The sequence below is a fragment of the Streptomyces sp. NPDC005784 genome, from assembly GCF_042871525.1.
Classification (GTDB): domain Bacteria; phylum Actinomycetota; class Actinomycetes; order Streptomycetales; family Streptomycetaceae; genus Streptomyces.
Window position 1 is genome coordinate 1 of record NZ_JBIAIQ010000050.1, and the last position, 51388, is coordinate 51388.

Below are 51388 nucleotides of genomic sequence, written 5' to 3' on the forward strand. Positions count from 1 at the left end.
CACCCCCCAGGTCATCCGTACGACAGGGGGCACACAGCCATACCGGACCCGGGGGCCAGGCGCCCCATTGCGGGGCCACGGAAAAGGTAACGGGGTACCGTCCCCGACCCGACGGGCGAACGCCTCCGGCCAGCGTCGACGCAGGTAGGCCGGGACCGCAAGTGCCAGCCCCAATCCCATCCCGATGAAGCTGAACTGGATCAGCGCGCCTTCCCAGCCGGGCAGGGAGGGGTCATCGCCCCCGCTGTCGGCCGCTGTGCCGCGCGCGGCGTCGAGCACCGTACTGAGCACGGCGTATGGCGAGATCGACACCAGGCATCCCGCCCCCGTCCAGGCGCAGAAGGCCACCAGGAACCCGGGTATCCGCTAGCAGCGCAGCCATTCCCCGTCGGCCGCCGTGCCATGACGACCCGCCGAAAACATCACGGGCCCCAACGGGCGGGTAGCCAAGACATCCCTCGAGCCCGGCTCTGGGGGCGCGCGGTCAAACGAGACCGCGACATCCGCTCCACACGTACGCCGACCTGGAGGCGGGGTGGAGCGTGCGGCGACTGTGCTGAAGCCGAGGATGCGCGCGGCTGGCTGCATGCCTGCGTGTGCCCGCTCTCGCTGGCCGGCGGCATCGTCCTGATCGCCGCTTCGCGCTCGCTGCAACGGTATGAGCGGCCGAGAGTGCCCACGTCGTTCGGGCCGACCCATCAGATAAGCCCGATCCATGGATACATGCCAGGCGCAACGGCCGTGCCGTCGATCGGTCACCGGGATCCCAGAGTGTCCAATGCAGCGTTCGATCAACGGCATTGGGTTGCCTTGGAGGAGCGGCGCGAGCGGTACGTCTGGCACGCGTTTCACCCCGCCGCCTTGTCAGGCCGCGGGGTGACAGAGAGAGGCAGGGGCAGTTGGCGGCTGGCTCAGCCGTCAGGGCTCGGTCAGCTGCTGCTCCCCCGGCAGGCGCCGGCCGCGCAAGTGTCGAGCCAGGCGGCGAAGTCCGTGTCGTAACGGGTGCCGATGCCGGTGTTGTAGACCGCATAGGCTCCGGCGTAGTCGCCGGTGCGGAACTTGGTGAGCATGGCCTGCACGTCGTCCGGGTGGTTCTCAATCATGTAGCGGACGGCCAGGTAGCCCCATGGGTAAGTGCGGGTCAGGTCGGAGTTGGCGTACGTGCTCTGCCACAGGGTGCTCAGGGCGTAGGTGTGCTTCCCGGCATCGGAGAGCGCCTCGGTGTCGGGCACGCCCCGGTAGCTGTACGACACGTACTCGGCGAAGCCCTCGATCCACCAGATGTCCGGGACCGTCTGGCCCGCGGAGAAGTCGCCGTACGTGTCGTAGCGGCCGTCGAGGTAGTGGGTGTACTCGTGGTTCAGGTTCCAGATGTCCGCGGGGAAGCCGTCGCCCACGCTCTTCACGTAGGCGACGAAGCGGGCCTGGTTGTTCGGGTCGGCGGGGTCGCCCTCCAGGTATTCGCCGCCGTTGTTGGTGCTGTTGCCGAAGATCCAGCCCGAGTACGTCTGGTAGTCCCTGGGGCTCGCGAAGACGACGATCTGGATGTTGGTGTTGCGGTCGTCGGCGACCGGGCCGCTGTCCTTGACTATGCCGTGGAAGTAGGCGTCCTGTCCCTGCACGCTGTTGCAGGCCTCGGCGAGCGCCGAGCCGGTCAGGGACTGGGCCAGGAAAGTGTGCCCGGCATCGCATTTGTAGGTGATGGGGAGTGCCGCCGCGGTGAGCTCGGACGTCAGGTCGCAGGTGTCGTAGTACGAGCATTGGGCCGCGTCGTGCGCGGAAGTCATCTCGGCGGCGCCGACCCACAGCGGAGCGGTCGGGCCGGTGATCGAGGAGGCGCCGAGGAGGCCCTTCACCATCGGCCGCACCTTGTCCTGGAGCCCGGCCGTGTCGAGGAAGCGCGCCGTCTCGGTTCCGGCGTTGGCGGCCATGAAGTACCAGGTCCCGCTCAGCATCGACACGTGGTTCAGGGTGAACGAGTTCAGCGTGTCGATGATGCTCGGGTCAGCGGTGACCGCTCTGATGAACGCGGGGTTGAAGTGGCCGCGGAAGAGCGGGGTGAAGACGTCGTTGACGGCCGTGTCCATGCTCCAGTAGGCGTCGTAGGAGCTGTCGTAGGCGTTCAGCACTCGCTTGTACGTGTTCAGGTAGCGAGCCTGCTCGTTGGCGCTGTCCGTAAGGATGATGACGTCGCCCAGGACGTTGCCGTGTTCCGAACTGACGTGCATGAAGTGGCAGTTGGTGGTGAACGCGTCCAGTCCGCCTTCGATGGCCGCGGCCAGGGGCGGGCCGTAGTCGCCGACGTCGGCCGAGTCGTTGTACTGCACGTAGTAGCCGGCGCGCAGGAACAGCACGAGCTGCCACACGTGGGTGGAGTTGTCGCCGGGATACCTCTGCGACGCGTTCTGGAAGGCGCCTGCGACGGTCACCATCTGCGCCTCGCGGAACACGTTGCGGGCGTCCGTGCCGGTGATGCCGAACAGCGTATTGATGCAGTCGGTGGTCGAGTCCTGGATGTACGCGACGAGTTCGGATCCGGTACGGGTGCCGAAGTCGGCCGGGGTGCACGATGCGGCTGCCGCGTGTTTGGTGGCTTTGGGAGGCCGTACGGTCTTCGAGGTCGAGGAGGTCTGCGGCAACTGCGGGCTGAGCGGCCGGACATGGGCGGCGGCCAGTCGCCCGCTCCGGACGTCTGCTTGATCGGACGCAGTGGTGTTCGCGCCGAGCGGCGACAGCGCGCGCGGCTTGGGCCTGGTCACGGCGGTGGTCGTGGGAGCAGCCGTTGTAGCGGTCTTCGGTCCGGCTGCTGCGAGGGCCGGTGCGGCCAGCAGGCCTGCTGTCAGGGCGCTGACCGCCAGGCTGACGGCCAGGAATCTGGACGCGAATCCGGACGGACTTCCGGGATGGAATCCGGGCAGGGCAGGTCGACGACGCATCAATGCTCCTTCGTGAGTGGGGGGTCGCTTCGAGCACGAGCGGCGAGGCGTGGGGGGAACGTCCCACTCACCGTGGCCAATGACAACGGACCAAGGGATACGACAATGCCGGGGCGGGCCATAACATCCGTGCCCACAAGGGCAGTTGACGGTCAGGGCGGGGACGCCGAGTAGTTCTCCGGCTCGTGTTATGCGTGCGGCGGAAAAGCGGTATGGGGCGGGGCGGCCCCCTGCTCCCTACGATCCCGGTATGACGACGAAGAAGCCGCTCCACACCGGTTCGCACGACCTTCCGGTCTCCTCGGCGCTCGCCGAGTTCCTCATGGGGAACTGGGAGTCTTCGCCGCGCGCCGATCCGCCCCCGCAGTCGATCGCACCGTGGGCGGCCAAACGGCGCGACCGGCTGTCCGCGCGCTTCCCCGGCGAACGGCTCGTCGTTCCCTCTGGCGTCCTCAAGGTGCGCAGCAACGACTGCGACTACCGGTTCCGGCCGCACACCGCGTTCTCGTACCTGACGGGTGCGACTGAGCCTGGCAGCGTCCTGATCCTCGAACCGACCGCCTCCGGTCACGAAGCGGTGCTGCACGTCCGCCCGCGATCCTCTCGCGACACCGGGGAGTTCTACCGCGACCGCCGATACGGTGAGATCTGGGTCGGCCGCCGCGCCACCCTCGACGAGGCCTCCTCACGGCTCGGCGTGGCGACCCAGGGCCTCGACGACGTGCCCGCCCGGCTGATCGGCGCGCGGCCGGCCCGCTTGCTGCGCGGTGTCGACCCGGAGATCGACGCGCTCGTCGACAGCACCGGCCGTGAAGAGGCCGACCTCGAATTCGCTTCGTTCCTGTCCGAGATGCGCCTGGTCAAGGACGAGTGGGAGGTCGAGCAGCTGCAGATCGCGGTGGACGCCACGGCGGCCGGATTCACCGACGTCGTGCGCGCACTGCCCGAGGCCGTCCGCCATCCGCGCGGCGAACGCTGGGTCGAGGGCGTCTTCGGCCTGCGCGCCCGCCTCGAGGGCAACGGCCTCGGCTACGAGACAATCGCCGCCGCCGGAGCGCACGCGTGCGTACTGCACTGGATCACCAACGACGGTCCGGTCCATCCCGGTGACCTGCTGCTGCTCGACGCCGGCGTCGAGTCGGACACGCTCTACACCGCCGACATCACGCGCACCCTTCCGGTGAGCGGCACCTTCACCGCCGCGCAGCGCGACCTCTACGACCTCGTGCTCGCCGCGCAGGACGCCGGTATCGCTGCGGTCCGACCGGGCGCGCGCTTTCGTGACTTCCACCTCGCTGCGATGCGGGTCATCGCCGAGGGGCTGCACTCCTGGGGCCTGCTCCCGGTGACGCCGGACGAGGCCCTTGAGCCCGAGAGCGGTCTGTTCCGCCGCTACACGTGGTGCAGCAGCGGCCACATGCTGGGCATGGACGTCCACGACTGCGCCGCGGCCCGTGCCGAGCAGTACCTGGACGGCGTCCTGGAGGCGGGCCACGTCCTGACCGTCGAGCCGGGCCTGTATCTCCAGCCGGACGACCTGACGCTGCCGCCGGAGCTGCGCGGCGTCGGCGTGCGCATCGAGGACGATCTGGTCGTCACCCAGGACGGCGCCCGCCTCATGTCGTCGGCGCTGCCGCGCACCGCGTCGGCGATCGAGACGTGGATGGGCGAGCTTCTGGCCTGACCCTGCGTCCCAAGGCGCGGGCGCCACCGTAACCGGCCCTAGGAACGGGGCAGATGGAACGTCTGCGCCGCCCACGCCTGGAAGTGCGCCGACCGCGTGATGAGGTCGCGGTAGGACGCGTGCGCGGAGCTGAACAGTGTCTCCGTGATGTCCTCCGTGACCTGGTCGCGGCGCCATGCGAGCAGATAGCGGGTCCACAGCGGTGTGCCGGTCAGCGGTTTGACGATCACGCCCTGGTTCGGCCGGGTCGTGGCCTGCACGATGGAGACGCCGAGTCCCTCGGCGATCATGTCCTGGAGCTGGAGCCGGTCACCGAGGTACTCATGGACGGCCGCGGGCGTGAACCCGGCCGCCGCGCAGGCCGCGTAGAACACGCCCGGCCAGCCGGCACCGTCGTCGGGGGTCAGGAACCAGGCCTCGTCGGCGAGTTCGGCGAGGGGGACCTCCATGCGGTGCTTGAGCCGGTGACCGGCGGGCAGGGCTACGAACGCGGGTTCGTTGACGATCTCGCGATGCGCTACGGCCGCGGAGTGCCGCAGCTCCATTCCGGGGTAGTCCGCGGCGATCGCGGCGTCCAGCTCGCCCTTCTCCAAGTGCTCGACTATCTCCGACGACGGGTAGACGCTGCTCACCGTCAGCGTGAGATCAGGCCTCCGGCTGCGTATACGGACGACCATGCCGGACAGGACGGGCGAGTTGGTCGCTGCAAGGCGCAGGATCCGGGGTGTTCCGACGCCGTTCCCCGGCGGACGACGCCTGATGGCATCCGCACGGGCCAGAATGTCGCGCGCCTGAGTCAGGATCTCAAGGCCGTACTGGGTCGGCTCGACTCCCGACGCGGTACGCACGAACAAGTCCTCACCGAAGAGCCGCTCGATCCGGCGCAGTTGGGTGCTCATCGCCGGCTGAGAGTACTTCAGGAGCGCCGCGGCCCGCCCCAGACTCCCGGCGTCCGCGATCGCACACAAGGTCCGTAGATGCCGAAGCTCCAGGTCCATCGTCCGGGCTCCTCGTCTCGATGCGCCTGCCGTCCGCGGCCACCGGGCGACTCTAGCGGTGGTTCATCGCGGGGGCAGTAAGGGGAGAACCGCTCGATGCCGAGACTGCCGGAGAGCAGCTCGGCCTCGCGCGGCCCGCGGGACAGGTCGGCGGAGAACTGCCGCGGAAGACACGGGACTTGGCCACCGCCGGGACGCGGACGTGCGGTTCGGGACGGAGCGGATCGGCGCGTACCGGCTGCTCCCGTGGCAGGATCGCGCACAGTGCGAAGCGGACCGGTCGACCCCGAACCCCTCATCCACCAGGTCGACGGCCTGGGACATCTGCCATCCGTGACGTGGTCATGGCCGGGTGGTCGACCGCAACCATGGTCGGCTGTGCGGCGTGTGATCCGGTGGGACGGCTTTCGTCTGTCCCCGACCGGAAGGCGAGGGGGCCCGATGACGCAGGAGCAGACCGGGGACACGACGTCGCGGTCGAGACCGGGCACGAGGCGGCCCAGGACAGTGCGAGGCCATGCGCTGCGGTGGGTGTTCCGTCTGGTCATGGCTGCCCTGATCCTGCTGCTCACCATGCGCACCTACGAGGAGACGGGCGTCGCGCACGCACGGTCGAACGGGACGCTGCACACGGCCGAGGCCACCATCACGAAGCTGACGTCCCACACGACGAGTGGGAGAGACGGCGGAGGCCAGGACGGCGGCAGCGGCATCTGGATCGTCACCACCAAGTACACGATCGAACTGCGCGTCGGTGACGAGACGAAGACGGTGGACGGCGTCCCGGACGATTCCGCGAACGACCTCCAGGAGGGACAGCGGGTCCAGGCGGGCCTGTGGCACGGGCGGGTCGTGGAGATCGACGGGCGTGACGTGTGGCCCGGCTGGCATCCCGGTGGGTGGGACATGGCACTGTTCATGCTCTACCCGTTGATCATGGGGTATCTGATCGCCCTCGCCCTGGCCGCTGCCGCGTACCTGGCCGGCCTCGGCGGCCGGGTGCGGCTGGTGCGGCGGGACCGGTCCCCGGCGGTGGCGTTCGGGTTCCTCGTCGGGATGGCGGCGAGCTTCGTGCTCATGGGGTGCGCGGCTTTCGGGAACAGCATCGCGTACTGGCCGGTCGTTCCCGTCGGAGCCGGAACCGCCGTCTCGCTGGTGGGGCTGAGGAGAGTGCTCCGGCGGGCCCAGGCCACCCGCGTCGAGGACTCACCCAGCGGGAACGCACCGGCCCAGGTCTGATGGCCGGGGCCCGGCCGCCCGGGGGACCGCTCTGGAATGATCATGCAAACACGGTGGAGAATGGAGACGCGCTGGTGCCAGCGTTGGACGGGACGGCGACGATGCTGGTCGGCAGATCCGAGGAGCTGAGACGGTTCGACTCGGTGATCGCCGGTCTGGGGAAGGACGGCGTCCCCGCCGTGGTCGACATCGCCGCAGACGCCGGCATGGGGAAGAGCCGGCTGCTGAGCGAGCTTTGTGCGCGGGCGCGTGGGCTGACCGTGCTGCGCGGCAGGGCCACGGAGTACGAGCGGCACACTCCGTTCCAGACGTTCACGGACGCGTTCGCCGACGTCGATCGTGCCCTTCTCGACTCGGACGACGTACCCGAGGCGGCGGCACCGGTGCTGTACGGCGCCGACAGTGTGCACGGCGCCGCGTCGGGCACGGGCAACCGCGATCGATTCGGCCTCTATCGTGCCGTCACGGAAGTGCTGAGCAGGCTCGGGGAGCGGAGCGGGCTGGTGATGGCCCTGGACGACCTGCACTGGGCGGATCCCGCGTCCCTGGAGCTGTTGGACCACTTGATCCGACACCGGGCGTCAGGCCGGGTGCTGCTGGTCGTGGCCCGGCGCGAACGACAGACGCCACACTCGCTTGCCGCCGCTCTGGCACGCGGCGTCGACAGCGGAGCCGTACTGCGCATGCCGCTGCGGCCGCTGCCCGAGCAGGACTCGATCGAGGCGCTGGCCTCTGACCTGCCACCGGGCGACGCCAGCAAGATCTATGAATCCAGCGAGGGCAACCCGCTCTATCTCCTCTCCCTCCTGCACGCCTACCGGCACGGCGCGTCGTCGCGCGGCACCACCGTCCGGGGCCACGACGACACCGCGTCCGGCGTGCCGAGCGGACTGGGATCGCTGCTGCTGGACGAACTGACCGCGCTGACCGAGGCACAGCGCCGTACCGTCGAAGCGGTGGCGGTCCTCGGTGACCATGCCACGCCCGCGATGCTGAGCCTGACGACCGGACCCACCACGGCGGAGGAACTCGACGACTGCATCGGTGCATTGGCGCGACGGGATCTGCTGCGCAGGGGGTCCGACGGGCGCTGGACCCTGCGCCACCCGCTGCTGCGGGCACTGGTCTACGAGCACACCCCCGCACCGCGCCGCGCCGAGATCCACCGGGGCGCGGCGGACGAACTGGCGCGGGCAGGAGCCTCCGCCGCCGAGCGGGCTCATCATGTCGAGAGGTCGCTGGTCGGCTGGGATCCGGTGTCGGCGGCCGTGTTGAGCGAGGCGGCCGCCCAATTCGCCGACACAGCGCCCGCTACCGCCGCTCATCTGCTGCAGGTCGTCCTCCGACTCATGCCGGAGGCACCCGCCCACGCCCAGCAGCGTGGGGATTTGACGCTGGCGCGCGCCAGAGCCCTCGGTGTGGGCGGCAGCCTGCGGGAGAGCCGCGATCTGCTCCACACGCTGATCAGCAGGTCCGGGCCGGACGACGCGTCGCTGCGCGGGGACGCGATAGCGCTGTGCGCGATGATGGAACGGCACCTCGGACACTCCCCGGAAGCGATCGCCCTGCTGCAACGGGAACTGGTCCGCAGCCCTGGTCCTGAGCCCCGCCAGGCGGTCTCCCTGGGGCTCGCGCTGGGCATGGCGGCCCTGAACACCGTCTCCTACCCGGACGTACGCGACGACATCGAGCGGACGCTCGCGACGGCCCGCTCCCACGGCGACCTCATGGGAGAGGTGGGGGCCCTGGCGCTCGGGTCCTTGGGCGAGGCCTACGAAGGGGAGACGGAGGCGGCCCGCCGGTTCGCCGATGCCGCCGCCGGGCTCGCCGACGGTCTGACCGACCCCAACCTCACGGAACTGTGCGAGTCACTGGTGTGGCTGGCCTGGGCGGAAGCCCTGCTGGAGCGCTACACCGACGCGGAACGCCACGCCGACCGGGGGCTGGACATCGCCCGTCGCAGCGGCCAGGTCCACGTCATGCCACACCTGCTGAGCAGCAAGGCCTTCGTGCACCTCAACACCTGTCGGCTGCCGTCCGCCCTCGAGTCGGCGGAGGAGGCGGAATCCGTCGCACGAGCCATCGGCAGCAGCGATCTCCTGGCCTTCACCCTGTGTTTCAAGGCGCTGATCCTGCTCCCGCACCGCCCCCTGGGCGACACCAGGGCCTTGCTGACCGCCGAGGAGGCCGTGGCCGCGGCCGGCGGAAGCCGCCACTGGTGGGCGTCGCTGGCCGGCTGCGTGCTCGGTCACACGGCGCTCGTGAGCGGCGACCAGTACCGCGCGCAGGACGCCATCCTGAGGGCGGGCGGTCCTGAACTGCTGGGGTTGCAACCCTCCATACGCCCAGGCCAGCTGGACACTCTCGTCAGCACCGCCCTCGCGATCGGCGACGTCGAGCAGGCCGCGCGCTGGGCCGCACGAGCCGTCGAGGAGGCCGACCGGATGGGGCTGCACGGCCAGCGCGGGGCGGCACTGCGGGCCGAGGCGGCGCTCGCCCAGCACCAGGGTGACGCCCGCGCGGCCGCAGAGCTCTTCGAGCGTGCCGCGCAGGCGTACGCACCCTCCGGCGCGAGGCTCTGGGAGGCGTACTCCCTGCTGCTGGCGACCGTCCAGGCCCAGGCCGCGGGCGACCGTCCGCGCGCCGTCGCGATGTGGGAGCGGGCCCGCCGTATCGCCGACGACGGCGGCGCGCGCCTGCTGTCCGACCTGGCCGCGCTCGTGCGTCCCCCAGCAGAGGAGGCACCCCTCGCTCCCACGGAACTCGATCAACTGACCGCACGTGAATGGGAGATCGCGGAACTCGTCGCCGAAGGACTGAGCAACCAGGCCATCGCGACCAAGCTGTACCTCAGCCGCCGTACGGTCGAGACCCACCTGTCGGCGATCTACCGGAAGACCTCCGTGTCGTCCCGCTCGGCGCTGGCGAGCCTCATGACGCGTGCCGCCCTGGACCGGCGCGCTTGAACACCGAAACTCAGGCCGTGGCGTCCCGGTAGTCGCCGAGACAGCGGAAGGCGCCCCCGGTCGCCCGGAACAGGTACATCGCGTCCGTGTAGCGGTAGGTGGACGCGTCGTAGCGCAGCCGTTTGGTGATCCCCCGGTAGCCGGTCTCGCGCAACCGGCCCACGATCGCGCCCCGTTCCGCGCGCGACGCGCCCAGGGCCGTCATGGCGCGGGCCACGAAGAGCGTCGCGTCGTAGGCCTCGGCGGAGTACCAGGGCGGTGCGGTGTCGAAGCGGGCGCGGTAGGCGGCGACGAAGGACTTCGCGGCCGTCACCCGGGCCGGATCGAGGAAGGCGGTGGCAAACACCCATCCGTCGGCGGCGTCGCCCGCCGAGGTGAGGAAGCGGGGGTCGAGGGCGCGTTGGCCGGCCAGCCGCGCACCGGAGTAGCCGGCGGAGCGCAGCGCCCGGGCCAGCTGTGCGGCCCGCGCGTACCCGCCGCCGAACACCACCGCGTCCGCTCCCGCATCCGTCACCGACTCCGCGAGGGCCCGGAAGTCGCCGTCCGCGTCGTCCTCGGCGGCGAGGGTGCGCCGAACCGTGGTGCGCTGCCCGGATCGGACGGCCTCGTCGACGCCGGCGCACAGACGCCAGCTGAAGTCGCCCTCGGCGCCATCGTCGATCAGCACCGTTTTGCGGGCCCCGGCGGTGCGGACGAGGTACGCGACGACCGGCGCCGCCAGGGTCGCGTCATTGGGGCGGGTGGCCGCGTACACCCGGTACTTGGTGGGGGACACGTCGTCGAGTCCGACCGACACGGTGACCATCGGGAGCCGTGCCTGCTGGTAGAGGCCGAGGGTGGCCTTCGCACAGGCGTCGGTGGTCGGCCCGAGCACCGCGCGGACCCGGTCGTCGGCCGCCAGCCGCCGGGCGACCTGCCGCGCCCGGGTCGCGCTGCCTTCGTCGTCGTGCACCTGGAGCGCCAGGTCGAAGCCGCGCCCGGCGCGGGAGTTGAGGTGGTCAACGGCGAGCCGGACGCCGTTCTCCTGGGCGCGGCCCGTCGTACGGCCGCTGCCGCTCAGGTCGGCGTGCAGGGCGACTACCAGACGCGGGAGCCGGGTTCCGCTTCCCTGGGCCGAGGCGCGGCCGGGACGGTTCGCCGTCCACCACGCTGCCGTTCCGCCGGCCGCCAGGACCCCGGCGGCCGAGCCAAGTACCAGGAAGCGGCGGCGCGTTGCGCCTGCCGGACCGACGGCCGTCTCATCGCCGGGCGCCGCGTCGGCCACCGTCGCCCCGGACGCTCCGGACACCTCGGTCGCGTCGACGGCGGGCAAAGCGAGCACGGCGGCCGAACGGCGCGCGATCAGCCGGGTCAGGGACTCCGGCAACCAGCCCCCGCCCTCGCCCGTACCGTCCAGGGCCCGACGTATCTCGGCCACGGCCGGCCGGGAGCCGGGCTCCTTCGCCAGGCACCCCCGCAGCAGTGGCAGCAACGACTCCGGTACGCCGTCCAGTTCCGGCTCGTCATGGACCGTGCGCACCAGCATCCCGGCCGCGGAGCCATGCCCGAAGGGGCGCTCGCCCGTCACGGCGTACGCCAGCAGACAGCCGAGCGAGAAGACGTCACTGGCCGGCCCGATCTCCCGGCCCCTGCCCTGCGCCTGTTCGGGGGAGAGGAACCCGGGGGAGCCGACCACCATCCCGCTGGCGGTGAGCGCGGTGTCCTCCGGCATCCGGGCGATACCGAAGTCGATCATCCGGGGTCCGTCGACGGCGAGCAGCACATTGCCGGGTTTGACGTCCCGGTGCACCAGCCCCGCCCCGTGCACCGCGTCCAGCGCCTCGGCCAGCCGCACGCCCAGGACACGAACGGTCCCGTACGGCAGCGGCCCGCACTCCTGCACCGCCTCCGCCAGCGAGGGCCCCGGCACGAACGCCGTGGCGAGCCACGGCGACTCCGCGTCCGGGTCCGCGTCGAGCAGCGGTACCACCCAGGGGTTGGCGACCCGGCCCCCCGTCTCCACCTCACGGCGGAAACGGGCCCGGAACCCCGCGTCGTCCGCGTGCGCCGCGCGGATCACCTTCACCGCGGCGAGCGCGCCTCCGGCAGAGCGGGCCAGGTACACCACACCCATGCCGCCCGCGCCCAGCCGGCGCAGCAGCCGGTAGCCCGCGATCCTGGCCGGGTCGGCGCCGCGCAACGGCTCCATCAGCGCCTCATCCGGTGGACACCTGGTACGAGCGCCCCATCAGGTGGACACCTGGAACGGCGCCACGCCCTGGTACGCGAACCGGCCGCCGGCGACCTTCCACAGGTAGACCCCGCTGCCGTCGATGACCAGGGCCCCGGTCGTCTTGTCGAACGCGAGGTTCCGGCTGATCCCCTTGTACGTGGCCGAGCGCAGCGCCGTCGTCAGGTTCTGCCGGGTGCGGCGCCCGGCAGTCAGCGAGCGCAGAGCACGTACGGAAAGCTGCGCCACGTCGTACGTCTCGACGGCGTACCGCTCCGGCTCCGCGTCGAAACGCTTGCGGTGAGCGGCCCGGAACGCCTTCGCCTCGGGCGCCACGGTGGCGTCCATGACCGGGGCGACGATCACCCAGCCGTCGGCCGCGTCCCCCGCGGCGGACAGGAACCGTGCGTCGAGCACCCCCTGGGCGGCGGCCCTGGCCCCCGGGAAGTCACGACTGCCCAGTTCCCGGGCCAGCAGCGCTGCCCGGTCGTGGTAGCCGGCGAACACCACGGAGTCCGCGCCCCCGTCGAGCAGGGCATCCAGGGTCGGCCCGAAGTCGGTGCGCAGGGCGCTGACCACCTTCGGCACGGCCGGCTGCCGTTCCTTCCGCAGGATGTTGGCGAGGGTGCTGCTGATCTCCCAGCCGTAGGCGTCCGCCGCCCGGTCGTCGACGATCCCGACCGTGCGCGACTTCGCGGTGCCGCGCACATACGCGTCCAGGTAGAACGGCAGGACCGTGTCCGTCACCCGGGCGTGCAGGAAGGACCGGCTGCCCATCACCCCCAGCACGGTGGCGCCGGGCGACACCGCGATCAGGGGCAGTGAGGCCGCGTCGTACGCCGCCAGCGAGGCCAGGGCGGTGGCGTCCGTGGTGGGACCGATCACGGCCAGCACGGAGCGGTCGGCGACGAGCTGCGCGGCCGCCTTGGGTGCCCGGGCCGGATCGCCACCGTCGTCCACCGTCTTCACAGCGAGAACGAAGGGACTGTCCGCACGGGAGTTGAACTCGTCGACCGCCAGCCGCAGCCCCCGCTCCTGAGCCCGGCCGGCCGCCTTCTGATCGCCGCTCAGGTCGGCGTGCAGACCGAGGGTGTACACGGGACTGCTGGAGTTCGGGGCGGCGTTGTCGTTCTCGCCGTCACCGGAGAGGGCCGCCCACGCGGCCAGTCCGCCCCCGGCCGTGACCACCGCCGCGCCTCCGGCCAGCAGGAGGAAACGGCGTCTGCCGACGGCACGGGCCGCGGGCTGCGCGGCCGCCGTGTCCGTCGCAGCGGTGCCGACGGACGCGGCGTCGACCTCGGTCTCGTCGATGGAGGGCAGCGCGAGCCCGGCGGCCGACCGTTCCGCGATCAGCCTGACCAACGGCTCAGGCAGCCAGGCCTCGTCGCCGGGGGCCGGCACCGTTTCGTGGGGAATCCTGTCGTCCTCGGGTTCTGGAGGACGTACGACTCTCAGGGCCTCCCGCGGGTCGGAAGGTGAGGCGGCCGACGAGGGCGCGGCGGCCGTGAGGGCCTCGGACAGTGCCTCGGCCATGGGCCGCAGCTCCGGGTCCTTCTCCAGACAACTGCTCACCACCTCGGCGAGCTCCGCCGGAACACCCTCCAGATCCGGCGCGTCGTGCACCGTCCGGTACAGCAGCGCGTCGATCGCCCCGGTGCCGAACGGAAGGCGCCCCGTCGCGGCGAAGGCCAGCACGCAGCCCAACGAGAAGACGTCTCCGGCCGGTTCCGGATCCCGACCGCCGAGCGCCTGTTCCGGTGGCAGGAACCCCGGCGTGCCCACCACGACACCGGTCGAGGTGAGCGCAGTGTCCTCGGAATTGCGGGCCACACCGAAGTCGATCAGCCGTGGGCCCTCGAGCGCCAGCAGCACATTGCCCGGCTTGACGTCCCGGTGCACGAGACCGGCCGCGTGCAGCTCCCGCAGCGCCTCGGCGAGCCGCGCCCCGAGCACCCGCAGGCTCGGCACCGGCAGCGGCCCGTGCGCGGCGAGGGCGTCGGCGAGCGAGGGACCGGGAACGAAGGTGGTCGCGAGCCAGGGCGGTGCCGCCTCGGGGTCCGCGTCCACCAGGGACGCCACCCACGGGCTGGTCATCCGGCGGGCCGTGTCCGCCTCACGCCGGAATCGCTCCCGGAAATCGGGGTCCTCGGCGTACTCGGCCTGAATCACCTTCAGCGCGACCAGAGTTCCGCCGGCCGAGCGGGCCAGGTACACCACCCCCATACCGCCCGCGCCGAGCCGTCCCAGCAGCCGGTAGCCCGCCAGCCTGGCAGGATCCGAAGTTCGCAGCGGCTCCATCACTTCCCTTTCAGCCGCTGCTCGATGCGCGTCAGCATCTGAGCCAGGGCCTTGCTCCCCAGTTGTTCGAGTTCCTGCGCGGTGTTGCCCTTCGCGCCCGTCACGGAGACGGCCACGACGACCGTGCCCAGCCGGGCGACCATCCACCGGTACGGCTGTGCGGCACCGCCGTTCTCGACGTATTGGCCGGCCTCGAGTACGGAGTCGTCGGCGTACTCCTGCTCGCGGGCGCCGAAGGGGGTGCCGAGCGACATGAGACCCGTGATCCGTTCGTCGGACCGGGGCCGCTGCTCCGGGCAGCGCAGCACCTCTTCGAGGGTGGTGCTCAGCTGCTCGTCGGCGCCGAGGACGGAGGCGTGCACGGTGGCGACCGCCGTCACCTTGACCGCGCCCTTGCCTGCGCCGGCCGGGAGCCGACTGTAGCGGGACGTGCTCGACAGCATCCCGCGCGAGAGCTTCTCACGCTGCCAGCGGCAGTCCTCGTTCAGCGCGGCCCAGGTGCCCGGGGTGCTCTCGGCCGGAGTCTGGGCGACGAAACTCCGCCCCCAGCCGGCCGGGGCGAGCACGACGGATTCGGTCAGCCGGCGCCCGTCCTTCGCGGTGCGGGGGACGAGGGAGGCATCGGGCGTGAAGACGGAAGAGGCGGCGGACACGCCGGCCGACGGGGTCTCCCCCTTGACCGGCGAGGAACTGGCCGAGGCGCGCGGTGAAGTACCGGCCGAGGGCGAATCGCTCTGCCGGGAAAGCTGGTTGTCCGTCCCCTGGGCCGAACACCCGGCCAGCAGAGTCCCCGCGACCAGCAGCGTCGTCCAACTGCCCCGCATCCCATGGGCGTTGCTTGTCACTCAGTCCCCTCAAAACCGTTCGTGCCATTCGACTCGTCGAACATAGACGGCCGGGAGGTAACGGACCTCCGTAGAACTACGTATCTGGTTACGTAATCCGCAAGCGGAACGACGACAGTCGCGGTCAGCACCAACGCGCCCGCAGACACGCACAGGAACCGTTCGAAGAAGACGACCGGGATACGCCCATCGGGCAACAGGGCGGAGGCGACGGCGCCCAGCGTCGTCTTCACCGCCACCGGCGCCCAGAACAGTAGGGGCCCGTACGACGCCCCGTGGAGGCGAGCCGTGCAGCGCCTCAGCAGCCCGCGACGCCCGATGGGGACGGTCGCCCAGACCCAGCCGACGATTCCGGCCGGCGTGGACGCCTGTGCAGGGCCGATCCACCACGGTATGCCGGGCACCATGGGACTCCCGAGTACGGCGAAGCCCAGTGACGTCCCGGCCGGCCGCCGTGCGTGACGTCGTCCCAGAGCCCGTGGGTGACCGCGCCGAGCCACGCCGAGATCACGGTGACGTACCAGCGATGGCGCACCTGCCCCAGGACTCCGTACTCACGCCACCAGCCCCGCAGGTGCCGGGCGACGACAGGGGCCGACCCGCCGGATGAGCAGCGTGGCGACGACACTCAAGGGGACGCCCCACAGGGCGAGTCCGGCCCAGGTGTGCCCGTACGTCGGCAGGGCGCGCCCACCGCGTAGGCGAGGTCCGGCGCGGTGCACCCGACCACCAGCGCGACGCCGTCGGACCAGTGAGGCCGCCCTATCTTCAACGACATCACGGCGGCGTGCGACGGAAAGGGCAGTGGCACTGTTCGTCACCTCATGCCTTGCTCCGGCGGGCGCGCAGGGTGCGCGTCACACGTGTGACCCCGTAGCCGAGCAACCAGGGCAGCACAGTGACGCCCAGGACGCAGACGTAGATCGTGCCCAGGAAGTCGTCCCTCCAGATCGGATCGCTCAAGGTGGGGTCCCGCAGTTGGAGGATCACCGGGAACCCCGTCGGCTCCAGCGGCAGCAGCACCGACAACAACCGCGGCCGCCAGCCAGGTCCGAGGGCGCACCACGTCCCCAAAGCGCCCATGACGAAGGGCCCGAGCGGCACCCACAGGATCACCGGGATGAGCAACAGCACCAACCAGTCGTCCGAATACCCGCATGAACCCCTGACCCAGGCCTCGGACACCCGAGAGGCTGTTCGCCCGGGCCGGCGCCACGGCGAGCTGGCCCATGCGCACGGATCCTGGGGGAGCCGGGGCCTCGACGACTACTTCACGCGGGACTTCGCACGCAACATTGGTGCCGAGATCATGGGCCGCAACAAGTTCGGGCCCCAGTGCTGGCCCTGGCAGGACCATGAGTGGCTCGGCTGGTGGGGGAGGAGCACCCGTTCCGCACGCCGGTGTTCGTCATGACCCACCACAAGCGTCCGTCGTTCACGCTCTCCGACACCACGTTCCACTTCGTCGACGGCAGCCCGGCCACGGTCCTCGAACGGGCGCGGGAATCGGCGCAGGGCAAGGATGTCCGGCTCGGTGGTGGGGTTACCACCATCCGGCAGTTCCTTGATGCTGACCTCGTCGACACCATGCATGTGGCGGTCTCGCCGGTAAAGCTCGGGTCTGGACTGCGCCTCTGGGAGTTCCCCGATGAGTTGCTCGACAAGTTCCACCTGGAGGTCGTGCCCAGCCCGAGTGGCGTGACGCATCACCTGTTCTGGCGAAGGTGATGCGAGGGCACACTTGAGTTCAGGCTGCGGCTGCGAGGGGGGCGTCCGCCCCAGCGAAATCCCTTCTCGCTGCGAATGCGGGCGCGTTCGCGGCGCTGTGCGGCCAGGGCGTCGGGGTGGCGGGGGTTCTGGTTGCGCCATCGCAGATAGCGGTGCAACTGGGGGGTCTGGACGGTGTGGTTGGGGTGGTGGGAGTTGGCGAGGGTGAACTGCCGCAGCGGCCCGAAGTGTGCCTCGATCGGGTTGGCCCAGGACGCGTTCGTCGGGGTGAAGCACTGCTCGACCTTGTTCCTCGTCGCCCAGCGGCGCATACGCCCGTTCTTGTGGGCTGAGAGATTGTCCAGGATCACATGGACCGGGGCGCCGTCCGGGCGGGCCGCACGGATGCTCTTGAGCGCGGCCCAGGTCGGGCCGATGCCCTTGCGGCGTCTGCTGACGCCCCACAGGGTGTCGTCGCCGACCGAGTAGCAGCCATGGAAGTAACGGGTCCCGTGAGTGCGGTGATAGGTCGCCGGCAACCGGTCCGGCCTGCCCCGCTCGGCCCAGCAGGCCCCGGCCGTCGGGCGGATGCCCAGCGGCCCGAACCCGTCGAAGGCGAAGGTCCGGTCCGGGCGCTCGTGGAGCACGTACTCGATGCGGTCCAGCTTGGCGTCGAAGTCCGGGTCGATGGACTCCTTCCACGTCTTGGTGCGCTGGAATGTGACCCCGCGGCTGGCAAGTAGGCAGCGCAGGGCCTCGCGGCCGATCCGTATCGGGCGGGCGAGGTCGCGGCGCAGGTGATCGGCGAGTTTCCGGATCGACCAGCGGGTGAAGGGCTTGCCGAGCTTGGCCGGGCAGGTGGTGGCCATCTGGATGACGAAGTCCTCGTCGTCATCGCTGAGCAGGCGGGGACGGCCTCCCGCCCACCGAGGGGCCAGACAGGCCAGCCCGATCTCGTTGAACTTGTGGATCACGTCCCGGACGGTGTCCTCGTCCGCCTGCACGAGCCGCGCGATCACCGGCACGGTGTTCCCGCCCGCTGAGGCCAGCAGCATCATCGCCCTGCGGAACTGCACCGTGCTGGTGCTGCCCCGTCGCACGATCCGCAGCAGTTTCTGCCCCTCCTGCTTGGTCAACGTACGGACCCTGACCGGCTGTGCCATCCCGCCTCCCCGCGCCGATCGGACGTGTCGTCACATCCAACCGGCACGAGGACCATGAGCACCAACCCGGCGAACCTACGCGGTCACAGCACTAGAAGGTCAGGTTCCAGGCGTCGATCTTGCCTGTGTCGGAGGCGGCGTTGTCGTTGACGCGCAGCTTCCAGGTGCCGTTCGCGACCTCCGAGGAGGCGTTCACGGTGTAGGTCTGGGCGATGTTGTCGGCGCTGCCGCCGGCGTGGTTGTGCAGCGTGTAGACGGTGCCGTCCGGCGCCACCAGGTCGACCTTCAGGTCACCGATGTAGGTGTGCTTGATGTCCACACCCACCTTGAGGGTGGCCGGGGCGTTGCCGGTCACGCCGGTTATGGCGATTGCGCTCTCCACGGTCGCGTTGTCGTTGATGGCGAAGTCCGCGAGGTTCTCGAAGTACTTACCAGGCGGCGGGGTGGTCCCGACGGCCTTGAGGGCGTCGACTTGTCCTTCGCCGAAGAACGAATTGTTGGCCGTCGTGCCCGTGCAGCGGCTGTCCGAGGGGCAGGCGATGTCGTTGGCTTGGGCGGCCAGCTTGGCGCGGATCTGCGCCGGGGTGATGCCCGGGTTGGCGCTGGCGATGAGTGCCGCCACGCCGACCACGTGCGGGGTGGCCATCGAGGTACCGCTCTTGCTGCCGTAGCCGCCGCCGGGGACGGTGGAGTACACGTTGCTGCCCGGCGCCGCGACGTCGATGACGCCCTGCCCGTAGTTGGAGAACGAGGCCTTGGTGACACCCGTGCCGTTGGCCGCGACCGTGACCACGCCCGGCAGCTCGGTCGGGATGTCGAGACAGGCGTTGGTGATCGTGCGGGTGACCGGCGTCGAGTCGTTCGGGCTCGCGGAGTCGGTCGTCTTGTGGGCGAGGTCGTAGTTCTCGTTGCCCGCGGCGGCGATCTGGAGGGAGCCCTTGCCCTCGGCGTACTCCTGGGCGCGCTTGACGCCCTCGATGATGGCGACCTGGTCGATGTTGTCCGGGCAGTTGAACTGCCACGGGTCCGTGTAGTAGCTGTTATTGGTGACCTTGAAGCCGTGGTCACCGGCCCAGACAAAGCCGCAGATGGTGTTCTCGGCGAAGAAGAAGGAGTTGCCCGGCTCAGCGACCCGGACCGCGGAGATCTTCACCCCGGGGGCCACGCCGACGACGCCCTTGCCGTTCTTGGCCGCGGCGATGGTGCCCGCTACGTGGGTGCCGTGCGTGTCGACGTCCCGCCAGGCGCCGACACGGGTGTCGGGCTTGCCGTAGGCGCAGGAGACCGAGTCGGCCGCGTTGAAGTTGGGCGCCAGGTCCTGGTGCTGGTCGTCCACACCGGTGTCCAGGATGCCGACTGTGACGGAGGCGGAGCCCGGGTTCACGGCCCAGGCCTGGTCGGCCTTGATCTGGCTCATGTCGGCCCGGACCGGTTCTCCGGCCGGGGTCGAGGTCTGGGCCGGATTGGCCGGGAGCGCCGGGTTGTAGGCGTCGGCCGGGACGTCCGAGGTGCGCGTGGCGCCGACCTGCTGCACGCCGGCGACGCCGCGCATGGTGGCGGCGAATTCGCTGGACGCCGAGTGGGCGACGATCACGCCGATGGCGTCGAAGTTCGAGAAGACGGTGCCGCCGTTGGTCGCGATCGCGGAGCGGACCGCCGAACTGTCACCGGGGGCGGTGATCACGAGGTAGGCACGCGTGCCGGCCACCCAGGTCGCACTCTGGGAAGCCGGCACGGCGGCCGGAGCGTGGGCCTTGGCGGCTGGCACGGAGGAGGGGTCGATGGGGAGCGTGCCCGCGAGGGCGCCCGGGGCGCCGAACGCGAGGGCGGCGCCGAGCGTGGCCGCCAGGACCAGCGTGCGTCTAGTACGGCTGGATGTGTGGGGTATCAATGCGTCCTCCGGAGACGGCCCGGCCGTGCTGAGGGCACCGGCGGGGCCGTACGAAACGAGTGGTGGATGCAAGATGTCAGGCGCGTGCTCCCGTACGGAAGTACCTTTCCGTGCAGGGGCGTTATAGGGGAATGGCTGAAAAGAGACGTACTCCGGGCATCGGGGGATCGGGATCCACCGGCAGCCGCTGGCGGCGGCGGTGATGGCCTGGCGGTAGGTGTGGTCGACGACGTCACGGCATCTACGCTGGCGACCTCGACGCGCTCCTGTGCACGGTCATTGCCGCCTGCCCCCCCCGCACGCCGGGCACTGAAAGGGTTGTGGGGAAAGTCAGTGACATCCCTCACGTGCCCGGTCCTCATCAACGTGCCGCGATAGTACGTGGCGTGTGGCTGATATAGGCGGATCTGGCATATGGAAGCAGGCATACGCGGCATCTCGGCCGGGGTCACCGGCCCGGGTCACCGGCATGGAGCCGCCGGACCGCCTCTGCCGCCCTTCTGACGGAGTGTGAGGAGCCGGCGGCGTCCGGCGCGGCGGCCCGGCACAATCTCGGGCCGGATTCAAGGGTGCCCTCGCCTACTAGGCGAGATAGTTGAAGCCCCCGTTGTCGTGCCCTCCCGCGGCTTTTAACAATGACGGCCCCGCAAGGCGTCCCCGCAGGTCAAGCACAGTGTCTGTGCGAAACCGAGCCCGCCGGAGGCGCAAGGAGAGTCGACCGAACGAGGTCCGCATGAGGAACCACCGGAAGCACGGCAGGAAGACGCGCCGCCGGCCCATAGTCGTCGCCGTCCTGGCGATGGGCGCGGTGGCGGTGCCGTCGGCCGCCATGGCGTGCATGCGCGACGAAGGAGCCGAGGCCATCACCGCCACGTCCAGCGGTCCCTGGACGGACGGGAGGAAAGCGTCCTGGGACGGACACCGGACGGACGGGAGGAAGGCGTCCTGGGACGGGCACCGGGGACGGGACGTCCGGACCGCGAAGCCCTTGGCGACGGCTTCGCCCTCGGCCTCGCCGACGACCTCTCCCAGGACTGAGGCGCCCGCCCCGGAGAAGTCCAAGGCGCCCGTCTCGAAGGCGACCACCCCGCCCGCCCCGACGAGGACCGCCGCCGCGCCGAAGCCGACCGCCGTGCCCCCCTCGACGACCGCCCCCTCACCGAAGCCGCCCACCATCACGGCTCCCGCCGCAGGCACAGCGACCCCCGCGTCCGCCGCCGTCGCCCGCGTGGTTGCCCTGGTCAACAGCGAGCGCGCCAAGGTCGGTTGCTCCCCGCTCGCCCTGAACGCGAAGCTCTCGCAGGCCGCCCAAGCCCACAGCGCGGACATGGCGAGCCACAACACCATGTCGCACACCGGTTCCGACGGGTCCGACCCGGGACAGCGGATCACGCGCGCGGGCTACCTCTGGAGCACCTACGGCGAGAACGTCGCGTACGGGTACTCCACGCCCGAGCAGGTCATGGCGGGCTGGATGGCCAGCGCCGGCCACAAGCGCAACATCCTGGACTGCGGCTTCAAGGAGATCGGTGTGGGGGTGGCGCAGCCCGGCAACTACTGGACGCAGGACTTCGGCACGGCCCGCTGACGCTCACGGGGCCCACGCCCGTACGGCCCGCCGACCGTCACGCCAGCCGCGGCCGGCGTGGGTGCCGTTCTGCCCAGGGCGCAGGTACTGCGCGAGTCCGGGTCGCCAAAGAAGAATTAACGTGAGGGCCCTGATGGTGGCCACCGAAAAAACCCGGCTGGCCGTGGTCTGCGGCAACAGCGCCTCAAGGAAGTCGTCCGTCGCGGCCGGCCTGCGTGAGCAGTTCGGCCGCGGCCTGGCCCTGGTCGGCCAGGACAACCTCCACCGCATCGTGCTCCGGGAGTGCGACCGGCCCGGTGCCGCGAACATCGGCCTGATCGACCTGACCGCCCGCTACGCCCTGGACGCCGGATTCCACGTTGTGGTCGAAGGCATTCTCTACGACATGCTCGCGCAGCTGCGCGCCGCCCAGATCCGTCATGGTGGCGATGTAGGCGTCCCGCAGCCGCTTGTGCCAGCCGTCGAGGTAGCGGCCGCTGTCCGGGCGCAGCCAGGCTTCCAGCGGGGCGACCTGGTAGCCGAGTTCGACGGCGTAGGCGACGGTCGGGGTGGCGTACCAGGCCGGTCCCGTGGGGAGTTCGCCACTCGGGGTGAACGCGCTGGGCAGCAGGTCGCCGTCCAGGTCGCGCCACTGCTTGCCGACCTTCACCCGGGACGCATCGACGTGGGAGAGGTCGACCAGCCAGGAGCCGGGCACCGCCGCGTCGAAGGCCGGACGGCTGACGTGGACGGGCGGGGTGGACAGGCCCACGACCGCGCCGTTGGCGGCCGCGCCGAACGCCAGGTTCACGTCGATGCCGACCAGACAGTGCTGCATGCACTCGGCGTCCGTCATCTCCCGCGCCCAGTCGTAGGCCTCCTCGAACAGCTTCTCGTCGGGGCCGCGCACGTGGAAGCGGGGCAGGTGCGCGAGCACGGGGTGGCCATCGGTCGCCTCGCACGGCGCCGGATCCAAAGCCTCGGTCCCCAGCGATCCGGGCCGCACCTCGCGGTGCCGCTTGCCGTCCGCGTCCGGCTCGCTCGCCCGGGTCGCAGGGTTGAGCGCCGTCATCAGGTGAAGCCCCGTCACCGCGGTGGTCCCCACCGGCGTCACGACCCGCTGCGCGTACACCCCCAGCACCCGCGCGAGCTCCGCCGGACCAAGCCGCGCAGCGTGGCCCCAGGCCCGGTCGTCGAGGGCGTGCCAGGAGGGGATGCACAGCTGCACATAATGGCGCCGGCCCCCGTGGACGGGGCGGTAGATCCGCGCCCACGGCCCCAGCCCCCGCTTGGTCAGCTGCCACTCGGCGCGCTCGAGCTGACCCAGGACCTTGTGGCCCTCCGGGAGCCCCCCGGCCAGCCTGGCCGACTCCGGCAGCTGGGCGGGCAGGCCATAGCGCTCATACGCCGAGGAGGTGAGGACCAGCAGCGGGTCGGCGTCCTTGCCCGAACCGTGCAGCCGCTGTGCCCCCAACTGCGCCTCGCCCAGGGCCCATTCCACCAGCGCGGGCAGCGACTTGGCGGGCACGTCCAGGAGCAGACCGCCGACACCGCGGTCCAGCGGCCTGCGGGCGGCGACTGCGGATACCTGCGGGCCGAGGTCTGGCAGCACACCACCACCGACTTGTCTGTCCTGCCCGCACGAATGCACCACGCGGATGCGGCACCCGACCGGCCGGTCGTGCCGCGCCTGGCGTTCGACACCTGGCTTCCGGGCCGCCCCGCCTCCGCCGACCCGACCCCGGAACCTGCCTGGTGCCCGCAGGAGAAGCACCCTCCGCGGTACGAACTGAAGGTGTGGGAGCCGGAGTCCGGGTGGACGTCGCTTGCCTGGATCCCCGGCGGCCGCAGCCCGGCCGGTATCGCCGCAGATCTCCTCCAGGTCGGCGCCGGCGGACGGTACTTGTTCGCGGAGACCTGGGGACCTCGCCATCCCGACGCCTGGGCCCGCGACTGGACGCAAGAAGGACGCAGCCTGACCGATCACCACCCCGACATGCCCTACGCCGAAGACGTGGCCCGCCACGACGCGCACCGCCAGCAGCAGGAAGCCCACCTGGTCACAGCGCTCGCCGAACGCAGCAGGGGAGCCCTCACCCCAGACCAGGCCGCCGAACGCCTCCGCACGGGCGGACAGGCCTACCGTGACTTCCTCCGCGCCGGACAGGCCTGCATCGCCCGCGCCGTGAACCGCGCACGCCGCGCTGCGCAGGGAGAGGAACGCCTGCGGCTGCGGGCGACCCTGGACGCACTGGAGGAACGCAACGAGTCACCGACTGGGTCATCGATCTCACCCACGCCGACTTGGACGTCGCCACGGATCTCCGGGGCGAGGACGAGCAGGTGTACGTCCGCCGATCATTGACCGAGTACCTCACGCCGGGCTCGCACGACGTCGACGTGCCCGGCCTGACAGCGGTCTGAAAGCGACCAGGGTTTCGTCCGCCGCCGTCGTGCGGGGTCCCATCCGGCCTGCCACGCGAAGGCAGCTTCGGTCGGTCTTCGGCCAGCGACATGCCGAGCGGCTTCGGCGGGGCCGCGCACGGCGGCCGGAGCCCTCGCGTTTGTGGGTCAGTAGTCTGACGCACAGCCCGATGAAGGTGCGGGCGAAGGCGGCGCCGAGGCAGTCGGTCTCCGGGAGCGATCGCGGATCCAAGGGAATCCCGCCGCCCGAGCGACGGCGAATTTCGCCGCTTTCAACTTTGAGCCGGGCGGCGAGGCCGTCGACCAGGAAGTCATAGGTGTGGGTTCTGTTCAGAACCCCTACACTCCGGCCGTGACTGGAGTAGCCGCGCACGGCTCTGCGCAATCCTTGCTGATGGGCGCCCTCGGCGCGGTTCTCGGCGCTTCATTGCCGTTGGGTGTCGTACAGGCCGGTGGCCTGCTGCGTGGGGAGCAAGGCCCCGCAGGACCTCGAGGACGGGCCGGTGAGCAGGGCCCGGCTGGTTCTCAAGGGATTCAGAGCGCGGCCGAGAAGTCGGTTCCTGACCTGGGCGGGGCCCGCATCGTCGTAGACGGCCTATGCCCGAGCGCAGCAATTCCGGCAGGATCCTTGGAGACACAGACACTCTCCATTGGTCCGAACCCGACAGTGATCTCTACCAAGTCCTTTGCCGTCTGTCAGATCAGTCGCTAGCCCCGCAACGACCGCCTCTGCACCTCGGCAGCGATGGTGTGCGGGTTGGGCAGCACAACAGCGTCCAGAGGATGTGAAGCGGTGGATTCCCACGGGCGGGTTCGCCAGAACCGCCCCTTTCACCAGGGCCGGGACGGCTTGAGCTTCATGGTCGAGATGCCGCGGCGGTGGGGGACGGAGTCCGCCGCAAGCTCAAGCGCCTCGGCACCCAGTACGCCGAGCGCGCCGCGGAGGCGGCCGCGTGGAAGGCAGACCGGACGTGCCGCTGACCTTTCTCCTCGTCGCCCTCCTGCTGACCGTCGTCACCCTGCTCGTTGGCACCGGTGTGATGGTCCTGCTGCTGTACCGGCCGTCCTGGTGCGCGCCGCTTGCTGGCGCTCTGGCCACGATGGCGCTCATGGTCACCGTCGCCGGGCTGCTGGTGTCCGTCACGCGCAGTTGACGTCTAGTTTGCCCACGGCGGGCTTGAGGTCTCCCCCCCTCATCCGGCCTCGGTACTGGTGGGCTCGCGTATTCAACTGTCGCGAGTTCTCGGTTCTGCAGAGCGCGGCGGTGACTATCCGTCATCACCAGCGGCCTGTTGCTGTGCACACCGCCAGTCTCGTTGACAAGCCGGATTTTGATTGTGCCGTAGTTGAGGAGGGGTGCCAGCCACGACGGGACGATCGAAGCGCTCGCGTTCAGATCTAGTCTCCATTCATAATTTTTGGGAGTATTGGCCCTCAAGGTGATAGTGACTGGGGCGAAAGTGAATGAAGGGGGACGTTCATGATCGGGGCTGAGCTGGCAGCGCTCGCCGCCGCTGGGGGCACAGCGGTGGTGTCAGCCGCCGGGACGGATGCGTGGGGGGCCTTGCGGCAGGCGGTGGCCCGATGGTTCGGGCGTGGCGACAATGGGCGCGAGCAGGCGGAGCTGGAGCGCCTCGACCGGACGGCGGCCGCACTGCGAGCGGAAGGGGCCGACGGGTTGGAGCGGGTGAGGAACCATGAGATGTCCTCCTGGCAGACCCGGTTCGAGACCGCGCTGGAGAGCCTGAACGACGCGGAGCGCCTGCGGATCGCCGCGGCACTGCGGGACCTCCTAGCCGAGCACGCCCCGGCCAGGGGCGGGGTGTCCGCTGCGGCGGGCGGTGTGGCAGCGGGCGGCGACATCAGCAACCGAGCCGAGCGGTCTTCGCTCGCCGCCATCGTGATCCACGGGGGCGTGAGCATCGGTCACCCTTCCCAGCCGGATCCGTCCCAGGGCTGAACGGACCGGTTCCCCCGAGCCCACCCCCTGCCGGTCCGAACGACGGCACGGACGACGGCCGGCCCGACGGCCCGCTCGGCGCGCCGGTGGTCGGTGATCTGCGGATCGAGGCTCGCGACGGCTCTGTCGCGGTCGGCAAGATCGACGAGCTCCATCTGCACGAGGCACCGCGCACCCGCACCCCCGCATCGTTTCCGCACCAGGTCGGGGCGCGGCCGCACCAGGCAGAAGCGTTCCAGCAGCGGACCGCTCGCGCGGCGCTGGATGCAGCCCTCGCGCTGAACGGCACAGCGGTGCTCGCCGGGATGGGCGGAGTCGGCAAGACCCAGCTGGCCGCGGAGTTCGCCAGGCGCCGGTGGGAGGCAGGCGACCTCGACCTGCTCCTGTGGGTCTCCGCCTACAGCCGGGACGCCATCGTGTCCAGCTATGCGCAGGCCGCCAAGGACCTCATACTCGGCACTGACGGGGAAACTACAGAGCAGGCCGCCACCCGCTTTCTGGTCTGGCTGGAGCAGAGCGGGAAACGCTACTTGGTCGTCCTAGACGACGTAGCAGACGCGGTTGCCGTCCAGGATCTCTGGCCCGCCGACGGGCCCGGCGGGTGCACCATTGTGACCTCCCGGCGCCGGGACGCCACCCTGCTGGCCGGCCGAAAGCTTGTGGGGGTGGGGGTGTTCACTGAGCAGGAGGCGGGCGGCTATCTGACCGCACGGCTGCCGGCTGAGCTTGCGGACGATGTCGAGGGGGTCGCCGCCGACCTGGGACTGCTCCCCCTGGCCCTGAGCCATGCCGCGGCATACATGATCGACCAGGACCTCACCTGTGCCGGCTACCGCCGCCGCTTCGCAGACCGGCGCCGTAACCTGGCCCGTCTTTTCCCGGACGAGCACGCACTGTTCGACGGCACATCCCGTACGGTAGCCACGACCTGGGCCTTGTCGATCGAGGCCGCCGACCGTTCCGCCCGTGCTGGCCTGGCCCGGCGGGTGCTGGGTCTGGCCGCAGTGCTCGATCCGGACGGCATCCCCGAGTCGGTATTCACGACGGAGCGCGCCGTCGAATTCACCGGCGCTGGTTTGCCCGACGACGCCGGTCCGTTGGACGGCTCGGACGTCCGGGACGGGCTGCGCACCCTGCACCGCTTCAGTCTCGTTACTCACCGGGCCTCGATGGTCCGGGTTCACGCGCTGGTGCAGCGTGTAGTGCGAGAAGCCCTGCCGCCGGACCAGCTCACCGCAACGGCCCGAGCGGCCGCGGGGGCGCTCGTGGACGTCTGGCCCGAGATCTACCGGAGCGCGGACGCACAGCTGCTACGGTCCAGCACCTCCGCGATCCACCGCACCGTGCCCGAGGCGCTGTGGGACCGAGCCGAGGGTGTACATCCGGTGCTGCTGCGAATGGCTCGGAGCCTGAAGGATGGGGCGCTGCTGAGCGTGGGCATCGAGTTCACCCGCCGCCTCGCCGCCGAAGCGGACCAACAGCTCGGCAGCGGCCATCTGGACACATTCGTCCTGCGTAACCGGCTCGTCGACCACCTCAGCGACGCCGGTCACCTGGAGGAGGCCCAGATGATCGGCGAAGCGGTGGTCGCCGAGGCGTCCCGGGCGCTCGCCCCCGACCACCCGATCGCCCTCTCCGCCCGCCACACCCTCGGCTACCACCGCGGTCAGGCGGGCCACCCGGCAGCCGCCGTACTGGAACTTGGCGCCGTCCTGGACGACTGGATCCGCGTGTTCGGACGCGACGACCCGACCGCCTTCGTGATCGCCGACCAACTCGCCTACTGGCAGGGCAAGGCTGGCGACGTCCCAGGAGCGATCGCCCGTCTGCAGGAACTGCTCCCGGTCATCGCCGGGGCACTCGGTACAGATCACCGGGAGACCCTGCAGATCCGCGGGAACCTGGGGTTCTGGCTGGGCGATGCGGGAGATCCGGATACCGCGGTGGTCACGCTGAGGGCGGTCCTGGACGACATGGTCCGGGTCCTCGGCGCAGATCACCGCGATGTGTCGGTCGCGCGGCACAACCTCGCTCACTGGAGCGCAAAGGCCGGCGACATCGCCGGAGCGGCAGCCGAGTTGGAGACCCTTTTGCCCGAACGGGTGCAGATGTTCGGGCCCGACCACCGCGACACGCTCGCCACCCGCAATCGGCTCGCGGAACTCCATCTGCTCCTCAGCGACACGGCAGCGACAGCGGCAGAGCTCGAAACCGTCCTCGCGAGCCGGGTCACACGCCTCGGCGCGGACCACCCGGAGACGATGTCGATGCGCCACGAACTGGCCCAACTGCGAGGCACCATGGGGGCGCCGGCCACGGCGGTGGCCGAGCTGGAGAACCTGCTCACCGACCAAGAGCGCGTACTGGGACCCGACCACAAGAACACAGTCGACACACGCTCGGCCCTCGCCCGCTGGCGGGAAGCGTCCGGGGCACCACGGGCCTGATCCGTCTGGCGCTGCCTCCGAGCTACGCCGACGACGAACACCGGTCGCCTTGCAGGGTAGATGACATCGGTACAGCGGTTAACGCTGAGCCGGTGATCATGGCCTCTACCACAGGCGACAGGCCCGGCGGCGGGGTTCGGCTGCCGCATTGCTCGTGCGGCGCTGCCCCCGTCAGGTCCGAGGGCGGGAGAGGGGGCTCGGGTGGTCGGCGCTGGTGTCCGTCGCCGCGGCGCCCCGGAGGGCGCATGCCGCTTGCGCATGGCGTCGGAATTCCGCGCGAACCGGCCAACTCCCGCAATATGATGCGCAGATGGACGAACTGGCGTCGGCCGTACGGCGCACCTTGTACGCTCGCGGGCCGCTGCGCCGCGCACTGCTGGACACCTCCGTACTGACCACGGACATCATCGCGGCCACCAAGCGGTCGGATCCGTCGTCGTTCGTCGCTGGGGCGCGGGCGGCGACGGTGCGGTGCCTGATCCCGGTTCATGTGTGGGAGGAGGTGCCGCGGGTGCTGGCCGACCGGCATCGCGAGGGCGGCCGGTTTGACCTGGGGCGGGCGCTGGAGATGTGGCAGTCCCAGTACGTGCCCGTCCTGTACGTCGTTGACGCCGCCGGCCTGCCGATGACCCCCGAGGCGAAGATCCTCGCCGAGCGGGACGTCTCCGATGTGCCGATGCTGCTGCTGGCTGGGGTGATCGCTCCGGTGGTCATCATCGGGACCGACAAGGACCTGGTCGCCAGCGGGCTGGCGTCCAAGGATTGGATCGCCCTGCGTTCGGCCCTGGGGGACGTAGGGGTGACGGAGGGCGAGATGGCCGACCTGGAGCGTGCGTTCAGCGTCGTGGCCAGAGTGACCAGCCATGTGATCGAAGCAGTCGTGAAGCAGCTCAGCGACCGGAAACAGCTGATGATCGCAGGGGCGGTGCTGGCCATGTTGGGTGGGGCGGCGCTCTGGCAGCATCGTCGGAAGGGTCCTCGAGCCTCCCCACAGTGGAAATCGGCGACTTCCACGCTGTTGGAGCAGGTCTCAACAAAGACGGCTGCACGTGTTGCGCGGCACAGGCGTGGTGAGGACCGGTGGCAGCAGGCGGAACTGGGGACGCCCGGCGACACACTGCTGCACCGGGTCGCTCGGGCAGTGGTCGCGTCCCCCTCTCTGTCAGCCTTGGGTGAGACGTCCCGTTCTGCGGGGTTAGCCTGAGAGGGCGCGACAGGAGAACCGTTCTTTATGCCCAGCACTGAGTCCGTCGGGTCCGACCCGGCGCCGAGGCCGAAGCGCCGTACTTTCACCTCGGAGTACAAGCTGCGGATCGTCGCCGAGTACGACGCCTCGCCCCGGAACGAGAAGGGTGCGGTCCTGCGCCGGGAACGGCTCTACCACTCGCATGTCAAGGAGTGGCGGGCCGCCCGGGATGCCGGGGCCCTGGAGAACCTGGTCGATCGCCGGACCAGCCCGGCCCGTGCGAAGAAGTCCGCCGCGGAGGTGGAGAACGAGAAGCTGCGGCAGCAGGTGGAGCGGCTGCAGAAGGACCTGGCCCGGAACAGGGCCGCACTCGAGGTGATGGGAAAAGCGTCCGCGCTCTTGGCGATGATCTCCGAGAGCACGGACTGAAGCACGCCGTCGATCCGGTGGTGGACACCGCGTTCACCGGCGTCGAGGACCAGCTGGGCATCACGGCCGCGTGCCGGCTGACCGGCCGCTCCAGGGCCACCCACTACCGCAGGCTGAAGCCCCCTGCGGCCCGCGCACCCCGCTCCTGCGTCCAGGCGCAGCCGTCGGCTCTGAGCGATGAAGAGCGTGCAGCGGTACTGGAGCTGATGAACAGCGCAGAGTACGCGGAACTGCCACCCGCCCAGATCTGGGCCCGTGAACTGGACGCCGGCCGTTATCACTGCTCGGTCTCCACGATGTACCGGATCCTGCGCGACAAAGGCCAGTCCGGCGAGCGGCGCCGCCAGGCCACCCACCCCGCCAAGGCCGTGCCCGAACTGGTCGCCACCGCCCCCTCACAGGTCTTCACCTGGGACATCACCAAGCTGGCCGGACCGGCCAAGGGCAACTGGTATCACGCCTACGTCATCATCGACATCTTCAGCCGGTACATCGTCGGCCACACCGTCGAGCGAGCCGAATCGGCAGTGCGGGCCGAGGAGTTGATCCGAGAGACCATCGCCCGCAACGGCATCGTGCCCCAGACCGTGCACGCGGACCGCGGCACCTCGATGACGTCGAAGAAAGTCTCCCAGCTGCTGATCGATCTGGGCGTGACGCGGTCGCACTCGAGGCCGAAGGTTTCCAACGACAACCCTTACAGCGAGGCCCAGTTCAAGACCACGAAGTACATGTCGGACTATCCCGAACGGTTCGATTCGCTGGCCCACGCCCGCGAGTGGTTCGACGCGTTCATCGCGTACTACAACCATGAGCACCGGCACTCGGGTATCGGCTGGCACACACCCGCATCCGTCCACTTCGGGACCGCCGAGGAGGTCCGCGACCAGCGCGCGGTCACCCTCGCCGAGGCATACGCCCGCCACCCCGAACGCTTCGGCAGGAGGCACTGACAAACCCCAGGGTCATCCCCTTCCGGGAGCACATTGCGAAGGCCTGCGAGAAGACGCTGGAAGTCCTGCGCTCCGAGCCCCCGGCAGGCCAGGACGAGACGTTACCCGGCGACGGTTGATGCGATCGGCCCCGATCAAACACGGTGGCCGCACGCAGATCCGTCCTCAAACACCCGACTAGATCACCAACTGACTGGAACGTACCTACTGAAGCCGAGGGTCCACTCCTAGCGTGAACTGCGATCAAGTACGGCAGCACGTGATCTCTGTCGCCAGGAGGACTCCTTGATGTCCCGAAGAGGCCGGATGCAACGAAGTGCCGTTGCCGGGTCGGCGGCGCTCCTAGCGCTCGGGCCTACCGTCGCCAGAGCTGTCGATGAGCCAGATTCTGGTCCCGTCGAGCAGGAGGTGTCGGCATCCCTGGACGGTGCAGCCGCGGCGAGTGACACAGTCTTCTGTACCTACCGTGCGGAGAAGCCGAATTACAGCGCCAACAAGATGACCGGCGTGGGTGGGATCAAGAGCTGCACTCCTCATGCGCCGTTCTCGTGCAACAGCGAGTCGGAGATCGAGTGGTACAATCCCGGCCCGGGCCGGTGGCTCACCGTGGCGCAGTCCAGCCGCCAGTACGCCTGCCCGCTGCCGTACCGGACGACCACGGCTTCTTTCACCTGCGAGTACCGGAGTTCGGATCCGCTGTACAGCTACCGCACACGCGTGGCCGGCTCCATCTACTACGGCGAGACCGCGAACGCGGACGTGAGCGGAGCCGTCCTGAATGCCCGCTGCCTCTGACCCCCACGCAACCCTTAATTCGATCGACGAAGGCGAGAACCACCACCGTGGACGTCTGGACGGCGTGTGTGACGTGCAGCGAGCGGATCCTGGAGGCCGTGGACAGCATCCCCGGGGAACGCGTCGACCGCCTCGAGCGGTTCCGGACCTGGTCGATGGACCCCGCCACCGCCGAAGCTCTGCTGAAGACACTGCTCACCCTGAGCATCCACGCACTCGTCCTGGACGCGGTCGCTCAGGGAGAAGCCGGCACCGAGGCGCTGGTGCCGCGGCTGCGGCTCGCGGACATCGAAGCCGCGGCCACCGCACGCCCGTCGTACGAGCTCCTTGCCAGCCTTCCACGCCTCGGGGAAGACGACCAGCTTCGCGTCGATGCCCTCAGAGTGCTCATCTACGACGACGCATCGGCCCTGCACCTGGCCCGCTTGAGCCAGATGGTCCGCATCTGCTTGCTGAACGTTGCTGCCGCATTGCCTTCCAGCGACCCGACCTGCGCCGACGTTCGCTGAACCACGCCTCGTTCGTACCAGCACCGGGAGGTCCCGCCTCCCCGGTCCGGCGCGGGGTGAGCGAGGGGGGCCGAACTTCTGACCGGGTACGCGAGATCGTCCAGCGCACTGAAACGGTGGTCCGCGCCCGCGTGCTCCAGGACGCAGGCCGGACATCCCTGGCGCCCAGGCCGGCACTACGTCTGAGCGGGGAGCCCTACACCCTGCCCGAGGATGCCGTCGAGTGGATCGAGGCGCTCGCAGCCCTCCGGCAGGAGGCGCTGACGAACCCCAGGGTCATCCCCTTCCGGGAGCACATTGCGAAGGCCTGCGAGAAGGACCCTGCAGGTTCTGCGCTCCGAGACGCCCGCGTCGGGCGAGGAGTCGGGCGAGCTCTGATCTACGGTCAGTACCGGGGAATGCAGCGGCATGTGGCTCTGTTGTAGGGAGCGTGGACGTGGAGGGACAGTGTCCCCGGGCCTCACCTATAGCCCGCAGGGAAGATCGTTCGGCTGAAGCCCTGCGGAGCCTTTCGCCGCGTAGGCGACCGCCCTTCACGACCACAGCTCGTTGAGCAGCCTTCGACCAGATTCTGGTCGGAGGCTGCTCGTTGTCGGATCTGCGGTCAGGTGAACCTCACCGCCGTGGCGGGCGGGGCAGGTCTCCGCCGCGGCTGGCCTCTGTCGTTGGCTCCGCAGTGCTGCGGTGGGCGACGCGGAGTCCCTCGTGGGGCCACCAGAAGATGCGGTGCGACTTGGAGGTCGTGCCGTCGGTGTCGATCAGGACTTGGTAGGCGGTGCGGCCGTCGGGCCATTCCTGCCGGGCGGTCACGCTTGCCCACCTCCAGCTGCCGTTCTGGCGCACCCACAGGGCGGGCGGATCGGTGGGTGGCCACGTCCACACGGTTGGTGCTTGCCCGTCGCCCTCCCGCCAGGGCCGTACCTGTACCGGGTCCTCGGGCTGGGTTACGGCGGGCTCCCTCTCCCGCAATGAATCGATCATGTGTACGAATTTAATGGCAGCGGAAACGTCTGGCGACCCGCAGGGGTGCTCCCGGGTCGCTGAGGGGTTCGGTCGACTGCAGGCTGGGAGGGTGGCGAGTGCGCCGGTTGTTGTGCATCGGCCGTCTCTCTCGGGAGGCCGGCGGGTGAGTGTGCACCGTCACGGGCGTGACGAGATCCTCGGGGTTGCTTACAGCGATTTGGTGGTCTTTCTCGAAGAGGCTGGCATCAGCGATGCCGACCTTGTGCTGGACGATCCGCGGTGGGTGGAGTGGCGGGATGGTCCTGCGCATGTGTGGAGCGCGGCTTGACCTGGACTGGCGGGGCTGCGGTGAGGTCTGCGGTCGTTGGTGGTGGGGCTCGTGGTCGCGGGTGGGGCGGGGGATTTTGGCGGGGTGGCCATCAGGGCCGACCATGGCGCTGACCTGGACTGGTGGGGTCTTGTAGTGGGTCTGCCGGGCACTGGTGGGGGCTCGTTGCCGGAAATTGATGTGCCTGGTCGGGTTGCCTTGGTCGGCCCCACCACTTTTACGGTGAAGGCGGTTCGGACGCCCTCGGTCGCCGTGTGGGGGAGGTCTGTTCAGCCAGCACGGCGGTGGTTCCGGCGCCACGGTGAGCCTTCACCGGCTGGTCCCGGAACCGTCCCGTGCGGCCGCAGCCGTAATCGCAGGGATGAGTCGGATTCAGGCGGCTGTGCGGTGGTGTGGTTTGCCCACGCTGCCGGGTGAGGATCTGGGTTCACCTCGCCGGAAGAGGCCGGCGTCGTCCCATCTGTCGTACCGGTTTCCGGCGGCAGCATTCGACGCCGCCTCACGCCCCGTTCCGGCGTCACCGTCCTGCTGGGTAGCCCGGCCCCAGTCAGAGCGGGTCGGGGGCCGGGCCGGACCTGGAGAATATGGTCCGGCCCGGCCGGCTGACCAGGGCGTTACTTTCGGCATCAGGTTGTGCACAATGAGTGATGCGTCTGAAGCTCCGTGGTCACCCATGGTGAGGCGTCGCCTGCCATGACCCGGCAGGCGGAGTGGTCGTCTTGTCGTTCCCCCGCCGGGGCGACCGCCCCGGCCACGCCGCGCAGGCCCTGTAGCCGGCAACCCGCCCGGGGCGGGACGCTGTAAGGGTGAGGAGAAAGCCGGTACGCCGTTGCGAGCAGTGCCGTGCGCTGCTGCCCAAGGACGCCGGGCCGAACCGGCGCTACTGCGACACAGGCTGCCGGAGCCGTCACTGGCGGCATCTCCAGCGCCACAACGAGATCTATGAGCGCGCGGTGTACGAGGGCCTGCAAGTGATCCGGGGCGAGTACCTGTGGGCTCAGGGCCTGTGTCCGGTGTGCGGGGTGTCGGTCTCGCTGCGTAAACGGACGGACTCGGTGTACTGCTCGCCGAAGTGCCGCACCCGAGCCTGGCGCCTGCTGTCGGCTTCCGAAGTCGCCTGCACGGATTGCCGAAGTCGTCTGCATCCCGAGTGCGGCTATGTTCACGACGCCCGGCAGCGCTTGTTCACCGTCGCGGAAGGCGGTCGGATCGGCCCGGGGGCGATGTTCACGAGAACGGGTTCTGGCTCACTTTCCGTGGAGTGTGCACGCTGAGTGATGGTCGTCGAGCGAGCGAGCCCTGGCGAAGTTGCCCGGAATTGAGCCGTACCGGGTGCGGTGTGGCTGACAGTTCGGCCCGTGGAAGAAGTGGTGCTCCGGTTGGAGGAGTTACTGTTCCCGTCGATCGCCGATGTGGCGGTGCTGTCGGTCGACGTGAACGACGAGGCGGTACACATAGAGGCCCGAAGCACGGTGGCCGGGGCCGTCTGTCCCGATTGTGGGAGCTGGTCACGGCGGATTCACAGCTCCTACCTGCGCTTTCCCGCTGATGTGCCCAGCGGAGGCAGGCAGGTCGCACTCTGTTTACGCGTCCGCAGGTTCCTCTGCCCGGTCATCTCGTGCGGACGGCGGACCTTCGCGGAACAGCTGTCAGGGTTGACCCGTCGTTACGGCAGGCGGACCGAGCGACTGCGGTCGACGTTGGCCGCGGTCGGCCTCGCGCTCGCTGGCCGGGCCGGTGCCCGGCTGGCCAGAGTCTTAGGAGTGCCCGTCAGCCGCAGCACAGTGCTACGGCTGGTCGAGGCGTTGCCCGACCCTCAGGTTCCGGCTCCACGGGTAGTCGGGGTCGACGAGTATGCGACCCGCAAGGGCCGCAACTACGGGACCATCCTGGTCGACGTTGAAAGCCGGCGGCCGGTGGACCTGCTGCCCGACCGGGAGGCATCCAGCCTGGCCGCCTGGCTGGCGAAACGGCCAGGGATCGAGGTGGTCTGCCGAGATCGTGCACCGTTCTTCGCCGAAGGCGCCACCGTCGGGGCACCCCAGGCGGTGCAGGTGGCGGACAGGTGGCATCTCTGGCACAACCTGAGCGAGGCCGCCGAGCGATGCGTCGCCGACCACCGGAGCTGCCTGCGGGTCCTGGCACCCGATCCTGCCCAGCCAGCCCCCGAGCCCGACATGGTCCAAGACCCGACCGGCTCGCCCTGGCCCACCGGCCACCGCTTCGCCGACCGCACCCGCGCCAAGCACGCGACCGTCCACGAACTGCTGGCCGCCGGGCTCAGCCGAAGGGCAATCGGCCGCCAGCTCCACATGACATCCCGCACCGTCAAGCTCTTCGCCGACGCAGCCACCCCGGAAGACCTCTTCCACGGGCAGTGGCAGGGTCGGCCGTCCAAGCTCGACGCGTTCAAGCCCTACCTGGACGACCGCTGGAACCAGGGCTGCACGAAGGCCTGGACCGTGTGGGAGGAGATTGTGCCGCTCGGCTATCAGGGCAGCTACCAGCGCGTTCGCGCCTACTTCCGGCAGAAGCGGCTCTCTCCCGGCTCCGTCACAGCTCGGCCGCCTTCACCCCGCGTCGTCGCCGGCTGGATCCTCCGCCGGCCCGAGTCCCTGACAGAGACCGACCGTCTTCGGCTCAAGGCGGTCCGGGTTCACTGCCCCGAACTCGACGCCCTTACCGGTCACGTCCGGTCTTTCGGCCAGATGCTCACCGAGCGCCAGGGCGAACGGCTGCCGCAGTGGCTCGATGCCGTCCGGCAAGACGACCTCCCCAGCCTGCACACTCTCGCCGCTGGTATCGACCGTGACCGCGATGCCGTCATCGCCGGCCTCACCCTGCCCTGGAGCTCCGGCGTCGTCGAAGGCCACGTCAACCGGATCAAGATGCTCAAGCGCCAGATGTTCGGCCGGGCCGGCTTCGAGCTCCTGCGCAAGCGCGTCCTGCTCTACTCGTGAGCCCCAGGTCAGACCGCATCATCAAGGAGCCCGAAGCCTTCCGGGAACCCTTCCAGGAACTCCCGCCGCGCCGAGTCGGACTCGGCTTCAGCCATCGTCCCCAGGAGATCGACGAACTCGCTCCGCTGCCCACTCGACAGCTTACTGATCAGGTGGCCGACGCCCTCCAGAACCTTGACAGCGTCGTCCGGATCCATCTGCTCGTCGTCACAGCCGTCGATGAACCACAGGGCATCGACCAATGCCTCGGCCAGGGCGTGAGTCAGAGACGAGTACACGGGCATCAAGGCGGACTCCCAACAGGTCACGGCAACAAAGTCCGGCCATCCCACCACACGCCACTGACATCACACTCAGTCAGACCTCCACGGAAAGTGAGCCAGAGCCCGAGAACGGGAGGCACTCCGCAGACAGCGTTCCCACCTGTTAGACGCTGGTGGACTGCGTCTGGGGCCTTCAGAAGTTCAGGACGGCCCAGATCCTGGCGGGAGCGACACCGCCGTGATGGGAACAGGCGCCCTGCCGGCCGATCGAAAGGGACGGCCAGCCGTCGGCGCAATGGGCTGACTCGGGCATCGTGACGCTCGTCACCGAGTCCGGGGCGTTGCGTATGTGTGCCGCCCTTTCTCGCTCCCCTTGGCTGAAGCAGTCCTTGTGGTTGAGGACCTCGGCTGCGGCCTGGTTTGCGGCGGCCCTTCGGTCGGCATAGGCGTCAGCCACCTCGTCAGGTGTGGCGGTATCGCCCAGTTTCGATATCGACTCGGAAAACTTCTGGTCCAGGGTGGAACCCCCCAGTTGGAGTTCGGCGACGGCAGGGTCGAAAGGGTCGACGAGCGGCACGCTGATCTCTCTGGCCTTCTTGCTCAGGTTGTAGGCCTGTTCCACGTGTAGCCGGCATGCCTGTTCTCGGTTGTGATCTTGCAGACTTGACCAGCCCCAGGCGCCCAGCCCACCGAGTGCGGCCAGCACGAATGCAGAGCAGCAACCAGCTGTCCAGCGCCGCTCGCGCTGTTCAGCTCGCTTACGTGCCTCGCGCCGTCGCTCCGAAGCCTGCAAGGCTTCTCGCTCCTTCTCCCATCTCGCTGCGCCTTCCCGCTCCTCTTGCTCCCATTTCTCCGCTGCTTCCTGTGCGTGAGCAGCGCGTTCTTCCTCTGTCGCGTGGAAGCGGCATCCCTCACCCATCTCGGGCGGGCGGCGGCACGGTGAGCCCTGGAGCGTGGGACGTCCGCAGCGGGGCGGCGGCTCGTAGGAGTAGGGCGCACGGTCCCGATGTGGCGGCTGCTCAGGCGGTCTTGGACTCGACATGGCTGCATTGTGCGGCATGGCTCTTCCACGCGGTCCCGGTCTCGGCTTGGTGGAGGGAAGCGGGACGACGATGCCGTCGAGACGTTGGAAAGAGACGTGGGTGCCCTGCAGCCAGGGAAGGGAACAGAACTCCAGAGGGCGCAAAGTGAAGCACTCCCGGACGAAGCAAGGACAACCGACCTCAAGGAGCTGCGAGATCATACCCGGCTCGCGAGGAAGAGCGGTGCTCGGAGCCCCGTGAACATCCCGTCCCGGGTCGCGACGACCGGGTGTCTCCCGAACCCGGTGTCGAAGTTCTGTCCGTTTCGCGGATGAAGTCACGAGGGCCAACTCCGCGTCGAGGTGACCAGTACCCCCGCTCCCTGCTATCCGTGCGCAACGTAGATCGGTGTGCCCAGCACACCGTGCACTACCGTGTCGTCCCACAGCTCGACCTGCGCCTCGCCTAGGGGAACGGCAAGGAATTCGAGGGGTTGGCGAGGCCCGCTCAGCTCGACGCGCGAAGCCGCATGCAAGGCGTACTCCATATACTCGTCGCCCGTCTCCCGCCATCCTCGGACCTCGCCGTCCCGGTAGTTGTAGCGGGTCGGGGGCTCCATCTGGGAGATATGCGGCCCCAGCGTCTCTACCAGGCTTGGGAGCACGCTGTAGCCCAGCAGGGCGACAGAATCGTCCCCGGCGTGCTGGCCAAGGACGTGACCGCGTGATCCTCCCAGCACGACGAAGTCACTGTCGGCGAGTCCACGGAATACCACGACGGGGCTGGGCCGATCCGGTCTCTCCGCGGGGGTGAGCCATCCCCACTGCATCTCCAAGCGGCCTCGGAAGAACTCTCGACCCGGAGCTGACACATCTCCAACCTGGCAGTGGGTGTCGATATACCGCTCGATCACCCGCAGCTTCGTCATCCGTACTGCGGCCGGCTGCTCGGCTTGTCGCAAGGTCACGCTGGCGACCTTCACGTCGACCTTGACCTCAGCGCTGATGCGTTTACGCAGTGCCGGGTCGATCTGCTCGTACAGCATGTCCAGCTTGTTGTCGGATACGTAGAGGTAGTAACGCAGGGGCTGCCGGGTTCGACGGAACACGGGGCTCCTCTCAGCGATGGTTCATCGCCGTGTTCCTGGCGGCGTCCAGGTAGCGATGTAGGGAGGTCTTGAGGATGCCGGTCTTGGCTGCGATCTGGCCGAGGCTGCTGCCCTGCTGCTTTAGGAGCTTGGCGTACTCGATCTTGTCGGCGGGGTGGGCGACGGGGCGGCCGACGCGGCGGCCGGCTGCTTCGGCGACGGCTCGGGCGTGCGCGGCCCGCTCGGCGGTGAAGGTGCGCTCCATCTCGGCGAACAGGGCCAGCAGCAGGAAGGCAATGCGCCCCATGCCTTCATCGGTGGTGTTGATCGGCAACGGGTCGGCCAGCGAGCGCACCCCGATCTGCCTCTCGTTCAGGTCGTGGACGAGGTTGAGGACTTCGCGCAGGTTGCGGCCGAGCCGGTCGAGGGTGTGTACGACGACAGTATCGCCGGGGCGGGCGTAGGCGAGCAGGTCGGTCAGGCCGGGGCGCTCGATACTGGCTCCGCTCTTCTTGTCGACGTAGATGCGTTCGTTCGAGATGCCTGCCGCGCTCAGTGCGTCGAGTTGGCGTTCCAGGCTCTGTTTGGTGGTGGAGACCCGGGCGTATGCGAGTTCGAGTCCACTGATGGGGTGGCGGTGTGAACTTTCGTAGTCGTGTGCATGGGTGAGCTGGGGGTTCACCGTGGTGTGCAGGGGACTGTGAACTCGTCGGACACGCCGAAGTCGTCTGCGCTACGGTCGATTTGGCCGTAGTCGTGTGCGCGACGAGGAGGCTTCCGGATGGCAGAGGAGTCGATGGCCGAGCGCGGTGTGCTGACCGCGCCGACCGAGATATGGGGTGCCGCGGTGCGGCAGGCCGAGGTGATCGGTCCGCTCGCCGCGAAGGACAAGGTGGGCCTTGCCGATGCGGACGAGGCCGCCACGACGCTGCGGATCTCCCGGCGCCAGGTGTACGTACTGCTGGGGCGGTGGCGTGCGGGCGAGGGCGTGGTGTCGGACCTGCTGTCGGGCAGCTCAAGCGGAGGCCGGGGCGGAGGACGTCTGTCCGGCGATGCGGAGACGATCGTCCTGGAGGTGCTGCGCGCCCGGTACTTGACCCGGCAACGCCGCTCGGTGGCGGCAGTCTGCAAGGAGATCACGCGGCAGTGCCGGGCTCGTGGTTTGCGAGCCCCGTCGAGAGGGACGGTGCAGCGTCGAATCGAACAGCTGGATCAGCTGTCGTCGGTTGCGGCTCGGGAGGGTAGCGAGGCGGTTCGTCCGCTGCGGTCTGCCGGGGGTGTGCCGCCCGCGGTCACCGGGCTGTTGGAGCAGGTCCAGATCGATCACACGCCGATGGACGTGATCGTGGTCGACGAACGGCACCGGCTGACGATCGGCCGGCCTTATCTGTCGATCGCGATCGACGTGGCCAGCCGGTGCGTGGTGGGCCTGGTCGTGACGCTGGAGGCACCGTCGGCGACCTCGGTCGGGCTGTGCCTGGCGCACATGGCGACAGACAAACGGCCGTGGCTGGAACGGCTGGGCGTGGAGGCGGTGTGGCCGATGAGCGGCAAACCGCGCGAGCTGTACGTCGACAACGCCTCGGAGTTCAAGAGCGAGGCCCTGCGCCGCGGCTGCGATCAGCACGGCATCGCTTTGCGTTACCGGCCGCCCGGCCAGCCCCACTTCGGCGGGATCATCGAGCGGCTGATCGGCACGATGATGCGAGAAGTGCACGAACTGCCGGGCACCACGTTCTCCAACATCGCTGAGCGCGGCGCCTACGACAGCGACGGTAAGGCCGCGCTGACCATGGGAGAGCTACAGAGCTGGTTGTCCCTGGCGGTGGCCTGCTACCACGGCCAAGTGCACGAGGGGCTCGGTCGAACTCCGTCCGGGGTCTGGGCCGAAAAGGCCGCCGAGGCGCCGCGGCCGGTGACCGTGACGAACGAGGCGGCGTTCCTGGTCGATTTCCTGCCGGTGGTCCGCAGGGCCCTGTCGCGCACGGGATTCGTGATCGACCATGTGCAGTACTACAGCGACGCGCTCAAACCGTGGGTCGCCCGCCGCGAGCGGCTGGGCCGGTTCGTGCTGCGCCGCGACCCGCGCGACATCAGCCGGATATGGGTCCTGGACCCGGACGGCACCGCGTATGTGGAAGTGCCCTACCGGACGCTGTCGCGGCCACCAATCAGCGTGTGGGAGCAGAAAGCCGCGACCGCGCGGCTGCGCGAAGCCGGCCGCGCCGAGGTCGACGAGAACACGCTGTTCGCGATGGTGGCGCAGATGCGCGAGATCACCGACGCCGCCACGGCGACCACTCGCAAGGCCCGCCGCGACACACAGCGCCGGAGGGCCACGACGCCCCGGCCGCAGCCGACGACGGCGCGGGTCAATCCGCCCACCCCGGACCCGGAGCAGGCCGAGAAGCCCCTCGCTCCGCCGTTCGAGGTGATCGAGCAGTGGTGAGCGAGGACGATCCGGTGGACCTGGCGCACCTGTGCCCGGCCGCGCAGCAGATCACGCGGTTGCCGGACGCGGAACGGCTGCGTTACATACGGGCTGACCGGTGGATCGGCTATCCCCGCGCCACCGAGGCCCTGGAGCGGCTGGAGACCCTGCTGGCCTGGCCGTCGAAGCAGCGCATGCCGAACCTGCTGCTGATCGGGCCGACTAACAACGGCAAGTCGATGATCGTGGAGAAGTTCCTCCGATCCCACCCGCCGATCTCGCATCCGGACCGCGAGCAGATCCCGGTCCTGGCGGTGCAGATGCCTTCCGAGCCGACGGTCATCCGCTTCTACACCGCACTGCTGGCCGCGCTCGGCGCGCCGTTGCGCTCACGCTACCGGCTGGCCGACCTGGAGCAGGCGGTGCTCAGTCTGCTGCGGTCGGCCGGGCTGCGGATGCTGGTGATCGACGAGCTGCACAACCTCCTCGGCGGCACCGGCGACAAGCGCCGGGAGTTCTTGAACCTGCTGCGGTACCTGGGCAACGAGCTGCTTATCCCACTGGTAGGCGTCGGCACCCGGGACGCCTTTCTGGCCATCCGCGCGGACGACCAGTTGGAGAACCGGTTCGCGCCGCTCACCCTGCCCCGCTGGGAGACCGACACGGATGCCTGCTCGCTGCTGGCCAGCTTCGCCGCCTCGTTCCCGCTGCGCAGGCCCTCGCTGATCGCGTCCGCCGAGATGGCCAGCTACCTGTTCACCCGCAGCGAGGGCACGATCGGCGAACTGGCCCATCTGCTCACCGACGCCGCCGTCGCGGCGATCGAGTCCGGAGAGGAGGCCATCAACCAGCGCACCCTGCTGCTTGCTCCGTACGAGGGGCCGACCGAACGGCGCCGCCTGTTCGAGCGTGAGTTGACGTGAGCCCGCCGCGGCGCTGGCCGCTGCACCCGCCGCCCGGCCCGCTGGAAGCACTCTCCTCGTGGCTGGGTCGACTCGCGGAGCTGTACGAGATGCCGGTGCACGACCTGCTGCGGCACAACCTCGGTGTCGTCGACCCGACGCTGCCTACCGACCTCGACGTCGACCCGCCGATGGCGATGCTCATGGCGCTCGCGGAGAAGACCGGCGTGGACCTCGCGCGGCTGCGGTCCATGACCCTGGTCGGTTGGGTGCCCTGGCTGTTCGACACGCTGCCCGTGCACGTCCAGGACGCGCAGCCGGTCTTCGACTCCTACGTTCGGGACAACTCAGTCCTCTTTGCCGGCAAGGCTGGAACGCATCATGTGCTGCGCTTCAGGCCGGAATGGGCGGGGCCGTGGCTTCTTCCCTATCCAGGCGCTCTGCGAGCCTGCCCGGACTGTGTCGCCGATCCGGACCGGGGCATCTCCCTGATGTGGCGGCTGGCGCTGATGACCAGTTGCATCGAACATGACTGCCGCCTTCTGGAGCTCTCCGAAGTGCGGGCCGCGCTGGTCCTGGGCAGGGAAGTGCACAGAGAGCCGTTGGAGGAGCCCCGCGCCGCCCTGGACCGCTGTACCCACCAGGCCCTCACGACCGGCCGCGTCGCCTTGCCCGGCAGGAGTGTGCATGCCGGGGTGTGGTTTCGTCTCCTGCGCTCGCTACTGGACGAGGTCAGCCTCGCCGCGAGCACTCAAGGCACCCGCGGAAAGGCGATGTTGCGGCAGATCTGGCAGGCCACCGGCCATGAGGAACGTGCCGGCATGAACGTCTGGCGTCCCTTCGAGCAGCTGAGAGAAGACGTCCGGGAAGCGATGTGGGACGCCGCCGCTGCCGCGTTCCAGCTGGCTGCCGATGGTTTGATCACCGCCCGCGGGCGCCTCGGCTCCGCGCTCCAGCCCCCACCGCCGTACGTCTACGACGGCGACGAGCCCTCTCCGTTCCGCAATGCCTGGCAGGACTTCATGTCCGCGTGGGAGGAGGCGCTCGCCTCGGCCCGCACGGACCCGGCCACCGCACGACAGCTCCTCGGCCTGCTCACCGGCGGCTGCCACACCCTTGAGGGTTTCGAGAAGGAACGCGCCTCCCTGTATGAGGAGGGCATCCCCGCCGAGTTTCTCCCCGGCGCCCGCGAACTGGGCCGCCTCGACCTCATGTGACCGCTGTTCCACTTCCACGGAAGTGGAACAGCGCGCCCGGCGGCGTGTGCGCAAGGGGAACCCTCAGCGGACGGCCTCGATCTGGGAACTGCGAGATGGGCGACCTGCGGTGACGGCGTCTCATTTAGGGTGTCCGGTGATCTGTACGGTGAGCGGGGGCTATCCGTACACTCGGACCGTGAACGAGTCCATCGGCTACGCCAGGTGTTCGCTCGACGAACAAGACCTCACCGCCCAGCGCGGCATCCTGCTCGGCCTCGGCGTCGCCGAGGAGCGCATCTACCTCGACCACGGGCTCACCGGCACCAACCGCGACCGGCCCGGCTTGGCCCAGGCCCTCGCCGCTGTACGCGCCGGCGACACCCTGGTCGTCCCGAAACTGGACCGGCTCGCCCGCTCGGTCCCTGACGCCCGCGATATCGGCGACTCGCTCACCGCCCGCGGCGTCAAGCTCTCGCTCGGCGGCGCGCTCTACCGACCCGGGTGACCCGATGGGCAAGATGTTCTTCAACATCCTGGCCACGTTCGCCGAGTTCGAGGTCGACCTCCTGCGGATGCGGACCCGTGAGGGTATGGCCGTGGCGAAGGCCAAGGGGAAGCTGCGCGGCAAGCAGCCCAAGCTGACAACCCGGCAGCAGGCCCACCTGGTCAAAGAGCACCGTAGCGGCGAGCACACCATCGCCGACCTCGCTGAACTCTTCTCCGTCAGCAGGGCCACGGTCTACCGCGTCCTGGAACGCCACCAGACCTCCGTGGCACCATCGACATCCGGCGGGAAGTGACGTGCTCCCTTTCGTCTACCGGATCACCAAGTACGATCCCGCCGACCGGGATGAAAGCGGCAGCTACATCGGCACCGCCGAAGCGGTCAGCGACCACGGACCTGTCGAATCGGCCTACCTGCAGGCGGTGACCGCATTTGCAGAACACGCCGGCATCGACCGCTTGGCTGTCCGAGAGCCGCAGATCGCACCCGGCCTTGTCGACTTCGGCGCGGAGCCGGCCATCGAAGGGCATGGGCTGGCCGGACTCTTCCCATCCGATCTCGCAGGCTTCCACGACGGCGCGCTGGTCTCGCTCGCCCTCGGCCTGGAACTGGTCCGGGCGATGCTCCGCGACAACGGCGCCTGGTGCCGCCTGGAAGTGGAAGGCAGGTTCACCATCCACGTCGGATGGGACCAGTACGTCTACATCGGCAGCAGCGAGCCCTGCGAGGAGGCACTGGCCCGCACCCGCGTACTCGGCCTGTTTCCGGAACGTCTGGACGCCTCCCCCTACGACGCTGACTACGACGAGCCGGGCGAACAGCGCCCCGCAGACGACGTCTTCTGGGCCCGGCTGCGCTGGTGCGTGGCCCTGCGTCAGGCAGCAATCCTGGAGGAGATCTACGCCGACAACGCCACTCGCTGGCACCGGCTCAACGACGGCACCCTCGACGAGGTCCGCGCTCGACTGACCCCCCGCGCTCAGCTGGCTGTCTGGCCGGGCCTGTCCACCGACGTTGCCGCTGTCCTCGCGGGTCTCCCCGAAGAGGGCCTGATCGAGCTCGTCTGGGAGGACGCAGACGGTCAGATCACGAGCACCACCGCCGACGAGACCCAGTTCGTGGAGCTCGCAGCGAAGATCACCGGCGCCCGCGCCGCAGCTGCTCTGTCCATGTATACCGACGAACGCCAGCCTCTGTTCACCGCCGTCCTACCCGACAGCGACGGCGTCCTGCGAGCCCGTTGGAGGACCGAGCCGACCCAGAGTGACCGCCACTGGGCCATCCTCAAGACTCTGTACCGAGGCCAGGTCATCACCGGGACGGTGACCGAGATCGCCAGCTTCGGTGTCACGTTCGTGGACATCGGCGGCTTCACCGCGATGATCAACATTCCCGAACTGTCCTGGCGACACATCGACTACCCCTCCGACGTCGTCACTGTCGGTCAGGAGATCACCGCCGAGATCCTCGACGTCGACATGGTGCGGGAGCGTGTGCCGCTATCGCTGAAGGCGCTGCAGGCGGACCCGATGCTGGATCTCGCGCGGCAGGTCGGTCAGATCGTCACCGGCCCCGTCACGAAACTCGTCCCGTTCGGCGCCTTCGTCCGCGTCGAGGACTCCGAGGACGGTTTCGAGGGACTGGTCCACAACACCGAACTGGCCGACACGCAGGTGGAAAGGCCCGAAGACGTCGTCCAGGTCGGCGAAGCACTCACCGTCAAGATCCTCGAAGTCGACCCCACCCGGCGCCGGATCGCACTGTCACACAAGCAGGCACTGGCCGTCGCCCCAGAGAGGCACCGTCATTCCTGACCAGGGAGTCGACTCGATACAGCCCCACAGCGGGCGTGCAGAGGACTGCGGACATCAGCGCAGACGACTACGGAATCCGACACGCCTGCGCCGCGAAGCCGCGCGCGTGGCGGGTGACGCGTCCGAACGGCCGTTGCCGTAAGCGTCACCGCGTGACGCCTTTGCATCACGGTCGGAAGCCGAACGTGGGGCCGGATCAAGCTTCCCGAGGCTTCGTCCCGCCTCGGCCGTGCGATCTATCAATCCGCCGGGTCGGAACGGGCGCCAGCGGCGGTGTGGGGGGTCGGAGCGATGGACTGCGCTGTCCACGTACGACGTTTCAATCCGGCGTTACGCGTGTGGCCCGGTACCGGGCGCTGGACCAGGCCACACGCGAGGACTCGCGAATGGGAAGCACGCAAGTCCACTTGGCACGCGTCGGCCGATGCGGGTGAGGCGGCGGGCCGGCGGTGACGTCCTGATCAACGATGTCGCTCGTCGCCGGACACGACGCCTGCGCCTCGCCTTGCTCCGTTTGCCCGCGGTTGGCGGCCCGGTTCGGAGGGTGAGTCGGTACCGGGCCGCCGTTTTCAGGATGTCCCGGTCGCGTGGGATGCCGCCAGGCGGAAGCGGCGCATGGGTGACGTGGGATCGCATCTCCAACGCGGTCAGGGCGGGGTCCCGGTTTGAGGGTCGGGTGGCGGGTTCTGCACGTCTTGTTGAGTCGGGTCAGCGGACTTGTCGTCGGTGCCGTGCACGATGCGGAGCATGTCCAGGGCCCAGGCCGGATCGGCGCGTGCATGCTCCCGGAGAACCTTGTCTGTGCGGATCCTCGACCATGCCCGTGCCGCCTGGGGGGATGCCGCCGGGAAGCAGATGCTTGACGACACGCCAGAGAGCCCAGACAGCGCCCAGGACCACGACGGGCCAGCCGGACAGGTGTGCGAGGCCGAGTAGTTGAGCAGTGGACACGATGGACTCCAGGTTCGGGGCAGGGCTCTTTCACCCCTTGGTGCGCGGGGTGGGGGCAGGACAGTGACAGGGGGCGGCGCTTGTGTCGCGCCGTGGCTGGGGCACCGGCCAGGACGGGGGCGGCGGGTGGTTGGCCGCCCTGTGCGGGATGCGGGGGTTAGCCGCGCAAGTGCTCCGGACTGGAGGGGACGTTCTCATGTCCGGCGGGCTCATTCGATAGTTGGCGAGCTGCAACTGCCGAGCCGGTCCGCGAGGTTGGCAACGGCTCGCGGCGGGCCGCGCGCAGCAGGCGGGGGCGGCCTATTGAATGGCGGCACGCAGGCAGGTAAGGGAGTCGGGAAGCCCGGCTGCCCCTGGCGGGTGATCTCGGGACAGATCCCGTGACCGGGCGGGTGGGCAGCGGGGTTGACCGTGTATGCACCTGACCCGACGTCTGCTCACCACGGCCGCCGCCGCCAACGCCGTCCTCGCGGCTGCCCTGTCCGTGGCTCCGCCGACCACTGCCGCTGCTACGCCGTGCACGTCGACGTGGCAGGTCGCGCAGAAGGTGGCGGTTCGTAAGCCGGCGTGGAACGAGGGGCCGGTCGCGACGACGCGTTCGCCGATCGTGCGCTACCTGCACCGGGGCGAGCGGGTGCGCTCCTGCGTCGTCGCGGTGGGCCGCAGCTCCTGGTCGCAGTACCGGGAGTGCGGCGGCGGGAGCCTGTGGCGGATCGTGCCGGCGGCCAGGTGCCCTCCGGATGCCTGCGCCGGACATGAACCAGCAACCGGGCTCGGTACACCACGGCCACGACCAGGGCCTCGCGCTCACCCTCGCCGTCCTGCTCCTGACCGGCGGCGTGCTGCTGATGTCCTCCTGGATGGGGCCTTGCACCACGTTCACGACCGTGGCCGTCCTCGTCGCCCGCCGCCTGGCCCTGCGCCGGCTCCTGCGCACCCTGCCCGACGCCTGAGCACAGGATTGGTTGGCCGTCGCCGTAGGCCGCGGTCCGGCTCCCCTACTCCTACTCCCAAGACCTGTTAGCCGCGCAAGACCCTCACACGTCCGCTCCACATCCAAGATTCTTTGTCCGGCTCCTTGCCGCGCCCGGGAGGGCCCTGACCTGTGGTGTTGGGGGTTGTGGTCGGGGTCTGGCGGGTGGTGGTTGGGGGGTGTTGCCGGAAAGTGATGTGGCTGGTCGGGGTGCCGTGGTCGGGGCCTGCGCCCCTAGCGTGAAAGGCGTCCCGGACACACTCCGCTCGCCCCGTGCGGGGTGTGTCCGGGTGCCTGGTGGCGGCGGGTCCGGCGCCACGGCCGGCGGGGCAGCCCTGCCGGTCCCGGATCCGCCACCCCAGGCCCGGGGGAGCGCCGATGCTCCGCTTTGGCGGTGTGGCGTCGGCCACGGTCAAATCCACCCGTCAAGGGGCTGGTCAAGGCGAAAACGGACACCTGCCGGGTCCGGTCGTCAGACCGGGGTCAAGGGGTGCTTCCTCACGGTGGCTTCGGCCCGCACGCACTGTCGTGTGCGGGCCGGGATGGTTGCCGATCCGGCCGGCTGGCCGGAGGAATGAGGACACCGTGCCCGAACCCGAGCCCGAAGCCGACTGGCTCGCCCCTTCCCGCCTCTGTGTACGGCCGCGATCGGGGCGGTTGAGTCGGCCTGGAGCGCGGTACCGGTGTTGCCACCAGCCCGTCTCTCCAGGCCGCTCGCCGAACCCGGCGTACCCGTTACCGAGTACCGGGCTCTCCACAGTTGTTGCCGTGGGCTGTTCGTCAGGTGATCGTCCAGGGGGTGGGGATGGTGTCGCCCCGGTAGCGGTACCGCGTGATTGCGGGTGTCCGCGCCGGATTGACCAGTTCCACTCCGTCCACTGCGATCGGCAGCCAGGACCCGTCAGGTCCCAGGAGCCATTTGCGGATGTCCTTCCACGACCAGCGGTGCAGCGTCTTCAGCCACATGATCACTCGACGCCAGAGGAAGATCCCCAGCGTCCGGAACGTGTGCTTCGCGACTGCATGCCGGAAGTAGTTGGTCCAGCCGTGCACGATCTGGTTGAGCCGGATCAGCACGTCTGCGGGACTGGCCTGTGACGTCCTGCGGGTCAGGGCACGGATCTTGTCCTTCACCGAGCGGACGGGCCGGTCGGCGATGAAGAAGTAGACGTACCACTTGTCGGTTCCCCGTTTGCGTTTCCACTGGATGCGGAAGCCGAGGAAGTCGAACCCGTCCTCCATGTGCACGATCCGGGTCTTGGCTGGTGACAGCCTCAACCCCAACGGTTCGAGCACGGAGGCCACTTCGTCCTGGAGCACGCGGGCGTCGTCGGCGGTGCCGTGCACCAAGATCGCGAAGTCGTCCGCGTAACGGACGATTCGCCAGTTGGGCAGGCCGTGCCGACGACGTTTCCTGCGCGGATACTGGGCATCCATCCGCCCGCCGGGCTTCCAGTCGCGGTGCAGGTGCTCGTCGAGCACCGACAGTGCGATGTTGAAGATCAACGGGGAGAGGATGCCACCCTGCGGGGTGCCGGTGTGGGTGTCCCTGTGCTGGCCGTCCTCGGTAAGGATGCCCGCCTTGAGGAACGCCTTCACCAGCGCCAGGACGCGCTTGTCCTTGACCCGTACCCGGACCGCATCCATGACGGCGCGGTGCGAAACGTTGTCGAAGGCCGCTTCGATGTCAGCGTCCAGCACCCATCGGTAACCCTTGGTGCCGAACCGCTGGATCTCCGCGATCGCGTCCTGGGCCCGCCGCTTGGGCCGGAACCCGTAGGAGACCGGCAGGAAGTCGGCCTCGAAGATGGGTTCCAGTACCAGCTTCAGCGCGGCCTGAACGGTCCGGTCGGCCACGGAAGGAATTCCGAGGCTCCTGATCTTTCCGGAGCCGCCCGGCTTGGGGATCTTGCGTTCCCTCACCGGAAGAGGCCGGAACGATCCGGACTTCAGGTCCGCGCGCAGGACCGTCAGGACTCCCGGAGTCGAGGCGGCGTCGGCGGCTGTCAGGCCGTCCACGCCGGCTGTCCGGGCTCCTTTGTTGCCCGCGACCCGGTCGAACGCCATCATCAGCGTCGCCGAGTCGTGCACGAAGTTGAACAGGTCGTCGAACCGGCGGCCGGGGTCGGCCACCGCCCAACGGTGAAGCTTGGTCTGCATCTCCAGTACCCGGCCCGAGGGCCCCAGCGGGGCCGGTCCGGCCGGGGCGCCGCCGTTCAGCGGTGCGTCTTCTGGCATTGCAGTCTCCTTCCCTTCTCGCAACTGCTGCCGCCCTTCCCCCTGTTCCGGGCTTTCCCCGGCTCCGAGTACTACGGCGGCTCCGCCCCGTCCCCAACCGATCGGCCGACGATGGGCCCAGCCACCGCCCGCGCTGGATACGCGGTCCGGTGGCAGATCAAGGCCGGTTCCCGTGTTCACTGCTGACCGTTCGTCGCAGTAGGCGCCCGACTCTGCCCCGGCGGCCTCGCCGTGGTTACGCCGCAGGCATTCACCACGGCCTCCCGGGCCTGCATATACAAACCTGCCCGGGAGTTCCCCAAGCCCCGTAAGGGGAGTTGGGCGCGCACCGCTTCCGGCCCAGATCCGCCAGGTTCGAGCCGGTGACTCATTTCGGGGCGTAAAGGCCGGTTTCCTCTCGTACACCTCTGCGTCTCGCTCGCCGGACCCGACCCATCTGGCAGTCCTGGGCCGTCCCGGCTTTGTCGCGGCTGCTCTCACCCTCCCCGTCATCTCCCGGATCAGGCTGCCGCCAGCTACGTTCGCCCCGCTGCGACAGGGCGAACGGTGCAGGTCTTCCACCTCCACTCGGTCAAGCAGCGCTTTCCACGGCGCACGTGCCTGTCAAGTCAAATGAAACGAATGTGATGCTATGAACTCTGTTGTTCGGTTTGGCGTCGCTTGGCGGGGTCGTTGATCCATGCCTGGCGGGGGATCGATGGCGGGACGGGGCGGCGGTTGAACCGCTCCGGATGCTGTTCGTAGGCCGCTGCGAGGGTGGCGGCTCGTTGCTCGCGTACCAGCTCCGCGGGGAGAGGTCGTCTCCGAGGCGCAGGGCACCGCCGCCACGGTGTGAACGTGCAGGTCGTGACCGACCCAACCGGGCACGTGCTGTGGATCTCGCCGGCCTTGCCGGGCCGGTGCCACGACCTGACCGCGGGCCGCACTCATCGGATCATCCGGATCTGCGAACGGCAGGGCGTCCCCATCCTGGCCGACCGCGCCTACACGGGCGCCGGACCCTGGGTCACCACCGGGCGCAGACGCCCACCCGGCGGGCAGCTGACCCCGACAGAACGGACGGTCAACCGTGCACTGGCCACGTCCCGAGCACCCGTCGAACGCGGAATGGCACGACTCAAGTCCTGGCGGATCTTCAGAAGATCGCGATGCAGCCCGAATCGAATGACGTCAACCGCCAAGGCAGTCCTCACCCTGGAGAGGCAGCGCTGAAAACGCTCAGTCACTGGAGAGCCGGATGACAGGGAAACCGTCATGTCCGGTTCGGCGGGAGGCCGCGCGGAACAGGACCTGCCACGGCAGGCACCTCGCCGCGCGACCGACCCAACGGCCTGGCTCGCCGGCTGCCGACGACTCCACCGACGCTACGAACGCAAAGCCGAACACTTCCTCGCCTTCACCAGCATCGCCTGCGCCCTCATCTGCTACCGCCGACTCACCAAATGAGATGACTGAGGCGCCCCGAGGTTCTCGGACAGCGGTCCCCATAGGATTGAAGTCCAGAACGGTGGAGAGAGCACGTGGCACAGAAGCGTAGGAAGTTCAG

General features: G+C 69.4%; 37 protein-coding genes and 5 pseudogenes. 26 read left to right on the forward strand and 16 right to left on the reverse strand.

Annotation, left to right across the window (positions count from 1 at the left end; translation table 11 throughout):
- Positions 1 to 929: 929 nt before the first annotated feature.
- Entirely contained in the window at positions 930 to 2936 is a 2007-nt protein-coding gene (locus ACFYR3_RS40715) for a collagenase (protein WP_355854480.1), read from the reverse strand.
- Positions 2937 to 3186: 250 nt separating this feature from the next.
- Between ACFYR3_RS40715 and ACFYR3_RS40720 the strand changes: the two genes are divergently transcribed.
- On the forward strand, positions 3187 to 4620 hold the full coding sequence (locus ACFYR3_RS40720; RefSeq protein ID WP_389287143.1) for an aminopeptidase P family protein: 1434 nt from the start codon (positions 3187 to 3189) through the stop codon (positions 4618 to 4620).
- A gap of 38 nt (positions 4621 to 4658) precedes the next feature.
- On the opposite strand, the gene ACFYR3_RS40725 is transcribed toward ACFYR3_RS40720, so the two are convergent.
- Positions 4659 to 5618 carry a LysR family transcriptional regulator gene (locus ACFYR3_RS40725; RefSeq protein ID WP_328664974.1) on the reverse strand — a complete coding sequence of 320 codons (960 nt, stop codon included), beginning with the start codon at positions 5616 to 5618 and terminating at the stop codon, positions 4659 to 4661.
- 546 nt (positions 5619 to 6164) lie between these two features.
- Here ACFYR3_RS40725 and ACFYR3_RS40730 point away from each other — a divergent pair.
- On the forward strand, positions 6165 to 6857 hold the full coding sequence (locus tag ACFYR3_RS40730) for a hypothetical protein (protein WP_355854473.1): 693 nt from the start codon (positions 6165 to 6167) through the stop codon (positions 6855 to 6857).
- Positions 6858 to 6931: 74 nt separating this feature from the next.
- Positions 6932 to 9823: an AAA family ATPase gene (locus tag ACFYR3_RS40735; RefSeq protein WP_389287145.1), complete on the forward strand. Its 2892-nt coding sequence runs from the start codon at positions 6932 to 6934 to the stop codon at positions 9821 to 9823.
- Positions 9824 to 9833: 10 nt separating this feature from the next.
- Here the strand turns inward: ACFYR3_RS40735 and ACFYR3_RS40740 are convergent, their stop codons facing one another.
- The 5 genes from ACFYR3_RS40740 to ACFYR3_RS40760 all read right to left on the reverse strand — a co-directional run bounded on the left by ACFYR3_RS40740 (position 9834) and on the right by ACFYR3_RS40760 (position 16309).
- Positions 9834 to 12011 carry a bifunctional serine/threonine-protein kinase/ABC transporter substrate-binding protein gene (locus ACFYR3_RS40740; protein ID WP_355854467.1) on the reverse strand — a complete coding sequence of 726 codons (2178 nt, stop codon included), beginning with the start codon at positions 12009 to 12011 and terminating at the stop codon, positions 9834 to 9836.
- A gap of 39 nt (positions 12012 to 12050) precedes the next feature.
- Positions 12051 to 14330, reverse strand: coding sequence for a bifunctional serine/threonine-protein kinase/ABC transporter substrate-binding protein (locus tag ACFYR3_RS40745; protein ID WP_355854465.1), 2280 nt, complete (start codon positions 14328 to 14330; stop codon positions 12051 to 12053).
- On the reverse strand, positions 14330 to 15175 hold the full coding sequence (locus ACFYR3_RS40750; protein WP_389287147.1) for a hypothetical protein: 846 nt from the start codon (positions 15173 to 15175) through the stop codon (positions 14330 to 14332). Before ACFYR3_RS40750 ends, ACFYR3_RS40745 begins: the two co-directional genes overlap by 1 nt.
- Positions 15172 to 15582, reverse strand: coding sequence for a hypothetical protein (locus tag ACFYR3_RS40755; RefSeq protein ID WP_389287149.1), 411 nt, complete (start codon positions 15580 to 15582; stop codon positions 15172 to 15174). Before ACFYR3_RS40755 ends, ACFYR3_RS40750 begins: the two co-directional genes overlap by 4 nt.
- Positions 15583 to 15997: 415 nt before the next feature.
- Positions 15998 to 16309, reverse strand: a complete 312-nt coding sequence (locus ACFYR3_RS40760; RefSeq protein WP_356781591.1) for a hypothetical protein — start codon at positions 16307 to 16309, stop codon at positions 15998 to 16000.
- A 50-nt stretch (positions 16310 to 16359) separates the two neighbouring features.
- Here ACFYR3_RS40760 and ACFYR3_RS40765 point away from each other — a divergent pair.
- Positions 16360 to 16903: pseudogene (locus ACFYR3_RS40765) on the forward strand (dihydrofolate reductase family protein); the annotation flags it as partial.
- Here ACFYR3_RS40765 and ACFYR3_RS40770 read toward each other — a convergent pair.
- A complete protein-coding gene (locus ACFYR3_RS40770) occupies positions 16882 to 18045 on the reverse strand; it encodes an IS630 family transposase (protein WP_389287151.1) in 1164 nt (387 codons plus the stop codon). The pseudogene ACFYR3_RS40765 and the gene ACFYR3_RS40770 sit on opposite strands and share 22 nt — an antisense overlap.
- A gap of 91 nt (positions 18046 to 18136) precedes the next feature.
- Complete coding sequence (locus tag ACFYR3_RS40775) at positions 18137 to 19936, reverse strand: S8 family serine peptidase (RefSeq protein WP_389287153.1); 1800 nt, start codon at positions 19934 to 19936, stop codon at positions 18137 to 18139.
- A gap of 733 nt (positions 19937 to 20669) precedes the next feature.
- Here ACFYR3_RS40775 and ACFYR3_RS40780 point away from each other — a divergent pair.
- Positions 20670 to 21524, forward strand: a complete 855-nt coding sequence (locus ACFYR3_RS40780) for a CAP domain-containing protein (protein WP_389287155.1) — start codon at positions 20670 to 20672, stop codon at positions 21522 to 21524.
- Positions 21525 to 21657: 133 nt separating this feature from the next.
- Positions 21658 to 21930 (forward strand): annotated as a pseudogene (locus tag ACFYR3_RS40785) (kinase); the annotation flags it as partial.
- Here the strand turns inward: ACFYR3_RS40785 and ACFYR3_RS40790 are convergent.
- Positions 21931 to 23055, reverse strand: a pseudogene (locus ACFYR3_RS40790) (transcriptional regulator); the annotation flags it as partial.
- Positions 23056 to 23127: 72 nt separating this feature from the next.
- Here ACFYR3_RS40790 and ACFYR3_RS40795 point away from each other — a divergent pair.
- The 9 genes from ACFYR3_RS40795 (at position 23128) to ACFYR3_RS40835 (ending at position 32206) form a co-directional block, all read left to right on the forward strand.
- Positions 23128 to 23868: a hypothetical protein gene (locus ACFYR3_RS40795; protein WP_389287196.1), complete on the forward strand. Its 741-nt coding sequence runs from the start codon at positions 23128 to 23130 to the stop codon at positions 23866 to 23868.
- A 1012-nt stretch (positions 23869 to 24880) separates the two neighbouring features.
- Positions 24881 to 25081 carry a hypothetical protein gene (locus ACFYR3_RS40800; RefSeq protein ID WP_389287157.1) on the forward strand — a complete coding sequence of 67 codons (201 nt, stop codon included), beginning with the start codon at positions 24881 to 24883 and terminating at the stop codon, positions 25079 to 25081.
- A gap of 326 nt (positions 25082 to 25407) precedes the next feature.
- Positions 25408 to 25887 carry a hypothetical protein gene (locus ACFYR3_RS40805; RefSeq protein ID WP_389287158.1) on the forward strand — a complete coding sequence of 160 codons (480 nt, stop codon included), beginning with the start codon at positions 25408 to 25410 and terminating at the stop codon, positions 25885 to 25887.
- Between the two features lie 86 nt (positions 25888 to 25973).
- Positions 25974 to 28334 carry an FxSxx-COOH system tetratricopeptide repeat protein gene (gene fxsT / locus ACFYR3_RS40810; protein ID WP_389287160.1) on the forward strand — a complete coding sequence of 787 codons (2361 nt, stop codon included), beginning with the start codon at positions 25974 to 25976 and terminating at the stop codon, positions 28332 to 28334.
- Positions 28335 to 28644: 310 nt separating this feature from the next.
- Positions 28645 to 29538, forward strand: a complete 894-nt coding sequence (locus ACFYR3_RS40815; protein WP_389287162.1) for a PIN domain-containing protein — start codon at positions 28645 to 28647, stop codon at positions 29536 to 29538.
- A gap of 27 nt (positions 29539 to 29565) precedes the next feature.
- Complete coding sequence (locus ACFYR3_RS40820) at positions 29566 to 29949, forward strand: hypothetical protein (RefSeq protein WP_389287164.1); 384 nt, start codon at positions 29566 to 29568, stop codon at positions 29947 to 29949.
- Positions 29950 to 29969: 20 nt separating this feature from the next.
- Positions 29970 to 30902 carry an IS3 family transposase gene (locus ACFYR3_RS40825; protein WP_389287166.1) on the forward strand — a complete coding sequence of 311 codons (933 nt, stop codon included), beginning with the start codon at positions 29970 to 29972 and terminating at the stop codon, positions 30900 to 30902.
- Between the two features lie 507 nt (positions 30903 to 31409).
- The gene (locus ACFYR3_RS40830) at positions 31410 to 31697 is read left to right on the forward strand and encodes a hypothetical protein (RefSeq protein WP_389287168.1); all 288 of its coding nucleotides are present in this window, start codon (positions 31410 to 31412) and stop codon (positions 31695 to 31697) included.
- A gap of 98 nt (positions 31698 to 31795) precedes the next feature.
- Positions 31796 to 32206, forward strand: coding sequence for a hypothetical protein (locus ACFYR3_RS40835; RefSeq protein WP_389287170.1), 411 nt, complete (start codon positions 31796 to 31798; stop codon positions 32204 to 32206).
- Between the two features lie 615 nt (positions 32207 to 32821).
- Here the strand turns inward: ACFYR3_RS40835 and ACFYR3_RS40840 are convergent.
- The gene (locus ACFYR3_RS40840) at positions 32822 to 33187 is read right to left on the reverse strand and encodes a hypothetical protein (protein WP_389287172.1); all 366 of its coding nucleotides are present in this window, start codon (positions 33185 to 33187) and stop codon (positions 32822 to 32824) included.
- Positions 33188 to 33278: 91 nt separating this feature from the next.
- Between ACFYR3_RS40840 and ACFYR3_RS40845 the strand changes: the two genes are divergently transcribed.
- Positions 33279 to 33497, forward strand: a complete 219-nt coding sequence (locus tag ACFYR3_RS40845) for a hypothetical protein (RefSeq protein WP_389287174.1) — start codon at positions 33279 to 33281, stop codon at positions 33495 to 33497.
- A gap of 1358 nt (positions 33498 to 34855) precedes the next feature.
- Positions 34856 to 36457, forward strand: coding sequence for an ISL3 family transposase (locus tag ACFYR3_RS40850; RefSeq protein WP_389287176.1), 1602 nt, complete (start codon positions 34856 to 34858; stop codon positions 36455 to 36457).
- A gap of 8 nt (positions 36458 to 36465) precedes the next feature.
- On the opposite strand, the gene ACFYR3_RS40855 is transcribed toward ACFYR3_RS40850, so the two are convergent.
- From ACFYR3_RS40855 to ACFYR3_RS40870, 4 genes are all read right to left on the reverse strand, one after another.
- A complete protein-coding gene (locus ACFYR3_RS40855; RefSeq protein WP_389287178.1) occupies positions 36466 to 36741 on the reverse strand; it encodes a hypothetical protein in 276 nt (91 codons plus the stop codon).
- Between the two features lie 172 nt (positions 36742 to 36913).
- Positions 36914 to 37513, reverse strand: a complete 600-nt coding sequence (locus tag ACFYR3_RS40860) for a DUF3761 domain-containing protein (RefSeq protein ID WP_389287179.1) — start codon at positions 37511 to 37513, stop codon at positions 36914 to 36916.
- 614 nt (positions 37514 to 38127) lie between these two features.
- A complete protein-coding gene (locus ACFYR3_RS40865; protein WP_389287181.1) occupies positions 38128 to 38850 on the reverse strand; it encodes a DUF7019 family protein in 723 nt (240 codons plus the stop codon).
- A gap of 10 nt (positions 38851 to 38860) precedes the next feature.
- On the reverse strand, positions 38861 to 39511 hold the full coding sequence (locus ACFYR3_RS40870) for a recombinase family protein (RefSeq protein ID WP_389287183.1): 651 nt from the start codon (positions 39509 to 39511) through the stop codon (positions 38861 to 38863).
- A gap of 99 nt (positions 39512 to 39610) precedes the next feature.
- Between ACFYR3_RS40870 and ACFYR3_RS40875 the strand changes: the two genes are divergently transcribed.
- From ACFYR3_RS40875 to ACFYR3_RS40905, 7 genes are all read left to right on the forward strand, one after another.
- Positions 39611 to 41278, forward strand: a complete 1668-nt coding sequence (locus ACFYR3_RS40875; RefSeq protein WP_389287185.1) for a Mu transposase C-terminal domain-containing protein — start codon at positions 39611 to 39613, stop codon at positions 41276 to 41278.
- Entirely contained in the window at positions 41275 to 42183 is a 909-nt protein-coding gene (locus ACFYR3_RS40880; RefSeq protein WP_389287187.1) for a TniB family NTP-binding protein, read from the forward strand. The genes ACFYR3_RS40875 and ACFYR3_RS40880 overlap by 4 nt, the downstream gene beginning before the upstream one ends.
- Complete coding sequence (locus ACFYR3_RS40885; protein ID WP_389287189.1) at positions 42180 to 43379, forward strand: TniQ family protein; 1200 nt, start codon at positions 42180 to 42182, stop codon at positions 43377 to 43379. Before ACFYR3_RS40880 ends, ACFYR3_RS40885 begins: the two co-directional genes overlap by 4 nt.
- Before the next feature lie 178 nt (positions 43380 to 43557).
- Entirely contained in the window at positions 43558 to 43866 is a 309-nt protein-coding gene (locus ACFYR3_RS40890) for a recombinase family protein (RefSeq protein WP_389287191.1), read from the forward strand.
- 4 nt (positions 43867 to 43870) lie between these two features.
- Positions 43871 to 44161: a helix-turn-helix domain-containing protein gene (locus ACFYR3_RS40895; RefSeq protein WP_389287192.1), complete on the forward strand. Its 291-nt coding sequence runs from the start codon at positions 43871 to 43873 to the stop codon at positions 44159 to 44161.
- A 1-nt stretch (position 44162) separates the two neighbouring features.
- Positions 44163 to 45680: a S1 RNA-binding domain-containing protein gene (locus ACFYR3_RS40900; protein WP_389287193.1), complete on the forward strand. Its 1518-nt coding sequence runs from the start codon at positions 44163 to 44165 to the stop codon at positions 45678 to 45680.
- A 1691-nt stretch (positions 45681 to 47371) separates the two neighbouring features.
- On the forward strand, positions 47372 to 47584 hold the full coding sequence (locus tag ACFYR3_RS40905) for a hypothetical protein (RefSeq protein WP_389287194.1): 213 nt from the start codon (positions 47372 to 47374) through the stop codon (positions 47582 to 47584).
- A gap of 800 nt (positions 47585 to 48384) precedes the next feature.
- On the opposite strand, the gene ltrA is transcribed toward ACFYR3_RS40905, so the two are convergent.
- The gene (gene ltrA, locus ACFYR3_RS40910; RefSeq protein ID WP_389287195.1) at positions 48385 to 49842 is read right to left on the reverse strand and encodes a group II intron reverse transcriptase/maturase; all 1458 of its coding nucleotides are present in this window, start codon (positions 49840 to 49842) and stop codon (positions 48385 to 48387) included.
- 816 nt (positions 49843 to 50658) lie between these two features.
- On the opposite strand from ltrA, the pseudogene ACFYR3_RS40915 reads away from it, so the two are divergent.
- Together ACFYR3_RS40915 and ACFYR3_RS40920 are read left to right on the forward strand one after the other, a co-directional pair.
- Positions 50659 to 51054 (forward strand): annotated as a pseudogene (locus tag ACFYR3_RS40915) (transposase family protein); the annotation flags it as partial.
- Between the two features lie 117 nt (positions 51055 to 51171).
- Positions 51172 to 51288 (forward strand): annotated as a pseudogene (locus ACFYR3_RS40920) (IS5/IS1182 family transposase); the annotation flags it as partial.
- Between the last annotated feature and the right edge of the window lie 100 nt (positions 51289 to 51388).

Coding starts and splice junctions, on each gene's coding strand:
- ACFYR3_RS40770 (WP_389287151.1), bottom strand. CDS start 18,045: ATGGCACAGCCGGTCAGGGTCCGTACGTTGACCAAGCAGGAGGGGCAG.
- ACFYR3_RS40720 (WP_389287143.1), top strand. CDS start 3,187: ATGACGACGAAGAAGCCGCTCCACACCGGTTCGCACGACCTTCCGGTC.
- ACFYR3_RS40840 (WP_389287172.1), bottom strand. CDS start 33,187: ATGATCGATTCATTGCGGGAGAGGGAGCCCGCCGTAACCCAGCCCGAG.
- ACFYR3_RS40805 (WP_389287158.1), top strand. CDS start 25,408: ATGATCGGGGCTGAGCTGGCAGCGCTCGCCGCCGCTGGGGGCACAGCG.
- ACFYR3_RS40755 (WP_389287149.1), bottom strand. CDS start 15,582: ATGGTGCCCGGCATACCGTGGTGGATCGGCCCTGCACAGGCGTCCACG.
- ACFYR3_RS40780 (WP_389287155.1), top strand. CDS start 20,670: ATGAGGAACCACCGGAAGCACGGCAGGAAGACGCGCCGCCGGCCCATA.
- ACFYR3_RS40875 (WP_389287185.1), top strand. CDS start 39,611: ATGGCAGAGGAGTCGATGGCCGAGCGCGGTGTGCTGACCGCGCCGACC.
- ltrA (WP_389287195.1), bottom strand. CDS start 49,842: ATGCCAGAAGACGCACCGCTGAACGGCGGCGCCCCGGCCGGACCGGCC.
- ACFYR3_RS40820 (WP_389287164.1), top strand. CDS start 29,566: ATGCCCAGCACTGAGTCCGTCGGGTCCGACCCGGCGCCGAGGCCGAAG.
- ACFYR3_RS40740 (WP_355854467.1), bottom strand. CDS start 12,011: ATGGAGCCGTTGCGCGGCGCCGACCCGGCCAGGATCGCGGGCTACCGG.
- ACFYR3_RS40905 (WP_389287194.1), top strand. CDS start 47,372: ATGCCTGCGCCGGACATGAACCAGCAACCGGGCTCGGTACACCACGGC.
- ACFYR3_RS40725 (WP_328664974.1), bottom strand. CDS start 5,618: ATGGACCTGGAGCTTCGGCATCTACGGACCTTGTGTGCGATCGCGGAC.
- ACFYR3_RS40855 (WP_389287178.1), bottom strand. CDS start 36,741: ATGCCCGTGTACTCGTCTCTGACTCACGCCCTGGCCGAGGCATTGGTC.
- ACFYR3_RS40895 (WP_389287192.1), top strand. CDS start 43,871: ATGGGCAAGATGTTCTTCAACATCCTGGCCACGTTCGCCGAGTTCGAG.
- ACFYR3_RS40730 (WP_355854473.1), top strand. CDS start 6,165: ATGGCTGCCCTGATCCTGCTGCTCACCATGCGCACCTACGAGGAGACG.
- ACFYR3_RS40815 (WP_389287162.1), top strand. CDS start 28,645: ATGGACGAACTGGCGTCGGCCGTACGGCGCACCTTGTACGCTCGCGGG.
- ACFYR3_RS40715 (WP_355854480.1), bottom strand. CDS start 2,936: ATGCGTCGTCGACCTGCCCTGCCCGGATTCCATCCCGGAAGTCCGTCC.
- ACFYR3_RS40745 (WP_355854465.1), bottom strand. CDS start 14,330: ATGGAGCCGCTGCGAACTTCGGATCCTGCCAGGCTGGCGGGCTACCGG.